Below are 57,671 nucleotides of genomic sequence, written 5' to 3' on the forward strand. Positions count from 1 at the left end.
ATCTTTATATTGTGTGTGAAGATGTTGTCAGTGTGAAAGGCAACTCAAGTTCGGTGGATTCACTTCCATAAAGAACGAGTTTGAGTTGTTTTTATTCCCTACAATTGCCACGTAATGTAAACCAAAAATCTTTATATTGTGTGTGAAGATGTTGTCAGTGTGAAAGGCAGCTCAAGTTCGGTGGTGACTTAGCTTGAGTTGTTTTTATTCCCTACAATTGCCACGTAGTGTAAACCAAGAATCTTTATATTGTGTGTGAAGATGTTGTCAGTGTGAAAGGCGGCTCAAGTTCGGTGGTGACTGAATTTGGGCTGTTTTTATTTGTGCCACACAATTATTACTCCCTCCTAAAAACCTATAATCCTATTAAATATTTCTCTTTAAATCGTTTTTTATTTTAGCTAACCGAATGTTTTTTATCGTGTTATTTTTTATTAACAAAATAGCTTCGAAAGCTTAACTCAAATTAATTGATTTTTAGTTGAACAGAAAATTCTCTTTGTTATACTCACGTTCGAACTTTCAGTAAGTTTTGAAAGTTTGGTTGATACGGATCAATTTTCGCTAGGTAAATATGTGCTAGCTGGATTTGATTGTATTTAGCACCTGGTTTTAGGGTTTACAACAGCAATGTTTTTTAAATTTTTCCATTGCAAACTGTATTACTCTAATTTTGTTATAGTCATTTTAGTAGGTTAATGTCTTTGAACACACTTTCTTTGCATCATACAGCTACGGAACTTGCCTCTGGCGAGCCGCAGACGTGTGAACGCTTGAATAAAGCAGGCAAGGGCGTGTGTGTAGCTATAACTTTATTAGTGTTTAATACTGTAATGTTGCTAAGCGGTGCACTAGAGGATGCCTTCAAGCTTGAAGCGCTATTAAGTGATGGGTTTATTGTAGAGCCACTGTTACTTAATCTTGCGCAATTTTTAGCTCATCCGATCATATCAAGTCAGTTACTTATTGGCCTTTGTTGGTTATTGTTCCATATTTGTCCAGCGCGTCGTGCTGGCATAATCCTCCGTAAAGCAGCCTTTGCTTTTAGCGAGGCTAAAGTTCTTCAGCCTGTGATCTCTTCACATGGTTGTCGTGCTCCACCTAGCTTTACAGGTTGCCTGTAACGCTGCATCTTGTTGCTGGTTTTAATTATTTGTTCTTGCTGTAAATAATTAAGGTTAGCTAAAACAAAGTAGCTTCGTGTTTCTTTAAACACATTTCAGCCAACCACCACTCACCCAAGTTAACTTTTATTACGTTATATAAATGCGTTTAGAAAGCTGGGTTTGTTGCTAGGTCATTAATGGCATGAGCTTTAGGTTTTTTTGAATAGCCCCCTTATTTTTATAATTTAATTCTAGTTAACTTGGGTTTTTATTGAAAAATCGTTGCTTTGGTTTTTATTTTAAGCAGCAAATTGAAACTCTAGGTTTGTAGGATACTCCCTTGTTAATTCGTAACCTTTGTAATATTGCTTTAGCTAGTACAGTGCTGGCGTTGTCAGGCTGTAAAGGCGGGATACTCGATCCAAAAGGGCAAATAGGCATTGATGAGAAAAATTTAATCATCATCGCAACCGTGCTTATGTTGCTTGTAGTCGTTCCCGTTATTGTGATGACTTTGTATTTCGCTTGGAAATATAGAGACACTCAAAACCAAGAAATTTATGCTCCAAAATGGGCTCATTCAAATAAAATTGAAGCCGTTATTTGGGCTGTTCCTATTGTTATTGTAATCATTTTAGGTGTTATTACCTGGCAGTCTACCCAAGACTTAGACCCCTATAAACCCATTGAAGGTAAAGGTGAACATCTTACTGTTGAAGTGGTTTCACTAAACTGGAAGTGGCTATTTATATATCCTGAGCAAGGTATTGCTACGGTTAATGAATTAGTGTTCCCAGCAAATGTACCTGTTGAATATAAAATCACCTCAGAGAGCACAATGAATTCATTTTTTATTCCGCAATTGGGTAGTCAAATATACTCAATGGCTGGGATGGAAACCAAGCTTCACTTAATTGCAAATGAGCCAGGTACGTTTAAAGGCTTTTCAGCAAATTACAGCGGCGCAGGTTTCACTGGCATGAAATTTAATGCCATTGCTACACCTACTCAAGCAGACTTTGATAAGTGGGTGAGTGATGTGAAAGCGAATTCAAGCGCTAATAACCTGACTCATGCAAATTATGTTGAGCTTGCAAAAGCAAGTGAAAATAACCCAGTAGCATATTACGGAAAAGTTGATGACGGCTTATTTCATACCATTGTTATGAAGTATATGCAGGCGCATGGCGATATGAACAAAAAACACCATGCATTGGGCGAACATGGGCAAATGAGTAAAAAGCATCATGAAATGAGTGAGCACTCAATGCCTTCATCTCACAGCCAAGGCGAGGAATAATAATGTCGTTATTAGGTAATCTTTCACTCGACGCAATTCCGTTTCATGAGCCAATTCTTGTGTTCACGATGTCGGTTATTGCGATAGCTGGGCTTATTATTGCCGGGCTTATTACAAAGTATAAAAAATGGGGCGTGCTTTGGCGCGACTGGATCACGTCTGTTGATCACAAACGCTTAGGCGTAATGTATATTCTTTTAGCACTAATAATGCTGTTTCGTGGTTTTTCTGATGCAATAATGATGCGTGCGCAGTTGGCACTTGCTACCAGTGGTGCGCCAGGTTATTTACCACCAGAACACTACGACCAAATATTTACTGCCCACGGCGTAATCATGATCATATTTATGGCAATGCCATTTATGATTGGTCTAATGAACATTGTATTACCACTTCAAATTGGTGCTCGCGATGTTGCTTTTCCATTTTTAAATAATTTAAGTTTTTGGTTTACAGCCAGTGGTGCAATTTTAATTAACTTATCACTTGTATTTGGTGAATTTGCAAAAACAGGTTGGGTGGCATATCCGCCGCTTTCGGAGCTGACCTTTAGCCCTGGGGTGGGGGTCGATTATTATATTTGGGCCTTGCAAATATCCGGGCTCGGTACACTTCTAACAGCCGTAAACTTTTTAGCAACCGTGTTTAAAATGCGTGCACCAGGTATGACCCTAATGAAAATGCCAATTTTTACATGGGCATGTACATGGGCAAACATCTTAATTGCAGCATCATTCCCAATTTTAACTGCTGTACTTGCAATGCTAACGCTTGACCGTTATCTAGACTTCCACTTCTTTACCAATGAATTGGGCGGTAACGCCATGATGTACATCAACCTGTTTTGGGCATGGGGTCACCCTGAGGTATACATATTAGTATTACCAGCGTTTGGTATTTTTTCTGAAATTATTTCGACCTTTGCCGGTAAACGTTTGTTTGGTTACAAATCGATGGTTTATGCCAGCGGTGCAATCTCAATTTTAGGCTTTATTGTTTGGTTACATCACTTCTTTACTATGGGCTCAAGTGCTAACGTTAACGCGTTCTTTGGGGTAATGACTATGGTTATTGCCGTACCAACTGGGGTTAAGTTGTTTAACTGGTTATTTACTATTTACCGAGGTCGATTACGTATAAGTGTACCGGTACTTTGGACTCTTGGCTTTATGGTTACCTTTACCGTAGGCGGTATGACCGGTGTATTACTTGCCATTCCTGGCGCCGATTATGTACTGCATAACAGCTTATTCTTAATTGCACATTTCCATAACACAATTATTGGTGGTGCTGTGTTTGGTTACCTGGCCGGTTTTGTATTTTGGTTCCCTAAAGCAATGGGCTTTAAACTTAATGAAAAATGGGGCAAAGCATCATTTTGGTGTTGGATTATTGGTTTCTTCGTAGCATTTATGCCGCTGTACGTACTTGGTTTCTTAGGTATGACACGTCGCTTAAACCACACTAACAACCCAGATTGGAACATGTGGTTATACATTGCCGCAGGCGGTGCTGTAATTATTATGTTTGGTATTATCAGCCAAGTAATTCAATTATATGTGAGCTTTAGAGACCGTGAAGCGCTTGACGATACAACAGGCGATCCGTGGAACGGCCACACACTTGAGTGGGCTACAAGTTCACCTCCGCAAATTTATAACTTTGCAACAATTCCACATATTGATGATATTGATGCATGGACCGATATGAAAGAAAAAGGTCAAGCATATCAAGATAAAGCAAACTACAGCCCTATTCATATGCCTAAAAACACATCAGCTGGCGTGTTAATGGCAGCAAGTTTAACAGTATTTTGTTTTGCAATGATTTGGCATATTTGGTGGTTAGCTGTTGTTGGACTAGTAGGCGGAATTGCCATATTTATCAAACGTTGTTACACCAGCGATGTAGATTACTATATACAACCTGATGAAATTGCACGCATTGAAGCTGCATATAATTCAAGTGGCGTTAAGGAGTTAAAAGCGTGAGTACACTTTCTGCAAATTTAGACTCTGTATCACACGATGATCATGCCCACGCGCATGATCACCACGATACTTCGGGTGATACCGTATTTGGTTTTTGGTTATACCTAATGACCGATTGCCTACTGTTTGCCTCGTTTTTTGCCACTTACGCTGTGTTATTTATGAACACAGCCGGTGGCGTATCGGGTAAAGATATTTTTGAACTCGACTTTGTAGCAGTAGAAACTGCAGCACTACTGATTAGTAGTATTACTTTTGGTTTTGCCATGATTGCCGCTCAAGGGCAAAAAAAGGCACTAACACTGACTTGGTTATTTGTTACGTTTTGTTTAGGTGCTGTGTTTATTGGTATGGAAGTATACGAATTTCATCACCTAATTGTGCATGGCAATGGTCCACAACAAAGTGCCTTTTTAACATCGTTTTTCTCATTAGTTGGCTTACATGGTTTACATGTAACAGCGGGTCTAATTTGGATGACCATAATGATGATTGAAGTTGCTAAACGCGGCTTAGGTAAAGCAACCGTAACGCGTTTAAGCTGCTTAAGCCTATTTTGGCACTTCTTAGACATTGTCTGGATTTGTGTATTTACCGTTGTTTATTTAATGGGAGCAATGTAATGAGCCACAGCGAAACGCATGCGTTAAAGCAAACGCAAAGTGATCATCATGATGAATCTCATGGCAGTGTTAAAACTTACTTAATTGGCTTTGTGCTATCGGTAATTTTAACTGCTATACCGTTTTACATGGTAATGGAAGGTGACTTCTCAAAAGCAACAACGCTTTGGAGCATTGTTACTTTAGCAATCGTACAAATTTGGGTGCATTTAAAATACTTTTTACACCTTAATTTTACCACCGAAGATGGCCGTGCAAGTACTTTTTCATTCCTATTCAGTGCTCTGATCATCGTAATGGTTGTTGGGTTATCTGTTTGGATCATTTATGAATCTAACGCAATGATGATGTACTAGGAGTTGAAGATGTTTCGTCGTTATTTATCAGTGACAAAGCCGGGTATTATTATGGGCAATTTGATCAGCGTAGCGGGCGGGTTTTTACTTGCCTCGCGCGGTGATATAGACCCATGGTTAATGATTGCCACATTAATTGGTTTGTCGCTAGTGGTTGCATCAGGTTGCGCTATCAATAATGTTATAGATAGAGACATAGATGTGGCCATGGCGCGTACTCGTACGCGGGTTACAGTAACGGGCGAAATGTCGGCCTTTGCTGCACTTAGTCACGGTATTTTATTGGGTGTTGTGGGCTTTGGTTTACTTATCGCCTACACCACTCAAGCCGCGGTATTTTTTGCAGCCTTTGGCTACGTAATTTATGTAGGGGTTTATAGCCTCTACATGAAACGCAACTCAGTATATGGCACTTTTGTAGGTAGTCTCTCTGGCGCTGTACCGCCAGTAGTTGGTTACTGCGCCGTAACAGGGCAGTTCGATATGGGCGCATTAATACTGCTAGTCATGTTTAGCTTGTGGCAAATGCCGCATTCATATGCCATTGCTATTTTTCGCTTTAAAGATTACCAAGCTGCAGGTATTCCTGTATTACCTGTAGCGCAAGGAATTGATAAAGCAAAGCGCCATATCGTACTTTACATTGCTGTATATGCATTGGTGGTGATGTTGCTACCAATTACTGGCTACACAGGTGCTGCCTTTATGGCTGTTGCTTGTATTACCAGCTTTTGGTGGTTGCTAATGGCGCTGCGCGGTTATCGTCGTAATATTGATATGAGTAGCTGGGCACGTAAAGTGTTCGCATTTTCAATTATTAATATTACAGCGTTAAGCATTGCTATGGCTGTTGACTATCATAGCGTTGCTCCACAGCTATTAACGCTTACCTAATTTAAAAATTTTTAACTATTCCAAAGTTAATCCAAAGGCTCGAAAGGGCCTTTTTTTATGCCTAAAATAGTTTTGCAATAGAGCGCTTATTGGCAAGTTCTAGGCTTTGTTTTATTCGTGCTCTTACCTCTGGTGATTTATTTTGGCTTAGCTTAAAGTTTCCACTCCAATGAGTGGGAGTGAATTCTATAAAGCTTAATTGTTGATACATTGCTTGGCGATTGCTTTTGGGCACGTCAGTAATCTTCCAAATTGGCGTAAAGCCTTGCTCAAAATGGCTCGTTAGTTGCCGCATTATTTTGTCTTTCTCATTATCGCTTTCAATAATATTCACATTTGCAGTTACTTGTACTGATGAATAAAGCCAGCTCGGCAGTGTTTTATTATTACTATACGAGGGAGATAGATAACAGTTATCGCCACTAAATAGTAATTTTACTGACTGTTTATCACATTGCGCTAGCGGGTTATGTTTTGCTACGTGTGTAATAAATACATTACGTGAGGGCTCATATAATACAGGCACTTGGCATATATTATTTAAGTCACTTTGCGAGCAAGGCATTAAAATACTCGCTAGAGGGAATTGCTCAACTAATGCTTGCAAACGTTCAATATTATGTTCTTGAAAATGTGTGGGTGGGTACATTAAAGCTTCTCCTCTAACTGCAACTTAATGCTCTGCCAATGTTCGTCAATAATGCTAAATTTTGCAGTGCTTCTGTAACTTCCATCACTTAGCAATCTATCTTTATGGGCTATACCTTCAAATTGGGCGCCTAGTCGAGTAATTGCATTTCGAGATTTTTGATTTTTTTCGTGGGTATTAAATGTTATTCGCACTAAATTCAACGCGTCAAAAGCGTAGCTAAGCAGTAAATATTTAGTGTGAGTATTAATATAAGTTTGCTGCCAGTGATGGCTTATAAATGTATGACCAATTTCAGCACTTAAGTTATGCGTATCTAATCTAAATAGTCGTGTAGTGCCTACAACCTCTTTGCTGGCTATGTCTACTATGGCAAATACAATTTGTTCTTTGTTATTAAATTGTGCACTGGTGGTAAACCATTCCTTTAACTGTTCGGGTGTTTTTGTATAGTTGCTTAATACCCATTCCCATATTTTTGGATGTTGCCCAGCTTTATATAAGCTTTTTAAATGCTCATAATTTAATGGCTCTAAAATTACCTTATTTGTTTTATGTATCTGTTGAGTAAACATGTTGCCTCTATGCTTTGCTATTTACGAGCAACAAATGTACGCTAATTTGGTTTGGTAAAAACAACCAGAATTGGCTTTTTAGCTATACCAGTTATAAAGGGATAACATGCAACCGCTTAATATTGAATTTAATGACTCAAACAAAGCTAAGTACATACAAGTTGCAGATGCTTTGCGTGGTTCTATCGTAAAGGGAGATATTGCACCTGGTATAAAACTCAGTTCTGCTCGAGTTATGGCGCAAACGTATCAGTTAAATCGCCATACAATAATGAACGCATTGCAGTTATTAGTAGCCGAAGGATGGCTAGAATCCCATGAACGCTCTGGGTATAGCGTCACTCAAACACTACCAATTCAAAGCAGTGCTAACTGTGATCACACGCCAGTTTTAACACCAAAACCTTATAAATTTGCTACAGAGTTAGCCGTGCCTATTCCGGCAATGAATTTAAAAGACTACGTATATAATTTCGCAGGTGGACTTCCTGATTTAAATAGTTTTCCCTATAAAGAATTTAAACGCTCTATGAGCCATGTATTTAATCATTTAGATACCAGTAAACTTCATTATGGTGATATAGGTGGAGTGAGTGAGCTAAAAACTCAGATAAGTGATTACTTACATAAAACTAGAAGTTTAAAAGTATCAGACTTACTTGTATGTAATGGCTCACAAGAAGCTTTATTTTTAATTTCTAAGGCCTTTATAAGTAAAGATGACTTCTTAGCCGTTGAGACTTTAGGCTACCCACCAGCACGCAAAGCCTTTGCTGCTTGTGGCGCGCAATTAATAGATATAAAACAAGATGAATATGGTTTATGTGTTGATGACTTAAAAGCGCAACTTAGACGATATCCAATAAAAATGCTGTACTTAACCCCGCTGCATCAATATCCAACTACCGTTACGCTTTCGCCCACACGGCGCATGCAAATTTATCAATTATGTTATGAGTATGGCGTAATGATTATTGAAGATGATTACGATCACGAGTTTCATTATCGCTGTCAGCCATTGCAACCTATGGCTGGGGACGATCCCGCTGGGATTATTATTTACTTATCTACATTTTCTAAAATCATGTTCTCAGGCGCTAGAATTGGCTACATTTGTGCAGCTCCTGAAGTATTAGCACAGTTAACCGCATGGAAGCAGTTAATGAATCATAAAAATGATGTGGTTATGCAGCTAGCCGTTGCGCACTTTATGCAAGAAGGTGGATTTGAGCGCCACTTAAAACGCATGACTAAACGCTATAAACAACGTTATGAAGCAATGGACAACACGTTAGCGTTGCTGCAATCACAGGGGCTACCAATAGAGTATAAAAAGCCAGACGGCGGTATGGCAATGTGGGTTAACTTAAATAAAAATACGAGTAATATAAAACAAGCAATGCAAAGTAAAAGCGTGTATTTACAAGCAGAATCTGAGTTTTACTTTGCTGATTCAGTGAGAAGTTTAATGCCTAAGCAATATAGTTATGTTCGCTTAGGCTTTGCAGGGCAATCAGTTGAGGCAATGAAGCAAGGGATCAAACTCATAACTGAATATAAGTAACTATTTTTTAAAGTCATCAGTATTGTAATAAAGTGGTTTAAGCGTGCCGCAGTTAATAAATTTATAGGTAAGCTCATTTTCAGCTGGGACACGTTTTGAGGTACGAAGCTTTTGCATACATGCATTAACTAAATCAACAAAAATAAGATGGTTATAGCTCGGCGCTTGTTGGATTTTATGAATATAAATACGCTCAGTACCGCCTAGATTAATCATGTCGTAATCTTGCCATTGCGATGATTCACTTAAATCTTTTAGCTCTCTGGCATACAGTTGCTTACTCAGTTCAAGCTCTTTTTTTGAGTAAATTAAACTACCACCTTGTTGGTAATCACCCTCGTAAATGTCGGCAATAATCGTAATTTCTTCACCACGCATTAAATGTTGAATATTAAACGCTTGTGGCTTAACCGTGATTAGCTCAGCATTTCTAACAAAGTTTAAGAGTGCGACATCGGGGTTTCCTATTTTATAAACAACTTGCACATCATCTGGAGAATTATAACTAGGTAAGTTAATCGCAATTATAGATGAGCCTTGATTAACCAAAGCCATAGGATGCTCAGCATTGTAAGTGGGGTCTACCGGTGGTAGTTCTGTTTTTTCTTCTTCTGCTACAGCAAAGCCACTTAAAGTAACTAGTAATAAAGTAAGTAGTAGGCGCATTATAATCTCAATTAATTTATGAGCTTAAATTGTAGTATAAAAATATATATTACATTGAGTTAATACTTAACTGCAAAGAATTGTATAAAAGGCTCAAATGAGCCTTTTATACAATTTCAAGGTAATCTCAATGCGACATTAAAATAATGGCGACTAAATAAGCACTACTTAATTGCTTTTTTTACTTCTCGCCAATCTATTATTTTAAAGTTTTGAGGCTGCTGTGGCATACGGTTATAACCATCTTGTACAACTAAAATACCTTCAGGATAACCCGGAAGAGACTTAGATGTTACTGTTAACCCGTCGGTTTCTGATGAGCCATCAATACCATTAACCAAATCACTTATTACACTAAACTTACCTGCAAACTCTAAGCTAGGTGTTTTAATGCCCGCAGTACCATTCTTTATTTTATACAGTACGTAGCTGTTATCACCTTGGCTCGAAACAACTAAATAACGTGTTTTGTCGCTGTGGTAAATTTCCATACCTTCAACATCATCAACAAGTTGCTCATTTATACCTTGCAGCATAACCGGTGTACTGCCTGCCGTTGGCTCTGCACCTATAAACCAAATACCGGCATCTTCTTCGCCTACAAATAATTGTCCTAGTTCATCATCTGCACTACAGCCTTCTGGTTGGCTTGGTAGGTTAAACTCGCGAACAAGTTTGCCTGTTATTTTTTCGTTATTCTCACTGATTTTATATTGCTGATATAGCCCCGATTTATCATTTACAAATACATAGTTCCCCGTATTTGACGAGTACATACATAAGCCATAAATTTCATCAAGATTGGTAGGAATATCAGCAATGTACTTCACACTATTATTAGCTTGTACTGTAAATACACTAATACCGTTAAGCGTTCGGTTACTGGCAGTTATTAATGTATTGGTACTGTTTTTAATCGTGCTATTTTGTCGCAGGTCTACGTTATTTAAACGACCAACTTCAAGTGACTGTTCAAGCTTGCCATTTAGGCTGTATACCATTAGTCCACGGCGTTTATCGGTGCCTAAAATTAAGCTGTTTGCTGCATCTTTAGGGTTAACCCAAATTGCCGGATCGTCTGCTGCATCACCAAACGCTTGTACGGGGGCAGTTTGTGCACTTGCCTTTATTTGAGTAATTGATTGGGGGCTGGTTTTTAATGATTTTATGATAGGTGTTACAGGTAGTGTACTTTTAATATAAGCGCCTGTTTCGTCGTTATACAGCACTGCCGTTGCCGCGCTGTTACTTGTGTAATTTACCGCTACCGATTCCAAGCTCAAGTCACCATTTAACATCCAGTTATTAAGCATTTTACTAATTGGATCATAAGCATACACAGTATTGTTTTTGGTACTAGTAAACCAGATAATACCATCTTGCGAAGCTGAAATAGCTCCTAGTTCACTGTCTAACTTTCCAAAGGGGGCAACTAAAGCAATCGGTTTTTTATCTGCTTGCGATTCCGCGTTCGCGTTTATTGCCCAAATGCCTACTTCGCTTTCACTTACATATAAGGTATTTGTTGTTGTACTTACAGCACAACCCGACGCCTCACTAACGCCAGAAAATTCACGTACATTTACGTTAACCGCTTTATTATTCGCTGTATCAAAAATAATAGTTTCGGTAATTAGCCCGCGTACATCAGGTACAAATGCCGATATTGATTCACTCGCTTTATTAGCAAATAAACACACCGTATCGGGTTGTGCTTGTGGTGGGTTAATGCGGGTTAGTTCAATTGTATCCCAGCCACTTTGAGTGTGCTCAAGCTTAAATATAACAACGTTATCTTGATTGTTATCAATAGTTGCAACCAAAAATGAGTGTGCTGTTAGCTTAGTGACAGCAAGCGCTTCAAAGTTACCTTTTTTTATAATGCGGCTTTGTTGCGTTTCACTTTCAACTAACACTAAGCCTTTGCTTTCGCTTGCTAGCAACCAATTGTTATTATTTAACCATGCCGCTTGTGAGCCTTGCATGTTATCTGTTGGACCAAATTCAGTACTATTAATGACTATTTTATCGGATGTGTTTTTTACTGCCGTATTTGTAGCCATATTACTATTGCTACACGCACTTAATGTACTAAGCACTAAGCTACTTACAATTAAGCTAATAGATGTTTTTAATTTAAAGTTCATGTTGTAACCCTTTATTGGTCAAAGCGCTTTTGAGTGCTGTAACGCACTTCGCCTTTATAGTTAATAGCCGTTGCTTTTAGTGCTTCATTGTTAATCGAAAAGCTCAAAAATCCTGGAGTAGCTTCTGCAAAACGCGTAAATTCACGTTGTTTTACGTAACGCGCTTCGCTACCACCACCAGATACAAAGTGGTCGAGTTTACTGCCATCTATTTGGTTATGTTGCAGGTCATGTTCGTGTCCTGCTATGTATGCTTGCACACCATTTTGCTCAAATATGGGCTCGAGTAAATTACGTAAACCTTCAGTAAGTCCGTAACGTTTTCCACTGCTATAAAGTGGGTGATGACCAACCACTATTTTCCATCGTGCTTGGCTATTTGATAGTTGGCTATCTAACCATGTTAATTGCGCTTGGCTGTTTTGCCCTTGAGTTGCTTTGTATTTTTCGCGTGTTTTGTATTCAGGATTTAAAGTATTAGTGTCTAAAAACACCATTAATATCTGCTCGCCACCTTTTAAAGTAAAGGTTTTGCTGTAATAGCGTGCAGGTAAATTCCAGCGCTGACTTTTTTTACTGTAATCAAGTTGTGCTTGCGCATTACCTAAATAATCATGATTACCCAGTACTACATACCAAGGCTCGAATGTATGTGGACCATGGTAAATATCTTCATAGGCACTTTGCCAAAGCGGGTCGTTAACACTTGCCACGCCATTGGGATAAAAGTTATCGCCAGTTGAAATAGTAAAATCACCATCCGTTTGAAACATCGCTATTTCTAACTGGTGTGCTACGTCTTTTTGATAAAAGTGCCCGTTATGTCCCCAATCACCAATAACCGTAAAATTTAAGCTCTTAGGCAGCACCGTCAAGTTGGCAATTTTTTGTTGCTCGTATAATACATCGGTGTACGTTACGTTTGCCAATACGCTTTGTATACTGCATAAGCCAAGTGTTATTAGCAGTAATGTTTTTTTTATCATTATAGTTCTCTCATGTTTGGTAGCGCTAAATAAAGTGATTAGCACTACCTCATAAACTTATTTAAAACGCGTAACGCAGCATAAGTTGATAAACCGGTCCCGCTTCTTCAGATTCAATTTCGTACTCATCAAAGCTTCTACTAAACTGATCTTCAACGGTATCAAATTTATTAAAGGTTTCGTCTTTACTTGCATCAAGTAGGTTTGAACCCACCAAGCGTAGCGTTACATCTTCCCAACGTTTTTCTAAAAACACTTCAAAGTCGGCACTGTAAGATGTAGTTATTTCTTCACCTACAATACGTCCATAGGCATCACCTTGCTTACGGTAAGTTACGCCAAATGCAGCTTTGAGTTCGGGTAAGTCTTGAATAAACCCAATGTTATAAACGTAGTCTGATTGGTCGTTAAATTTGCGAGTTCCAAAAAAATCGGTTACTTCACTATCAAGCCATGAGTAGTTTAAAAATACACCCGTATTAGGCATGCTAAATGCGCCAAGTGGAGTAGATAAATCAAGCTCAACTCCTTTAACATTACCATCGCCGGTGTTGCGTGGTTGCAGTACAAATGTACCTTCGCCCTCAGAGCCTTCTTGTCCTGTATTTGCTATTTCTATTAGGTCATTTACTTTGCGATAAAATAAATTAATACCTACAACGCCACTTTTTCCTAAGCGATACTCGTAGCCTAAGTCCATACCCCAAGCTGATTCTGGTTTTAATTCAGGGTTCCCTAGTTGGTCGTTATCGCCAAGCTCTTTTTCGATAAGTGCCGGCGTTAAAAAATCAAACTCAGGGCGGCGTAAACTACGCGCAATCGATGCACTTATACGCCCATTTTCGCTAACGTTATAACGAAAGTGTGCCGAGGGGAGGATAAAGTCGTAACTATTATTTTCGGTCACGCCAATTGTTTTATCATTAATTTTAGAATCGGTAGACTCCCAGCGAACGCCCAGCTCCCAAGCAAATAAATCATCTTTGTGCTTAACAAGGGCAAATAAGTCAAAGCGATCTTCTTCTAAAGTATTTACACCACCAGTAACCGCTTCGTACTCGCTATTAAATGCAGCAAGCGTTAAAGGTGATGCTGCGTATTGATCCCAACTGGTAAGTGCAAGTTCTAATTCGTTTTGCGATTCTAAAATTTCACTGTCGCGTTTTTTATTTTGTAAAAATGCACCAAGCTGAATTTCTTTGCTGTCACCCCAAGGTTGGCTGTGTTGCCACTGTAGAGTCCATTCTTTATCATCTATTTCACTTTTAGTTTGCTCTTCTTCAAATACCATAGGCAGCTCTGAGGTATCTAATTCGACTTCTTCCTCATAAACAGACTCTTCAAACCGAGCAAAGCCAAATTTAAACTTACTTGTGCCGCTTAGTAGTAGAAATTCATAAGCGGTATTGATGTTGTAATTAGTTTGGTCAATATATTTAACATTGGCATTATCTGTTTCTAAGTTACCGCCATTTACAATATCGTTATTGGTTGCAGTTGGGTCGTTGTATTCAAATGAACGTTCATCCTCAGTACGCTCTGTATCAACCCACATAGCGCTAATATTAAACTGACTATCGTCGTCAAAAACAATTTCGTAGCTGGAGTTAAGTGATGTGTCGTCGCCATCGCGAGTGTCTGATTGGTCTTCGCGGTTATCAAACTCTTCTGTTTGAAAATTTATATTGTTTTCAGGGCTATCGCCGTAGCGCAAACTAGTTTTTTGTTTTGGGTTATATCTGCCTTGTAAATTTGCACCAAGTAATAAGCGCCCACCAGCAAATTCAGTACCGTACACAGCAGCCAAGCTTTCTTTAAATTCACCATCGTCATAAAGCAAGCCACCAGCACGCAAGTAACCGCCATCTAAACTGTAACCATCGCGCAATACAATATTTAATGTGCCCGCAATAGCATCGGCTGAGCGGTTAGCACTTGATGAGCGAATAATTTCAACGCGTTCAATTAACTCAGCCGGAATTCGGTCAACAAAAAATGAACGGTCGGCACCAGCGCCAGGTACTTCTTCACCGTTTATAAGCACCTTTGTATAAGCAGGGCTTAACCCCCGCATACGTGCACCATCCGATTCAAGCACATCCGATAAAAATGTAACACTGGGTACTCGTTTTAATGCATCGCCTGCGGTCAATGGTTCAAAACGTTGAAAGTACTCTTGTGAATATTCTAAGGTTGGTGCGAGTTCGTCTGAGCGGTTTCTGTAGCCAATTTCACCGTATACAACAATTTTGTCAGAAACTTCGATATCTTTTTTTGTGGTTTCTTTTGCATCATCTTCTGCATAAGCCGTTAAATTACATAAGGCTAATGCGGCTACCAGTGCTTTTATTTTAAAGTCTTTCATTGTATTTGCTCTTGGTTATTGCTGGGTTGTTTCTTGATATGGCGAGCAAGCTAAAGATATTTGATTACGTAAATGTGACAGTGTTTAGTTTAAATACATGTATTTAGAGGTGTTTGAGCAATATCTAGAGCGTATTGAGCTTTTATCACTCCTCGTAAAGTCAGGTGTTATGTACCGTGCAGGGCTGTTTTTAAAGTAGGTATCATTTAGTTGTCATATAGCTGAGCTAATATGACCCTGCTAACAAAAACTTGTATGAACTAACTTTAAAACTCATTTATAAACGAGATACCGCACATGCGATTTAACCCCTTTATCAGCCACCGATTATTAATAAACGCTATTATTGCGATGTTTTTTAGCGCTGTGTTTTTAAGTAGTTATTTAGGTGTATTAAAAACTTACGCCAGTATTCAGTGGCTCGATATTATGGGGGAGGGCGGTATTGTATTAATGACTCTCGTATGGATTGCCGCGTTATTAATTTCAAGACCACCGGGTAAAGTAACCACTTACTTAGTGATAGGTGTTGGGTTATTTATGTTCTCGGCAACCCTCGATTTACTTGATGAATGGCTAATGCATCCCGCCCATCAATGGCTCAGTTGGATTGAATCTCTGCCAGCACCTTTAGGCATGTTGTTAACGAGTGTGGGTTTGTATTATTGGCATCAAGAGCAGTACGTATTAAATCGTCAGCTACGCCGCCGTGAAGCGCATTTACGTGAGCACGATAAGGTGTGTTCAGTTACAGGTCTTTATAAGGCGCAGTACCTAGATTCTGCAATTAAAGAGCAACTTACGAGCAAACAACCACTCTGGCTTGGGGCTATTGATATTCGTGATTTTTCGCATTTTAATAGTGAGTTTGGCTTTAGTGAGGGCGACCGGTTACTGCGTGAAATTAGCGAGCTATTGTTAATGAATTGCCGACTAAGTGATGTAGTGTGCCGCTACGCAGGGGATTGCTTTATGGTATTGATGCCAGCCACCACAGAGCAGCAAGCTAAAGAGTTGATGGCACAAATTAAAGGAGCTCTAAAGCATTGTGCATTTAAAGTTGAAGCATCTAAAAAAGCAAAGTTTCAATATGTCACTACCGCCTTAATACAAGGTAATACGCATAGCAGTACAGGTAAACTAACAAGCCAACTGCATAGTCAATTACAACAAAAAAAGCATCAACTAAAAGTAGCGCACCGTGCACATGTTTGTTAGCCAAGACGACAAATATTTAAGCGCTCAAGGGCTTATTACGTCAGCTGTAGAGCTTGCTCAAAGCCGAAACATAAATTTACATAAGCTGCTACGCGGTACCGGTATTTTTGAACAAGACTTACTTAATTTTCAGCATACATTTAGTGTGTCTCAGCAGGTGCGTTTATTAGCTCAATTTAAGTTGTTGATGAAAAGTACTGACAGTGGTTTTTTACTCGGTAGCCAACTTATTAACGACACTCGAGCCGAAGCTCAGGCATTAAAATATAGCGATAATTTAGCTCAAGTATTAAAGCAATTATCACTTTTAAGAATGCAATTAGCGCCTTTGCTGTTTAGCCAAACGTATATTAAAAACGATAATGTTTATATTTATATTCAGCCAGCACATGGGTTTGATGAAAGCCTTTACCACTATGTGCTAGAGATATACAGCACTGCATTTTATAGTTTACTTAAACGAGTGAGCGAAAGTTACCCGCATTGTCAGTTCGACTTTGCTTTTAAACGCCCTCGGCATATTCAAGAATACGAGCAAAATTTAGGGCTAAAGGTAAGTTTTGATAAGCCATGTACTCGCTGGGTATTAAATAAAACCATGTTAAGGGCTAAAAACCCGCATGCGATTCAATTACGATTTATGCAAGCGCAGTCGCAGCTACATAATAAAAGCGTAGTTAGCATGACTTTTATTGAAGCCGTCTGCAGATACTTATACTCTCACCCAAGTGCTAATTTAGAGTGCACCGCAAAGCACTTTGCTATGAGCTCAGCTACATTTAAGCGCAGACTCAAACTCAATGGGGTACGCTTTTCAGCGTTAATAGATGAGCAAAATAAGCACAAAGCTATTTACCTACTTACTCTGTGCGCCAAACATAACGAACAAGTCGCTGAACATTTAGCTTTTTACGATATACCTAACTTTCGGCGCGCCTTTAAACGCTGGACAGGCTTAACACCTAATCAGTTAAAAGCGCAATAAGTTACTCAGTTGCCATGTCTATGGAGTGCAACAATGTTCGTGCATTTAAATGAAGATTTGGATCTTCTGGGTTTGACGTATTAGTCAGCCAAATTACATTGCCTTCTTTATTTACAAATAATGTAGTAGGTGTGCCTCGTATACCTAATTGCTGTGCTATTGCATCGGCTTTTACAGCTGTTTTAAAAGTATAACCTCTTTCGCTAAGTGCTTTAGCGGGAGTAGCATCGTCATCTTCTTCAAAGCTCACGGCAATAACTTTTAATCCCATATCATCAATTTTTTGAAGTGCTGGCTGCAGCTTTTTACAGTACGGACACCATGTTGCCCAAAAGTGTAAAACGTAAGGTTGACCTAATAAATCTTGAGTGTTGAGTGGCGACCCATCAGCCATTTGTAAATTTAATGTTGGCAATTTAGGATATGTTGCTTCTGAGCTTGTACCTTGTGCGTAAGCTGTAAAGCTTAATAAAATTAGCGTGATGGTAATAAATAGCTGTTTCATAATATGCTCTTTTTTATTTTACATATTAAACAAGAACGATAATTTAACATTTTTCTTTCAAACTAAAAGCCAGCAGCTTGTTCAACAACAATAGCGTGGCGTTTAGCGAGGCGTAGGTGATCTCTATCGTAACCTCCACCTATCACAGTAGCTACAGGTGTATTGTGTTCAAGGCAGCGTTTTAGCACTAAATGGTCACGTTTAGCTATGCCATCCCAGCTAATATCTAGCTTACCCAAGCCATCACCTTGCCAAATATCAACGCCAGCATCGTAAAGTACTAAGCTTGGGTTTAGCTCTTTAAGTAAATAACTTAGTGTTTCGTCAACTATGGCAAGGTATTCGTCGTCCTTCATATTATTTGCCAGGCCAATGTCTAAATCGCTAGCGGACTTTCTAAAGGGGAAGTTTTTTTCGCAATGGATAGAGCAAGTATACGCATAGGGCTGATGCTGTAACATTGCAGCTGTGCCATCACCTTGGTGCACGTCTAAATCAAAAATAAGTACGTTAGTTACCTCACCCGATTCAATTAAAGTTTGCGTGGTAAAGGCCAAATCGTTAACCATACAAAAACCTGAACCAAAGTCATTATGTGCGTGATGTGTACCACCAGCAAGATGACACGCTATACCGTGTTTAAGTGCTAAGCGGGCTGTTTGAAGCGTTCCTTGAGGGGCTGTAAATGTACGTGCCATAAGCTCTTTTGACCAAGGTAGACCAATGCGACGCATTGCTTTTTCATCTAAGCGGTTGTGCCATAAATCTTGGATATAATTATCGCAATGCACAAGCTCAAGGGGCTCTGGCGTGCCTAATATTGGCTCAACTAGGTTACTGCCGATTAAACCAAGCTTTGCAACATGTTGATATAAATGTGCAAATTTACTCATTACAAAGCGATGCTTAGGATCAAAGCTAAACGAGTAGTTAGGATGGTATACCAAAGGCAAATGAGGATTTAAGCGCATATTTACAAGCTTTATAAAGTTTGCGCTATGGTAATCAACTTAAGAGAATGAGTCTATTGTGAGTCATTAATAAGTGACGCTAATTCGCGATGCAGTAGCTCATCATCGGCTAAGTTTAGCTCTATTAAACGCTTTAAATAAGTAATACTGTCTATATCAATGTGATGGCATTTTAAACCAATATGATCGGCTTCAATATGGCAAATCACTACTTCCATTTTTATTTCTATATCGCTTTGAGGTAATGTAAAACGCAGTATTGCTTGCGTATTGTGGCTGCCAATAAATGCATCACAATTAGTAACCAACGCGCCATGTAACGATAGATCGAGTAATTTACACGGATACTGTTGGCTATCAAAACATAACAGAGCGTTAGTTGAAAATAGCACACGAGAAAACTGTCGACGATTTTGCATAACCTAATTTAGCCTTACTGTTTTTATAATAAATTAAGCATAGCGGGTAATTCTCTACATGCTAGCAAGATGTGCTCCTGTAATGCTGGTGACATAAAAAAGCCCTGCAAAGTGCAGGGCTTAAGTTATACAAACATAAAATTAACCAATATTTTTAGCCAATTTTTTTGTACTTAATACGTTTAGGTTGAGTTGCCTCAGCGCCTAGGGTCTTTTTAAGCCACTCTTCATATTCAGTGTAGTTACCATCAAAGAAGTTAATTTGACCTTCATCACGGTAATCTAAAATATGTGTAGCGATACGGTCAAGGAACCAACGGTCATGCGAGATACACATTACACAACCTGGGAACTCTAAAATAGCGTTCTCCAGTGCACGTAGTGTTTCAACGTCCAAGTCATTGGTTGGCTCATCGAGTAGTAACACATTGCCGCCAGCTTTTAATAACTTAGCAAGGTGTAAACGGTTACGCTCACCACCTGATAGGTCTTTAACAAACTTTTGCTGATCGTTACCTTTAAAGTTAAAGCGACTTACATATGCTCGGCTTGGGAACTCAAAGTTACCAATTTTCAGTACGTCTTGTCCGTCTGATATTTCTTGGAAAACAGTTTTGCTTTCGTCCATACCGTCGCGGAACTGATCAACAGTAGCTAGGTGTACTGTTTCGCCAACGCTGATGTTACCGCTGTCTTGCGTTTGCTCACCGCTTATCATTTTAAACAGCGTTGATTTACCCGCGCCATTCGCGCCAATAATGCCCACAATGGCACCTTTTGGCATGCTAAAGCTTAAGTCATCAATTAAAACTCGATCGCCAAAACTCTTACGAAGATTAGTTACTTCAAGTACTTGGTCACCTAAACGCGGACCAGGTGGGATAAACATCTCGTTAGTTTCGTTACGTTTTTGGTAATCAGACTGCTGCATTTCAGTAAACTGAGCCATACGTGCTTTTGACTTAGCTTGACGACCTTTAGGGTTTGAACGAACCCATTCAAGTTCTTGCGCAATTGATTTTTGACGTGCTTTTTCAGATTTTTGTTCTTGCTGTAAGCGCGCATCTTTTTGTTCAAGCCAAGAAGAGTAGTTACCTTCCCATGGAATACCTTCACCACGGTCAAGCTCTAATATCCAACCAGCTACATTATCAAGGAAGTAACGGTCATGCGTTACAGCCACAACAGTGCCTTCGTAATCGTGTAAGAAGCGCTCTAACCATGCAACCGACTCAGCATCCAAGTGGTTAGTAGGTTCATCAAGGATAAGCATGTCTGGTTTTTCAAGTAATAATCGACATATAGCAACACGGCGACGCTCACCACCTGAAAGGTGCTCAATTTTAGCATCCCACTCTGGCAGGCGAAGTGCATCAGCTGCGCGTTCTAAAACGTTGTCGATGTTATGACCATCGTGCGCCTGAATAACAGCTTCAAGCTCGCCTTGCTCTTTTGCAAGTGCGTCAAAGTCAGCGTCTTCCATGGTGTATTCGTTATACACTTCGTCAAGACGTTTAAGTGCATGTTTAACTTCGCCAACAGCTTCTTCAACAGTTTCACGTACTGTTTTACTTTCGTCTAAAACAGGTTCTTGCGGTAAATAACCAATTTTAGTACCAGGCTGAGGATGTGCATCACCTTCAAAATCTTGGTCAACACCGGCCATAATACGCAGTAACGTAGATTTACCAGAACCGTTTAAACCAAGCACACCAATTTTAGCGCCAGGAAAAAAGTGCAACGAAATATCTTTTAAGATAGTGCGCTTAGGTGGCACAACCTTAGATACTCGACTCATCGAGAATATAAATTTATCAGGTAAAACCATGGAGGAAAGCCTTCAAATAATAATAAAAATTTCAATGTTGTATTGTAGTGGCTGACGGGTGAAACAGTCAACGAATGCTGTATAGAACAATACACTTACCTAAGCGGTACTTTGTTTTGATTGCTCGTTAAAAACACTACTATTACAGGATTTCTATTGTGTAAAATTCTGTAATCTATTGTTTTATATTGTTCAAATACATTTCATTTTTAACAAAAGTGGTACAGTATATTTACAAGCTGTAAAGTATAAGCAAGTTATATAGGCAGGCCACACTTAGTTTGTTGTTAAACATCACATTATTAAATATTACAAAGGTTTAAAGGAATGAACATGAAAATAGTTACAAGGTTAGGGGCATTACTTTTAGGTTTATACTCATTTTCGAGCCAAGCAGACATACTCCACGTAAATGGTTATTACCAAGGAATAGGGATAGGGTCTACGCAAATTGATGTATACGAGAGTGATAGCATACAGTTTACAACGCTTTACGGCCGGTTTGGATATCAGTTTTCGCGTTACTTTGCATTAGAAGGGCGTATAGGTTTTGGGTTAAATGATGAGTCAACGCCTCTAAACGGAATTGTTTACACTCAGAACCCACAGGACGGTTCGCTGAGTTCAGAATTCATTAAGAGCGAAATCGATTCAAGCCTTGATTTGCAAACAAGTATATTTGTAAAAGCTAATTATCCAATTTCATCTCGAGCTGATGTGTTTTTATTTGGTGGCTATGGTAGAAATAAATTAAGTTACAATGAAGGCGACTTAAAAAACCTTGCAGAATCAATAACTGGTACAGATACAAATTCTACGCTAATAACTGAGCAAAACTACGATGAAGGCGGCGTAACGTACGGAACCGGCATTGACTTTAGGCTAACTCAACGCTGGCAAGTAAGTGCTGAATACCAATATTTTGATACAAATGAAGGCGATATTTACGCTCTTAATTTATCTGTAAATTATCGTTTTTAATTATAATAGCGCTACTGATTTTAGTAGCGCTATTTCAATTCACTAAAACAAAGTACTTCAATATAAATGCATTCCCTCTCATCTATAACTTTTAGTAAATCTTAAAAAAATCATGAATAAATTTCATTTGGACATCTATACATCTAGAGGTTGATATTTTTTACTTTCAGTTCATAATTAAGCCTCGGTTTTTATGAGCAGGAGTAAAGTATGCCAATTACAGTAAAAGACGAGTTGCCGGCAATTGCACGTTTACGTCAAGAAAACGTATTTGTAATGCCAAAAAGTCGTGCAAAAACGCAAGAAATACGCCCAATGCGTTTGGCTATTTTAAACTTAATGCCTAATAAAGTAGAAACCGAAGTTCAGTTTATTCGCTTACTTGCCAACTCACCTTTGCAAGTAAACGTAGAACTACTGCGCCTCGACACTCACCGCAGTAGCAGCAACTCAGAAGAGCACCTTGATACCTTCTACCGTTATTTTTCTGAGGTTAAAGACAACAATTACGATGCATTAATAGTAACCGGTGCGCCACTTGCCCATTTAGAATACGACGATGTAGCGTATTGGGATGAGCTAAAGGTCATTATTGATTGGGCTGAGCAACACGTTACCTCTACGTTATTTTCGTGTTGGGCAGCGCATGCAGCGTTATATCACCGTTACAATTTAAAACGCGATTTAAAAGACGATAAACTGTGTGGCGTATTTACTCACCAGTGTTATTTTGATCACGGTGCACTGACTCGCGGATTCGACGATACCTTTTTGGTACCTCACTCACGCTACGGCCATATTGATATAAATAAAATAAACGCCTGTGAAGAACTCGTTGTACTGGCAGGTTCTGAGCGAGTAGGGGCTTACTTACTTAAAAATAAATCGGGTAGCCAAGTGTTTATAACCGGCCACCCAGAGTACGACGCCGACTCGCTAAAAGCAGAATACGAGCGCGATTGTAAAAAAAGCCCTAATGCACCAAAGCCCGAAAATTACTTTCCGGATGACGATGCAACCAAACAACCTTCAAAAACGTGGCAAAGCCATGCTTTTTTACTTTTTTCGAACTGGTTAAATTACTACGTGTACCAAACCACACCGTATGATATTAATTTAGTTAGCCAAGACGTGAGGACTAACAACTATGCCGAATAACGCGCCTACAAATAATAAGCAAGCCGAAATAAGTGCCGCATTAAAAGAACGCATTTTAATTTTAGATGGCGCAATGGGCACCATGATCCAAGATCATAAGCTAGAAGAAGAAGACTATCGCGGAGAGCGTTTTAAAGACTGGCATGTATTAATTAAAGGTAATAACGATTTATTAAGCCTAACCAAGCCCGACTTAATCACTGATATTCATCGTGGTTTTTTATCAGCGGGCGCCGATATTATCGAAACCAACACGTTTAACTCGACCACTATTTCGATGGAAGATTACGACATGGCAAACCTAAGCCGTGAAATAAACCTAGAGTCGGCTAAATTAGCACGCGCAATTTGCGATGAATTTACGGCTAAAACGCCAGAAAAACCGCGCTATGTAGCCGGTGTTTTAGGGCCGACATCTAAAACGTGTTCAATTTCGCCAGACGTAAACGATCCGGGTTACCGAAATGTCACCTTTGATAAGCTAGTTACTGCGTATGTAGAGTCTACCCTTGCATTAATGGAAGGCGGCGCCGATTTAATACTAATCGAAACTATATTCGACACGCTTAATGCAAAAGCCGCCTCGTTTGGCGTAGAAGAAGCCTTTGAGCAAGCAGGGCGCACATTACCAGTTATGATCTCGGGCACTATTACTGACGCTTCTGGCCGTACGCTTTCTGGGCAAACAACCGAAGCATTTTATAACTCTATTCGCCATATTAAGCCTATTTCGATTGGTTTAAACTGCGCGCTTGGCCCTGATTTACTGCGCCAATATGTAGAAGAGCTTTCGCGCGTGTGCGAAACCTTTACATCGGTACACCCTAATGCGGGCTTGCCTAATGAGTTTGGTGAATACGACTTAGAAGCGCCTGAAATGGCAGCCGAAATTATCGATTGGGGTAAATCGGGCTTTATTAATATAGTAGGTGGATGTTGTGGCACCACGCCTGCGCATATTCGTGCTTTTGCAAAAGGTTTAGCAGGCGTTAAACCACGCCAATTGCCAGAGCTTGAAGTACGCATGCGTTTATCAGGCCTTGAAGCCTGTAACTTAAATTAAGGAGCCAACATGACCCAACAAATAGCAGTATTTACTAATGTCGGCGAACGTACCAATGTAACCGGTTCTGCCATGTTTAAACGTTTAATCATGGAAGAAGACTTTGAAGCCGCGCTAACAGTGGCCCGCGAACAAGTAGAAAATGGCGCACAGGTTATTGATATAAACATGGACGAAGCCATGTTGGACTCAAAAGCCGCGATGGTTAAGTTTTTAAACTTAATAGCCTCAGAGCCTGATATTTCACGCGTACCCATTATGGTCGACTCCTCTAAATGGGAAGTAATAGAAGCAGGCCTAAAGTGTATTCAAGGTAAGGCCATTGTTAACTCTATATCGCTAAAAGAGGGCGAAGAGCCGTTTATTCGCCAAGCTAAAATAATAAAACGTTTTGGTGCAGCTGCCGTTGTAATGGCGTTTGATACTGACGGGCAAGCTGATACAGCAGACCGCAAATATGAAATATGTGCCCGCAGCTACAAAATATTAGTAGAAGACATTGGTTTTCCACCGGAAGATATTATATTCGACCCTAATATATTTGCCGTAGCCACCGGTATAGAAGAGCACGACAACTACGCAGTAGAATTTATTGAAGGCACACGCCGCATTAAACAAAACTTACCGCACTGTAAAGTATCGGGCGGGGTGTCAAATGTATCGTTTTCATTTAGGGGTAATAACCCAGTACGTGAAGCTATTCACTCGGTATTTTTATACCACGCCATAAAAGCGGGTATGGATATGGGGATTGTAAATGCAGGGCAACTCGCCGTTTACGACGACATCCCAGAAGAGCTTCGTAAAGCCGTTGAAGACGTAATACTTAACACAGACCCAGGTGCAGGCGAGCGTTTAGCAGAGCTTGCACCAAAATACTCTGGTATGGCACAAGCCGAGCGAGTAGAAGATTTAGAATGGCGCACATGGCCTGTTGAAAAACGCCTTGAGCACGCGCTTGTAAAAGGCATTACTACCTTTATAGATGAAGATACCGAAGAGTGCCGCGCTGCTGCCGATAAACCTATTCACGTAATTGAAGGGCCGTTAATGGATGGCATGAACGTAGTAGGGGATTTATTTGGCGCAGGTAAAATGTTTTTACCACAAGTGGTTAAATCGGCGCGCGTAATGAAACGAGCCGTAGCCTACTTAGACCCATTTATTGAAGCCGAAAAAGAAGAAGGTTCAACCAATGGTAAAATAGTGATGGCGACCGTAAAAGGCGACGTACACGACATAGGTAAAAACATTGTAGGCGTGGTACTGCAATGTAATAACTATGAAGTTATTGATTTAGGCGTAATGGTACCTGCCGATAAAATACTGCAAACCGCCATCGACGAAAAAGCCGATATTATTGGTTTATCGGGCTTAATTACCCCATCGCTTGACGAAATGGTACACGTAGCAAAAGAAATGAAACGCCGTGGTTTTGAACTGCCGCTACTCATTGGTGGTGCAACTACCTCTAAAGCGCACACCGCAGTAAAAATTGAGCCGCAATATGATAAAGGCGTTGTGTATGTAAATAACGCAAGCCGTGCAGTTGGTGTGGTTTCAAACTTATTATCAAAAGACATTAAACCTGACTTTTTAGCTAAAACTAAAGCTGAATATGTAAAAGTACGCGAGCAACAAGCGCGTAAAAAACCACGCTCTAAGCCTGTTACTATCCAGCGCGCACGCGATAACGCTGCAAAGCTTGATTGGGATAACTACACACCACCAGTGCCTAAAAAGCTGGGCGTGACCGAGTTTAAAAATGTATCAATTGCTACTTTGCGTAAATACATAGATTGGACGCCATACTTTATGACGTGGTCAATTGCCGGTAAATACCCGCGCATAATGGACGATGAAGTAGTAGGCGAGCAAGCGCAAAGCTTATTTAAAGACGCTAACGATATGTTAGACGACCTTGAAAAAGCAGGCAGTTTGCAACCACTTGGTGTAATTGGTTTATTCCCGGCTAACCGCGTGGGTGATGACATAGAAATATACACCGACGAAACACGCAAAGAAGTATTAACTACTTCGTGCCATTTACGTCAGCAAACCGAAAAAACCGACTTTGCTAATTATTGCCTAGCCGACTACATAGCACCAAAAGGCACGCCTGATTACTTTGGCGCGTTTGCAGTAACGGGCGGCCTAGAAGAAGACGACTTAGCAAATGCGTTTGACGCACAGCAAGACGATTACAACAAAATAATGGTTAAAGCGGTTGCCGACAGGCTCGCCGAAGCGTTTGCAGAATACCTGCACGAAAAAGTACGTAAAGAGTATTGGGGGTTTGCACCAGACGAAAACCTAGCAAACGATGAGTTAATACGCGAAAACTACCAAGGTATTCGCCCTGCGCCAGGTTACCCAGCGTGCCCAGAGCACACCGAGAAAAAGAAAATTTGGCAGTTGCTCGATACCGAAAAGCGCATTGGTATGCAGCTAACTAGTTCGTACGCCATGTGGCCAGGTGCTGCTGTTTCGGGTTGGTACTTCTCACACCCTGAGGCTAAATACTACGCAGTAGCCGCTGTGCAAAAGGATCAGGTAGAAGACTACGCTAAGCGAACCAATATGACGCTTGAAGAGGCTGAAAGATGGCTATCGCCTAACTTGGGGTATGATCCGGAGTAGAGCGAAACGGTTAGTTTCTAGCTATCAGTAAAACAAAAACGAGCCAAGACAGGCTCGTTTTTTTATATAATTGAAAAGATGTAAAAATTGGTTCATATGTATTCAGAGTTTATTTAGTATAAGTAGTAATAAAAAGCTGAGCAACGTGGTTTTTATTCAGGAAAAGATTCTTTTCTAAAAATAATAGGATTATAGATTAAATGAAGCTTTATCATTACATGGATGAGGTATTTGGCCTAAAAAACTTATCAAATAGGAGGGTTAAGGCCTCAACTTTTGACAATTTGAATGATCCTTTTGAGTTATTAGGTATCGAAACTAGTACACCTTATATACGTGCAAGCTTAAATAGGATGAAACTAGATGTTTCAAGAAAATTTGGAATATTGTGCTTTAGTAAAATTTGGTCAAACCCTGTTCAGTGGGCTCATTATGCTAATAATCACAAGGGCATATGTGTGGAACTTGAGCTATCTAACAAAGAGGATGCTCAAGAGGTAAAATATTATTCTGAAAGGTTTAAAAGTAATTTAATAGATGATCAAAACTTCCCACTAAAGTTATTACTTTCTAAATTCAAACATTGGGAATATGAAAAAGAATATAGAACAATTCGGGGCCTTAATAACTTTGAAAAAGAAAATGATCTTTATTTCCAGCCATTCAATGAGGATATGAAACTATCTAAAATAATTATTGGATGCCAGTCAAAGTTAACTAGAAGCGAGCTAGAGAAGTTCCTCTGCATTCAGGATAGAGGTGTTGAAATTATATATGCTAGAGCTGCTTTCAAGTCATTTAAGATTGTTAAGCATCAGAATAAATAAAGGACTATAAATGAAATATCTAAGCCACATTCTACTGTGCCTATCACTACTTTTCACATCTAACACATTTGCGCTTGAGCAAAAGTATCACGAGTTCGTTTTACCTGTTATTGCTGCTTTTAAAACGCATGATAAAGCTGCGATTGCTGCACATATTCGCTACCCGCTTAAACGACGATACCCCATACCTGACATTAAAAATGAAGCCGAGTTTATTAACCGCTTTGATGAAGTATTTAATGATGAGCTAGCGGCAGTTATTGCCAGTTCAAACATTAAAACTGATTGGGAGAAAGTAGGTTGGCGCGGCATTATGCTAAATAACGGCGTTATGTGGGTAGATACCGACGGTAAAATTATTGCTGTAAATACACAAAATACTAAAGAGCAGACACTTGCTAAAAGTTTAATCGAAGACGATAAACAATCCTTGCACGCAAGTATTAATACCTTTGAAAAACCAGTACTCGATTGGAAAACGGCTAACTACCATATTCGTGTTGATGATTTAGGCGATCATAATTATCGATATGCAGTGTGAAATATTGATAAAAGAGCAAAGGATAAGCCTGATATGGTTTTATTTAACGGCGATGTAACGGTTAGTGGCACTGGCGGTAATCACCATTATACGTTTAAAAATGGGCGTTATAGTTACATACTACATGTAACCATTATTGGCTGTGATACATCACCACCAGGTTGGCTTGAAGTTTATAAAGACGATGAGAAATTGTTGTCTGAAGATGTTATAAGCACTCATTAATCGATTTTAATTAGTAAGTATGCGGCTAAGTGTTTTAGAAAAGTAGCTTAGCTGCAAGCTAAATATTATTGCGTTATTTCTTCTATGTCTTTGTAAAACTTTGTTAATCGCCTCTTTATTTCCGGTTTTTACTCTATATAATGCCGTGTTAATGGAACGTTACAGTTGTAGTGGCGTTATTAAATAAAGAAATACAAAGGATTATGGAATTGATTAAACTATCTTGCCTTACGTTGCTCATGATGAGCGCGTATTCAGTGAATGCCAATACTCATGCACAATTTATAAAAAACACTCAAAAAAATACTTACGGTGATGCTGTTTTAATTAACGATCAAAAAATAAATTTTGATAAAGCTCATTTTGAAAGTTTACCTAAAAAGCCTCAACTCGCGCCAATTATAAAAAATAATAGCCTTACTCAAGCGGCCTCAGACGAGCAAAGCATAGAGCTTAGTAGCGTATTTCGTGAATTTTCATTAGGTAACTCAACAGGTCGCAAAGGCATGTACATTGCACCTTTGTCGGGTGTGGGTAGCAAGCACATAATATCTGCCCAAGAGAGCAATTTTAATATTATAGAGTATGTAAAAGGTGCGTATAAAGTAACAGCTCGCTACGACTTTGATGACTATATTGAAGATACCACACTAATTAAAGATACAGTGGCAGATACATATTACTTATATGTTTTAGACAATAACGCAGTACATAAAGTTAATTTAGTCACTCAAGAAATAGAGCTAAGCAAAGAATTTTATTACCCAAGAGCAGCAGATAAGTTTGATATAAACAGCGATGGCCAAGATGAGCTTTTTGTTTATCAAAGTAGTAAGCTTTTTGTTCTTAACTCGCTCGATTTATCTGAAATTGCGGTACTTGAAAACGTACCACAAAATTTTGTGACAGGCTCGTTTACTGAGGCTAATGCAAAAGAAGTTTTATTTAGTGATGGTGGAGTTTATAGGTTTGAAAATTCAGAATTTGTACTGCACAAACAACTTAGTGTAAGTATTAATGGCGAGCATTTAATTACTGTTGATATTAATAACGACGGCTTAGATGAAGTGATTAATGGGCAAAGTTGGTACAGCATAGAAATGCTTAGCCCAAGCACTGAAAGTATTTTATGGACAGCCCAAAGCGACTTAGATATCGATAAAGTAATAGTTGCAGACATCGATAATGATGGTACCGATGATTTAGTTTACGGCGATGGTCAGTGGGGGAGCTTATATGCGCTTTCACTCACAACAGGCGTTGAGTTTTGGAGTATTAATAATCCAGAGCATGGTGTGTCGGGCATTGTTGTAGATGACCTTAACGGCGATGGCAAACAAAATATTGCTTGGGGCTCAGGTTATTCTTCGTCAGGTGAAGATGGTTTTTATATTCACAACACGGATGATAAAGCCCAGCAGTGGGCTAAAGGCATTAAGTACTACTCAAATAAAGCGTTAGCACTTGGTGATATTAATAATAACGGAAGCTTAGATATACTTTATTCCGAGCGTGACAGTAACGCTTTGCACATAGTAGATACACAAACTAATGAAAAAATACTTACAAATATAAGCGTTAATAACGATTGGGATGATAACAATTTAGTCACTACTGCTCAGCTGTTTGATGATGGTAAGAATTATATTATTACTGGCAGCTCTGCTATATACGATGCGAATGTACAGGTGTTTTCACCTGAAACGGGTGAAGAGCTATTTCAAACATATCTTGGCGGCGGAGACTACATTAGTACCTTAACAACGTTAGATATTAATAATGATGGCAAGTTAGAAATAATAGTAGGTAATGGCGCTGAGCATACCGGAAGTGAAGGTACCTTTTTTAAAGTATTAAATGGGCAAACTGGAGAGTTATTAAAAACATCGCCTCGCTTAGGATTTTATTGGGGCGGCATGAGTTCAATAGTAACTGGAAGCTTTCTTAATAACGAAAATATAGATGTGGTTAGTCTCGTTAGTGATTACCTCATTAGTTATGACTACTCTGAAAACACTATTTCTAAAGTTGCTTTAGAGCAAAGCTTTAACGGTTTGGTTAACACTGTTATTAATGGAGAAGAAACTTTAGTTGCCTCTACCTATAATGGCTCACTTTATAAAGTGGCTTTAAATGGGCAGACAACATTAATTAGTGAAGTGTGCCAAAATACTTTAAATAACATTGTGTCTGTAAGAGCTGGGTTTGTGCAGTATTCGTGTTCTGATCAGTTTGGTGAATATAACCTAGATAGCAATGTGGTTTCATACACTGCTAAGCGTAAGAATAATGACAGTTGGTTAGCAACTTCTACGTATAATAATGTTGATTATACCTTGTTGGCAGGTCAGTCATTGGAGGTGTTTTCTAATCAAGTTGCTGAGCCTTTAGCTAAGCCTGAAGCTGTAAGCTACTCTGATCATGTTTTAAAAAGCATACAAATAGATTTACCTGTATCAGATGATATTGATTATGTAGTTTTAAATAAGAGACCAACTCTGGGTAGGGTCGAGTTTACCGACAGACAGGCGGGTCTATTAACTTATATACCATCGGGCGCTGTAGGCATTGACGAGCTTAGTTACTACACAGTAAAAGAGCGTTCACGTTCAGCGTTATCAAGCTTAACGTTAGAGCTAAAAAATACAGCACCAACAGCAAATAATATGGCACTGCAAACTCATTGGAATACACCGCTTAACTTTAATCTAGAAGGTATGGATGAAGACGCAGAGCCATTAGTATTTCAAATTAAAAATTCGCCTGCTCATGGGCAAATTCAGTTAATGGACTCTGCTTTAGGTAGCGTGACCTTTTCACCAAGTGGTGACTCGGTTGAGCCAGTATCAGTTAGCTTTACAGTGAAAGATTCTTTAGTTGAATCTGAGCTTCATAATGTTGTTATTGAACTGACAAATACAGCCCCACAAGCTCAAAATGTAACATATAACACCTCTTATAAGAGTGAAGTGAATGGTCGCTTTTCAGCATTAGATAGCGACAACGATACACTTGAATTTGAAGTGGTAACCGAGCCAAACTCAGGAACTTTAACATTTGAGCCTGATACTGGATTGTTTAAACTAACTCCTACGAGCGAATCCGATCATGTAGTAACGTTTAGCTATGTAGCTAAAGATAAATTTGATAGTTCTGCAGTTCAAACTGTGACTATAAACGTTGAAGGTAAGCAAGCAGCTGCGCTAGCGACTCCTTCATCTGATTCAGGCTCTAGCTCAGGTGGCAGTATTTATTACTTACTTACGCTGCTATCAGTGGTTTTATTTGGTAGACGCCGTTTTAATTAATAGTTAAAAGCTTATTTACACTATCTAAAACCGCCAAATGGCGGTTTTTTATTTATTAATAGTCTTTTTAAACTTTTATTTAGGGCTGTTTATCTTTCGAGGTTTAACATGCAATGCCCCAAGGGTTCTGCATTGGGGCAATTTACGCTTTGTTGTTTACAAACCTCTCGCCGCGATTAAATCTCCCCTAGATTGAGTTTCAATCTAAAAGGTCAGCAGGGCCTAGTCATAATACTAATAATCAGACGTTAATATTTTCAATGTGGTTTAAACGTTCTAATAATTAGTATTTTTATAAAACAGATCTAAGTGGTAGGCTAAAAGTAGTAAGTATAAAATAGTAAGTAATTAAAAATAGTTCTCGCGCAACAAGGAACCCTCCTGTAAAGCGCTTTGCCAAGGAGTTTAGTATGATCACGCTTACCATTAATGGTAATAAACATGAGTTTTCTGGCGATCCGTCAACGCCAGTATTATGGTACCTCCGAGATGAATTGAATTTAACTGGGCCTAAATTTGGCTGTGGTATGGCACAGTGCGGTGCGTGTACCGTGCATATTGATGGGGTAGCTCAGCGCTCGTGTGTATTGCCTGTAGCGGCAGCAGCAGGGCATTCAATTACGACAATTGAAGGGCTAAGCGAGCAGGGCGACCATCCAGTGCAACAAGCATGGGTTGAGCATAAAGTACCGCAGTGTGGTTTTTGCCAGTGCGGCCAAATGATGCAAGCTGCAAGCTTATTAGCTGCAAACCCAACCCCTACCGACGATGAAATAGTAAGTAATATGTCGGGAAATATTTGCCGTTGTGGTACATACCCGCGTATTCATAAAGCAATTAAATCAGCTGCTAAAACAATGGCGAGTGTTCAATATTTTGACCCAAATGAACAAGGGGAAGAAGTATGAACCAAGATAACAAATACTTTGATTTAAACCGCCGTAAGTTTTTAAAAACCAGTGCGATAGGTGCGTTAGTACTCGGTACTTATTTTGTAGGCAGTGCGCCAAGAGCATTTGCGGGTGTATTAGAGCAGCCATCTGAGCAAGCAAAACGCGCAAACTTATTTATTGCACTGCGCCCAGACGGCATGGTTGAAATAACCTGCCATCGCTCTGAAATGGGTCAGCAAATTCGCACCGCGATTGCACAAATAGTTGCCGATGAAATGGAAGCCGCGTGGGATAAGGTTATTGTTATTCAGGGTAAGGGCGACCCTAAATACGGCGATCAAAATACCGATGGCTCGCGCAGTATTCGCTACAACATGAAGCGCCTGCGTGAAATGGGCGCAAGTGTGCGTTACATGATGCAGCACGCTGCCGCTAAGTATTGGAAAGTTGACCCACAAACCTGTACTGCTAATCAACACGTTGTTACACACAGCTCAGGTAAATCGCTTACTTATAAAGATTTAATCGACTTAGCGCTTACAATAACGCCACCAGAAGCTGACAAACTAACACTTAAAACACGCAAAGAATGGCGCTACATTAATACTGGCATGGCGCACATAGATTTAGCCGATTTAGTAACAGGTAAAGCAATATTTGCAGCCGATGTACGCGAGCCACAAGCGCTGGTGGCTATAATTGAACGCCCGCCAGTGGTAGGCGGTGTTGTTAAGTCGTTTGATGCCAGTGCTACAAAAGCGATAAACGACGTTATAGATGTTATTGAAATTCCTGCACCAAAAGGCGCACCGCAGTTTCAGCCAAAAGGTGGAATTGCGATTATAGCTAAAAACACATGGGCTGCATGGCAAGGGCGTAAAGCATTAAAAGTCGTGTGGGATGATGGCAAAAATGGCGATTACAATTCAGAAGAATTTAAAAAGTCATTATTAAAAACAGTACAAACTCCACAGGCAAACATACGTGATAAAGGCGATGCCATGAGCGTATTGGCTAAATCGAGCAATAAACTCGTAGCTGATTATTACGCACCGCATCTTGCTCAAGCACCAATGGAGCCGCCTTGTGCAACGGCTATGTACAACAAAGATAGTGTTGATATATGGGCTGCTACGCAAAATCCACAAGCCGATATGAAAACAGTGGCTGCCATGCTTGGCATGGATGAGAGCAAAATTAATGTTCACGTTACCATGTTAGGAGGCGGCTTTGGGCGTAAGTCAAAACCTGACTTTTCAGCAGAAGCAGCTTACCTTTCAATGAAAGTAGGCAAACCTATTCGTGTGCAATGGACGCGTGAAGACGACATACAACATGGTTTTTACCATGCAGTTTCGGCTCAGCACATTGAAGCATCGTTAGATAAAAATGGCGCAATAGAATCTTATTTACACCGCACTGCGTTTTCACCAATTACGTCTACCTTTTCAGAAGGGGCGACTACGCCAGGAAGCTTTGAACTGCGCTTAGGGTTTACCGATAACCCAATTAACACACCTAACATGAAGTTAGAAAACGGTGATGCGCAAGCCAAAGCACGAATTGGTTGGATGCGCTCTGTATCAAATATTTTTCATGCCTTTGCTATTCAGTCATTTATTGGCGAAGCAGCGCACAAAGCCGGTCGCGACCAAAAAGACTATTTACTAGACACCATAGGTCCGAGTCGTATTGTTGATGTAACAGAGCAAAATGCTACATACGATAATTACGGTGGCGATAAAGCGGTTTATCCGTTAGATATTGGCAGACTGCGCCATGTTATTGAAAAAGTAGCTGACATGAGTAAATGGGGTCGAGAACTTCCTAAAGGGCGAGGTTTAGGCATAGCAGCACACAGAAGCTTTTTAACTTACGTAGCTACGGTAGTTGAAGTAGAAGTGTCGGATGCTGGCGATTTAAAAGTAATTAAATCGTGGGTAGCCATTGATGCGGGTACGGTTGTAAACACTGACACCGTTAAAAACCAAACTCAAGGTGGTTCTATTTACGGGATTACAACTGCAATCAGCGATGGTATTACCTTTGATAAAGGCCGCGTGCAGCAAAGTAACTTTCATGATTATCGCGTACCGCGTATGAGCGACTCACCACTTGAAGTTGACGTTGAAATTGTACAAAGTGACGCACCTCCAGCAGGGGTAGGCGAGCCATCTACACCAGTTTATGCGCCAGCATTATGTAATGCTATTTTTGCCGCGTGCGGAAAGCGTATTAGGCAGTTACCAATAGGTGACCAGCTAAAAGCGTAACTAAATAACCTACAGCTTAAACAAAAAAACCGCCAAAATGGCGGTTTTTTTAGAAGTTAGCGATTAGTGAGTTTTTTCAAATTCATCAACTTCACGCTCTGCTTCTTCTTTAGATTTACCATACTGCTGCTGGATTTTACCCACTAGCTCTGTACGGCTACCTTCAATTTTGTCTAAATCGTCGTCAGTAAGATCGCCCCATTTCTGTTGAGCCTTACCTTTAAGTTCGTTCCAATTACCTTTCATACGATCGCTGTTCATAAGTTTCTCCTTACTTAGATTTAATTAACGTTCAGTATAAAAGGAGCAAAGCGTGTACCAACAAGTTAAATCTTTATTTTATATTAATAATCAGTGTGTTATGTTTTTATTGGGGCAGTAATGATTAATGTTTTGAGCACATCCTTAAAAAATGTACAGAGAGGTCTGTAATTATTTCTGATTATGTAACCCTTAATTAAATCCTTTATAACCACATAGCTTTAGCGGCGCGTTTATTTTTGGTTTTTGTTACAATGCACACAAAGCAATTTTGGGTAAATAGCTGTGCTGCCGGTTCAAGACATATATCAACAACTCGTTACTACATTACAAAGTAATCCTATTACGTTATTACAAGCGCCGCCTGGTGCGGGTAAATCTACGTGGTTGCCGTTACAACTTATGCGCGATGGACATTTTAAACGTATTGTAATGCTAGAGCCTCGCCGTTTAGCTGCACGTAATATTGCCAGTTATTTAGCAAAGTGCCAAAACGAGAGTGTTGGGCAAAGTGTAGGTTTGCGGATCAGGGGCGAGAGTAAAGTAAGCGCTAATACGCGCCTCGAAATAGTCACCGAAGGCATGCTCACACGCATGCTGCAAAACGATCCCGAATTAAGCGATATTGATTTACTGATATTTGATGAATTTCATGAGCGTTCAATTGCAGCCGATACCTCACTTGCCTTTGCGCTCGAGACCCAAAGTGCGCTACGTGAAGATTTAACCATCATGCTTATGTCGGCAACGCTAGATACAGAGCGCTATACAGCTTTTTTTGACTGCCCTGTAATTCAATCAAGCGGTCGCAGCTACCCGATAGACGAAGTATACATACCCATAAAAGATGAAAGCCGCTGGCTTGATGCAATTCCTAATATAATAAAACAAGCACTTAATGAGCAAACAGGTAGCGTATTGGTGTTTTTACCTGGGCAGTTTGAGATACTACGCGTGCAACAAGCACTGAGCGATTTACCAAGTAACTGCCAAGTTGCAACGCTATTTGGCGAGCAAGATAAAGCTAATCAGCAAGCTGCTATTGCTCCTGCACCAAACGGCATGCGCAAAGTAGTGCTAACCACCAATGTAGCCGAAACCAGTTTAACTATTGAAGGCATACGCATTGTAATTGACAGCGGCAAGCGCCGTGCAGCCACCTTTAATTTAAAAACAGGGGTTACAGAGCTCACAACACAAAGTATATCGCGCTCATCTGCTGTGCAGCGTGCTGGGCGTGCAGGACGTATAGAGCCGGGCATTGTTTATCGAATTGGCTCAAAGCAAACCTTTGAGCGACGTAATAGCCACGACAATCCCGAAATACTCACATCAGACATAAGCCAACTTATGCTTGAGGCAAAGCAGTGGGGAGCCAGTATTGATGAGCTAACCCTACTTGATAAGCCCACTGAGCAGCAATGCGAACAAGCAAGTAACCTGCTTAATATGCTTGAAGCTATTGATAGCAAAGGTAAGCTCACACCGCTTGGCAGTAAAATGTTAGGTTTTGGTGCTGATATTCGTTTGGCGCATATGCTATTAAAAGCACAAATACTTGATGACCAACTCCCTGGTATTTTTAGGCTCGCTATTTATTTAGTGGCATTACTTGAGAGCCGAGTAAATAGTGCAAACGAGTTGAGCTTAGCGCTGCATAGCCAGCAGCAACGTCCGCATCCGGTATTTAAACAACAGTTAAAATATTGGCAAAGCCGCTTAAAAGTAAAAGACGAAAACAGCGAATTAAATACGCATTATATAAGTTTGCTGGTGGCATTGGCATACCCCGATCGCATCGCTAAAAAACGTGGTAATGGTTATTTACTTGCCAATGGTGCTGGTGCTGAGTTAAATGCCGATTACTGGCACAACGACGATTACTTAGCTATAGCAACCATGGGCGGGCACAAAGGTGGGCGTATATTTGCAGCCACCGCGCTTAACCCATTTGAGTTACAAGAATTTTTACCGCATTTATTTAGTGAACTTACTCGTTGTGAGTTTGATGAAAAATCAGCGCGCTTTATTCACCAAGATGAAGTAAAGCTCGGGGCTATAACGCTCAGCAGCCAGCCTAGTAAACAAAAACTAGATAAGAGCGAGCGTGCTAAAGCGTGGCTTAGCTTATTTACTAAACACGGTTTTGCTTTATTTAACGAGCAACCTGATGCGCAACAATTGCTGATACGTATGAGCCTAGCAAGTAATTTAATGCCCGATAAATTCCCGCAAATAAACGAGCAACAACTTATTCAAAATGCAGCGCAGTGGCTAGGCGTGTTTTTAGAAGATATTAAAACGCTCACGCAGCTTAAAAAGTTTAACTACTTTGAAGCATTACAAAACTGCTTTGATTGGCAACAACAAACCACGTTAAAAGCTTTGTTACCTTTGCGCTTAACGGTGCCCAGTGGCTCAAATATAAAGATAGAATACCAACTTGATGGCCCCGCAAAGCTAAGCGTGCGTATGCAAGAAGTTTATGGCTTGACCAGTACGCCTATGCTTGCCAATGGTAAATTGCCATTGCTTATGGAGCTGCTATCGCCAGGTAAACGTTCATTGCAACTTACTCAAGATTTAGCCCACTTTTGGGCTAGCAGTTACCGCGATGTGCAAAAGGAAATGAAAGGCCGCTACCCTAAACATTTTTGGCCAGACGACCCAGCCAACAGCGTTGCAACAAATAGAGTAAAGAGCAAAATGTAATTTGCCGTATTTTATAACTTTATTTACTTTAAATAGTGTGTTTTTATATTAAAAACAATAAGGAATGTTAAAAATGAAAATTATATTTGCTGCTTTACTTTTACTCTCATCGGGTGTCAGTGCTAACAATTACCAAGAAGAAGTTGATAAATTTTTTGAATTGTACTCTGATGAAAAAATAAGCGATGCTGTTGATTCCATTTACGCAAGTAATAAATATGTATCGTCGATACCTGACCAGGTAAAACAGATAAAAACACAGCTATCCTCACTTGATGATCTTGTTGGTGAAATTAATTTCATTAATAAGGTTTCTGATTATAAAGTTGGGGAGCTTTTTGTTCATGTAACCTACCTAGTAACCTACGATAGGCAGCCTATTCGTTTTGAATTTCAATTTTTTAAAGTGAAAGAAGGTTGGAGAATTTATTCAATGTCTTTTGATGACAATATCGATGAAGATATAAAAGAACTAGCAAGAAAAGCTGCGCTAAAAAATTAATGTATTAATAAATTTAGTCGTTTTAGTAAAAATACTTTTTTAAAAAGAGTCGTTATGAAGTGCAAGCTAAGCTTTCTATTAATTATATTTCTTAGCCTTTTAGCCCGTGCCGATGATATTGGCAATCAGCATATTCCGTATCAATCGGATGACTCACGTACTCCTGATGGCAAAGAGCAGATGCGCAAAGGTATGAGTTTTTACTTAGGTGCGCACACGTTGTTTGAAAGCACACTGCTTAATACATTTGTGTTTAACAATACAGGCTTTGCTATTCGTTATAAGAGTCATGCAAAGGGCATTCACCCGCAAAGTAAGCAGCCAATAGAATACACCTCCACAATGATGGAAGTGATTGAAGTTGAAAATGGTAAAGTGGCGATGATCCGCAAGTACCACGAATAACAAATAAGGATATATATGAAACATTTACTTATCGCACTATCAATATTAATGCTTAGTGCATGCGCTAGTACAAAAAGTGATTTTAGATTTGATGGTTCTACACCTGAGTCAACTCAGGCCGGAGTTAATAAAGTTTTAAAGACATTAAAATCTCAAGATGTAATGCGCTTTATAGGCGCCTTAATTGCAATTCAATTTTCTGATGTGCAAAGCGCAGAAGATGTTTTAGGCGACCCAACCATGATGAATGAAATGAATTATTTTATTATTGGTAAAAAAATTGATGGCTTAAATTATTATGAAGTACTGGATCTTGCGAGTTCATCTTCATCGAAAGTGGAAGTTTCGGTAGCGAAATAGTTTCAGCTTTTTTTCTATCTAAAAATATAATTTTACGCCATTGAAGCACTGTATCAATGGCGCTTTTTATACAGTAAGGCTATTTATACATAGCTATTTTTTATGGTAGTTAATTTTTGTAAAGCACCCTATACAGCTAAATGCAGAGTATCGGCATGATCTTGGCTTTTATTATAAGAATAGGCGCTACTTTTATGTTACTGCCTGCTAAACCTCTTTCCCGCCATGGCTCTGTGCAAGGTCATCAAGTTCGGCGCAAGTGTAATCAAAACCACTTTCGTCGTATTCGTATGTCACTTTTACACTATCGCCGCCATTAAAAAGTCGTGTTTTTACATCGTTAACCGGCCAGTCTTTGAGCTCGTGTAAAAATCGGTTAGCAACTTGTGAAGATTCAAAACAATAGCGAATTTCTGTTTTCATAAATAATAAAGCTCTGGCTGTTTACCCCAGCTGCTAGCGCATTATTAATGGGGCGTTCATGATTCGGTTACAAAAAATAAAGAGTTAAATTGTAAATTTTGTGTTTCAATAAATGCATTAAACTCGGTACACACTAACGTACTTTAATTAACAAATGATGACGACTTTACATGCATTATAAATTTGCTCTTATCGCAAGCTCGGTTTTTATACTAAGCGCTTGCGGTGGTTCAGGCTCCGATGATACGCCAACCGTTAACGGAAATAAAATCCCCATTTTGTCAGTCGCTGATATTCCTAGTGAATTAAGTAAAGGCCAAACAATTGAGCTAACAGCAACAGCCAGTGATAAAGACGGCACTATTACATCTGTTGTGTGGCAACAAACGCAAGGGCCTGAACTAATTAGTGGGCCTTTAGAGGCAACAACTACTTCAGTAACACTGCTAAATGCGCAAAGTTATAAGCCTGTTGATTATGCTTTTTCGGTAACAGCAACCGATAACGAAGGGGCAAGCAGTGTAAAAACGCTAAGCTTTACTGCACGTAATAATATGGATGACATTAGCGCCGCACGGTTACTACACCAAGCAACAATGGGACCTAAGCTTAGTGAAATACAAAACGCACAAGGTTTAAGCGAGCAGCAATGGCTTGATAAACAAATAGCGCTACCTATTAATTATCACCGTGATTATTTAGTAAAGTTAAATGACGATGATGACTTTAAATACATAAGCCGCATAGACGCATGGTGGAAGGCAGTAATGCAAAGTGACGATCAACTTCGTCAACGTGTTGCATTTGCGTTAAGTGAAATATTAGTAGTGTCGGATGAAAACAGTGCCTTAAGAGGCCAACCTGAGGGCATGATCACTTATTACGATTTGCTACTAAAGCATGCCTTTGGTAATTATCGTGACTTACTCGAAGATGTCACGCTTTCGCCTATTATGGGAACTTACTTAAGCCATTTGGGTAACGAAAAAGCAGACGATGCACTTAATATTCGCCCAGATGAAAATTACGCACGTGAAGTAATGCAGTTATTTACTATTGGCCTTGAAGAGCTAAATCTAGATGGCAGCGCCAAGCTTGATGCACAAGGTAATACTATTGCTACTTACGGACAGGTCGAAATAGAGGGTTTTGCACGCGTATTTACTGGTTGGACGTTTGCCGATAGTGAAACATTTAAGCGCAAAAGTCGTGATTATATTAAGCCAATGGAAGCATTTGACGAGTACCATTCTAGTAAACAAAAAACCTTACTAAATGGCGAGGTTATACCACAAGGTTACGCCGCAGAAGAGTCATTGCAAATAGCGCTCGATAATTTATTTAATCATCAAAATGTTGCGCCATTTATTACTAAGCAACTTATTCAGCGATTAATTACGTCAAACCCAACACCCCAATACGTTGAACGAGTAGCTAATGTATTTATTGATAATGGCGCCGGTGTACGCGGCGATTTAGCGGCTGTAGTAAAGGCTATATATTTAGATGATGAAGCACGGCATTTTGGCTCAGTGCTTAATTATCAAGGTAAAATTAAAGAGCCTATTTTAAAAACTGTACAGTTTTGGCGAAATCTCGATGCTAAATCTTTGGCTGGTTACTATAAAACATGGAATTTAATAAATAACTACGGGCAAGGGCCCATGCAGTCGGCTTCGGTATTTAACTTTTTTAGGCCAGATTATCAAACCGCAGCTTTGCGAAATGAAGGTATTGTTGCGCCAGAGTTACAAATAGCAAACGATGCAACACTGATTGGCACCATGAATGCGCTTTACGCAAGTTTAGTGTGGAGTACCGCAGAAGCGCACAGTGATTTAAATTCAAATGGTATTTATGTTTATGTTCAAGACGACATGAATGTTTTAGAGAAAAACGGTGTTAGCGCGCTATTAACTCAGTACAACACGCTATATTTTGCAGGCGCAATGAGCAGTGACACACGCCAAGCATTACTTGATTTAGATGCCTATTTTAATGAAGAGCAATACCGTGAACGGGTTTCGTATTTATTATATATGATTGCTATTTCACCTGAATTTAACGTGCAGTATTAGGAACGCATAATGAGCATTAATAGAAGAGAGTTTTTGTCGTTATGTGTAAAAGGCAGCGTATCGGCTGCCGCGTTAACGAGCCTGCAATTACAAGCATTAACTGGAGCGACTAATGCTGTTGAGCTAGGTGATTACAAAGCATTAGTGTGTGTGTATTTATACGGAGGGAATGATTCGTTAAATATGCTCGTTCCGCTTGAAGGCGAGCAACGTAGTGTTTACGAGCAAAGCAGGCAGAATCTAGCGGTAGAGAGCCCACTTGAGTTAAGTATTAAAAGCCAGTTTGCCGGTGGAGTCGGTATTCATCCTTCACTTGAACCTATACAAAGTGTGTTTGAATCTCAAAATTTAGCATTTATAGGCGGGGTAGGTACTTTACTCGCTCCCACAACATTGAATGACTATAAAAATAAAACAATAGGTTTGCCTAAGCATTTGTTTTCGCATAACGATCAGCAAGCTGCGTGGATGTATGGTCGAGAAAAACAATCACTTAATAGCGGGTGGGGCGCACGACTTTTAGAACGTTTAGAGTTACAAGATGAGTTTGCAGCTAATGTATCACTCGACGGTACTAATTTATGGCAAACGGGAAGTGCTAGCAATGCATTTGCGCTTAACAAAAGCGGCATTAGTAGTATTAACGCGTTTGGAGGGTATCAACCTCGTAGCGAGCACGTAACCGCTATTATGAACCGCTTACTAGGCAATACGAGCCATCCGTTAAGTACAGCTTATGCCAATGGCTTAACAAGTGCGATAAATAACACTCAAGCAATGAACAGCGCGTTAGAAAGCGCGCCTGCACTTATTACCCCATTTAGCGATAATAGCCTTAGTGAGCAATTTGCCGCAGTCGCTAAAACAATTAGCGTACAGGCAAAGTTGAGTACTCAACGCCAAGTGTTTTTTGTTTCTATGGGGGGGTATGATACCCACGACAACCAATTAACAACGCACCCTGCTTTATTAAATACGTTAGCTCAAGGGTTAAGTGAATTTGATAGTGCGATGAAAGAGCTTGATATGGCTGATAAAGTGACTACGTTTACTATGTCTGATTTTGGTCGCACGTTGACCTCAAATGGCGATGGCACTGACCATGGTTGGGCAGGGAACCAAATAGTAATGGGCGGCGCAGTAAAAGGCGGCAATATATATGGCGAGCTATTAACTCAACATTTGGATGGCGCACAAGATACCGGTGGCGGGCGTTTAATTCCAAGTGTTGCTAATGAGCAGTACTTTGCCACATTGGCTAAGTGGTTTGGTGTGCCAAGCTCTGAGCTTGTTGATATTTTTCCAAACTTGAGTAACTTTGATCACACAACATTGGACTTTTTTGTGTAATTAGTCGCTAATAGTAATCTAAAAGCGCTTGTTAGTAGTATAAGCTACTGTTTAATAGTGCTTAATTGTTTTAATAATAAAAAATCACACAATATAGGAATCATAAAATGAAAGTTTTAGTGAGCTTAGTTAGTCTAATCGCCTTTTTACTCGTCATACTGCCAGGGCCTTTGTATAAATTTGGTATTGTAGAATTAGGTGTTGCGTTTACGGGGTTTAAATTTGGTGTTTACGCTGGTGGCGCTGCATTGGTGCTACTTATAGTACAAGCGTTATTTATGCGTAAAACGTTAACGCTAAGCAGTGGTGTTATTGCGCTTGTGTTTTCGGTTGTGGCTATTGCTATGCCACTTAACATGATGAACAAAGCTAAAAGCGTACCGGCAATTCATGATATTTCAACAGATTTAGTTAACCCACCAAAATTTGTAGCAATTGCGCCACTTCGTGCTGAAGCACCAAATCCAGTAGAGTACGCGGGTGAAGAAACGGCAGTACAGCAACGCAAAGCATACCCTGAACTGGCAACGTTAAGCTTTGCACAATCTAAAGCCGATTTGATGGCAGCAAGCGAACAAGCAGTTAAAAATCTTGGTTTTGCAGTGGTAAGTGCAAACACGGCTACAGGTATTGTAGAAGCTACTGATACAACCACATGGTTTGGTTTTAAAGACGATGTGGTAATTCGTATTAAAGATGAAGGCAGCCAACGTTTTGTTGATATTCGTAGTAAATCGCGAGTAGGGCGTAGTGATTTAGGAAAAAATGCAGAGCGCATTCATTCAATTATTAATGAACTAAACAGCTTACTTGCAAAATAATTAAATTTAGCGCCCTAGTACTAACGATTGAGCCCAAACACTGTTTGGGCTTTTTTTCTGCCTATTTTATATTGTCAGGTTCTATTCACGGGCTATGGACTATGCTGTTGATGATTTAAATTTTTAACCACTATGGAGTTATTATGAAAACAGTAGGATATGCAGCAAAAAGCCAAGGTTCTGAATTGACAGAGTTTTCTTTTGAGCGCCGCGATTTACGAAATAACGATGTAGAAATTGAAATTTTATACTGTGGTGTGTGCCATTCAGATTTACACGCCGTACGAAATGATTGGGGTGGCAGTGACTATCCGCTAGTACCTGGGCACGAAATTGTTGGTAAAGTTATGTCGGTAGGTAGCGACGTTAAAAAATATAAGCAAGGCGACACAGTTGCTGTGGGTTGTATGGTTGATTCGTGCCAAAGTTGCGATCAATGTGATAACGACGAAGAACAATTTTGCCGCGAAGGCATGGTTGGTACTTACGCAGGCAAAGACCGCGTTAGTGGTGAAATGACCCAAGGTGGGTATTCTAAACATGTTGTTGTACGCGAAGAATTTGTACTTTCTGTACCAGAAAATTTAGACCTTTCACGCGTTGCACCGCTACTTTGTGCAGGTATTACTACGTATTCGCCACTTCATAAGTGGGGCGTAAAAAAAGGTAGCCGTGTTGGTGTTGTTGGTCTAGGTGGTCTTGGTCACATGGCCGTTAAAAATGCAGTTGCAATGGGTGCAAGCGTTACGGTAATTGGCCGTAGTGAGTCTAAAAAAGATGATGCGGTTAAATTAGGCGCTCAGCACTATTTAGTGTCATCTAATGATGACGAAATGAAAGACTCGCAATCTGCCTTTGACGTCATTATAGATACAGTCCCTGTAAAACATGATTTATCTATTTACACACCGCTACTTGATGTAGATGGTACATTAGTTATTGTTGGCCAAGTTGGTCCAGTGGATGAGCTAAGCACGGTGCCATTATTAATGGGTCGCCGTCGTATTGCAGGCTCACTTATTGGTGGTATTGCACAGACGCAACAAATGCTCGACTTTTGTGGTGAAAATAACGTGCTACCTGAGTGCGAAATGATCAACATTGACGAAATTAACACGGCATACGAGCGTATGGAAAAGTCAGACGTACGATACCGCTTTGTTATTGATATGGCATCGTTAAACGCTTAATTTACTAGGTAAATTAAAAATAAAAGAGCCGCTAATTAGCGGCTCTTTTTGTATTTTAAATTAACTCGAACTCAGTTAATTAGTAGCTTGCGCTGTTGGTTGCTGTTTGTTTAGTTGTAAGTAACTTAATAGCCACATACCCAAACCACCTAAAAACAATGCAGCTGCTACGTAACCTGTTTGATTAGGTGCAGCACCTTGCGCTATTGCAATTCCGCCAACCCAAGGACCTATAGCATTGGCAGTATTAAATGCGCACTGTACTAAGGCACCAATCATAGCGTGGCCTTCGGGCGCAACGTCCATTAAAAGCGTTTGAATCAGCGTAGCCAAGCCCACACTGCAACCAATAAAGAAGATCACCGCGTAAAGAGCCCAAATATTATGGCTTGCCGTTACATATGCAAAGGCAAATACAATGGTACATACAAGCGCAAGGCCAGTCGTTTTAATTGCTGATTTATCGGCAGCTTTACCCAGTACATAGTTACCGAGTGTACAACCGATACCAAACATTACCATTGCGATAGAAATAGTATACGGAGCTGTTTTTGTTACCACTAATATGGTGTCGGCAATGTAAGTATAAATACAAAACACTCCGCCAAAGCCAATAATTACAATACCCAAAATGGACCAAACCAGTTTATTTTTAAGTACGCCAAACTCGTTTAGTAAGTTAGAAGGCTTAGCGTTATCGATACTAGGCACTACTTTATAAACAAAAACAAAAGCAATAAAGGCCAGTACTGCAGCGCCAGCTAAACAATAACGCCAACTTAAATTTTGACCTACAAGTGTAACTATAGGCACGCCAACAATAGTAGCCACAGTTAAACCCATAAACACCTTAGACATAAAGCTTGCACGCTTACCTTTTGGGGCAATATCTGATGCTAATAAAATAGCAGCACCAAAATATGCACCATGTGGTAAGCCACTTAAAAATCTAAATATTACAAGCTGCTCAAGCGACGTTGCCATCGCGCTTAACCCGTTTGAGATAAACATTAAGCTTATAAAAATGAGCAATGCTTTGCGCTTTCTCATATTAGCAGTGGTAAGCATTAAAATAGGCGCACCCACTACAACACCAATTGCGTAAGCACTAATTGCGTAACCACTTTGTGAGGGCGTTGAGCCAAATGTTTCGCTAATTAGTGGCAGCATAGGCATCATCGAAAACTCAGATAATCCTAAAATAAATGTGCCAAGTGCTAATACGAGTAAAATAGCGGTTCTGTTAAGTTGACTAGATGCCGACGTTACATCTGATGTCATAGATGATCCCTTAAGATTTAATTTTAAAAGTGAAACAGCGCAATAAATTCTGAATAGAAAATATTATATGTATGCTTAAATTTTGGTGTGAGAGGGTAGTCTGTGAAAGTGCTATTTTAAGTTAAAAAAAGTACAGAGTCATGCATAAATTAGTGTTTTTGTTAGGTTTTTAAAATGTTAATTAGAAGAAAATACTACTTAAAATTCATAAAATAAAAAAACTATTTATAAAGCATGCATCTATAAGGTGTTAAATATTCGCCGAAAGGTTATTTAGAGCTTATATTTACAGTATAGTTACATATTTGTTTAACGTTATTCTGCTAATGTTTTTACTAATTTACTCCTTAAGGTTTTTATATGTTTGGTATTTCTAAAAGAAACTCAAAAATTGAAGAAATGGAGCTTCAATTAATTCAAAAACAGTCTATCTTGTCGGCAATTAACAAGCATGTGGCTTATATAGAGTTTACACCTGAAGGAATAATATTAGACGCAAATCAGTTATTTCTAGCTACTGTAGGCTACAGCAAAGAGCAAATAATTGGCAAACATCATCGCATGTTTTGCGAACCTGAATATGCAAAGTCAGACGAATATAGCCAATTTTGGCAAGCATTAAAAACCGGAGATTCTAAATCAGGATCGTTTTTAAGATACAAAGCTAATGGCGATAAGCTTTGGCTTGAGGCAACTTACTTTCCTGTAGAAGAGCATGGCGTAGTCACTAAAGTGATTAAAATAGCCTCTGATATTACGACTAGTTATATACAACGAAAGGCACAAGAAGCGATAGCTAGTGCACTCGATAAAGCATTGGCTACAATAGAGTTTACCCCACAAGGTAATATTTTAAGCGCAAATCAAAACTTTTTAGCAACAGTAGGCTACAGCTTAAAAGATATTGTAGGTAAACATCATAAAATGTTTTGTACTGAAGTGTTTTATGAGAAAAACCCACACTTTTGGAATGAATTAGCGCAGGGGCAGTTTAAGTCAGGAAAATTTAAACGTATTGCTGCTGACGGTTCAGAAATTTGGCTAGAAGCTACTTATAACCCAATATTAGATAGCAAAGGTAATGTAATTAAAATAATTAAGTTTGCATCAAATATTACTGATCGTATACACAATAATAATGCAGTGACTGAAGCCGCTGCAATCGCGTATGAATCGGCGGTAGCTACAGCACAAACCGCTAAAAAAGGTTCTGAGATACTACAAAGTTCTGTTGCAAACTCAGATGCCATTGTAAGCCAAGTTCTTAAGTCAGTTGATTTAATTAAAAATCTTAATGAACAATCAGCTGTAATAGGCTCCATTGTTTCTACAATCAGCAGCATTGCTGATCAAACTAATTTACTTGCACTCAATGCTGCTATTGAAGCTGCACGTGCTGGTGAATACGGTCGAGGTTTTGCTGTAGTAGCTGACGAAGTAAGGCAACTTGCAGCCAGTACGAGTAGTTCAACTAATGAAATAGCGACCGTTGTTAAAAATAACCAAGAGCTCACTAATGATATATCAAGGCAAATTACGTCGGTTTCAGACTCTTCAGAGCAAGGCCGAGAGCTTATTGCGAATGTATCTGAGGTTATTAAAGAGATTGAGCGAGGGGCTGATATTGTTTCTCAAACAGTCGCTGAGTTAAATACTTAATTTATTATATGACCTTTTAGATTAAACACGCCTAACAACATTCAAAATTGATAAAGTGCGACAATATGTCGCGCTTTTGCTTTTGCAGTTCACACTATAATTACGCCAATTATTACAGTGGCATAAATTAACAATGGTTTATAAAAGCAAAACTCAAAAAACTTACTTACTTTCCCCTGTCGCACTTTTTATTAGCTGTGTGCTATCTACTTTTGCATTTGCCGACGATACGTCTTTAGAAGTAATTGAAGTACACGGACATGCTCAAAATAAGCACTTAGCACTTGGTTCGTCAGAATCGTTATTAAGTGATTTAGGTGTCGACTTTTCAGCTGCGGGCGGCGTATCTAACCTCCCTATTTTAAATGGTTTAATGGGCGACAGAGTTAAAGTGTTAATTGATGGCGCAGATGTAACCGCTGCATGCGCTAATCATATGAACCCGCCACTTTCGTATATCTCGGCTAATCAAATTACGTCTTATAATGTGGTTGCAGGCGTGTCGCCAGTGAGTGCGGGCGGCGATAATATTGCTGGCGTAATAAGCGTTAATTCTATTTCACCACAGTATAGCGATAGCAATGAATTAGGTTGGCACTCAGGTTATGTGTCAGCAAAGTACAGTAGCGTTGATAACGGACGTAAACTTGGCGTTGGTGCACGTTTAGCAAGTGACACGCTTAGCCTTAATTATCAGGGTTCGTTTAGTGACGCAGATAGTTATGAAGACGGTAACGGCGATGTAGTATTAGATACATTGTACCGAGCACAAAATCATAGTTTAACCGCAGCTATGCGCGATGATAAACAGCAATTAGTTATAAAGCTAACGCATCAAAAAATCCCATATCAGGGATTTGCAAATCAGTATATGGATATGACCGATAACACCAGCTACGGTGCAATAGCTCAATACAAACGCTCCTTTGAAAACAGCGAGCTTGAAGGGCAAGTTAACTGGCATAGCGTAAAGCACGAAATGGGTTTTTTCAGTGAAGAAAAAACAGGCATGATGCCAATGAAAACCGATGCACAAGATATAAGTACGCAGTTAAAATGGCGTATTGCGCTAGATAAAAACAGCAGTATTTTACTCGGCCAAGAATATTACAATTACAGCGTTGATGATTGGTGGCCAGGTATTGAAGGCTCAACCATGATGGGCCCCAACGATTACGTAAATATAAACAATGGTAAACGAGAGCGGATAGCGGCATTTGCAGAATTTGAGAGCCAAGTAAATACAAAGTTATGGTTAAACGCAGGCGTACGCATTGAAAGTATTAATACCCACGTTGGAGAGGTTCAATCATACAACGATGGTATGAGTATGATGAGCATGGGCGGTATGGTTATGGATACTTCTATAAATAATGCTGTTGCAGCTAAGACATTTAATGCTGGAGACAGAGATAAAACCGACACCATAGTTGATGCTAACTTATTAATTAACTACCAAATAACAAATTATGATGAGCTGCAATTTGGTCTTGCCCGTAAAAACCGCGCGCCCAATTTATACGAGCGATACAGTTGGGGTGTAAGCACCATGGCAACCACCATGATTGGTTGGTATGGCGATGGTAGTGGCTATATTGGTAACCCTGATTTAGACGTTGAAACTGCGCATACAATAAGTGCTACTTATATTAAATCGGCTAAAGATGATGGTTGGCGATTAAGTACCAATGTGTGGTATACCGATGTGAGCGACTATATTGATGCTGATATTGTAAGAAGCTTCAATAGTTATAACTTGGACAATACAACGCGTAACATTTTTCAGTTCACTAATGTAGATGCCATTTTGTATGGTGCAAAAATAGATTTAACAGCCAACATTTATGAATCTAAGGACTTAGGTAACTGGCAGTTACACGCTAATGTTACTAATACGAGAGGCAAGCGCGACGATACTAACCAGCCGCTTTATCAAATTAAACCACTGCAAACCCAGCTAGGTATTAGCCAGCAAATAGGTCGATTTGAAAATGCATTATCTTGGCAGTGGGTAGATACTAAAAGCCGTGTAGATAATAATCGTTTTGAAAACCAAACAGACAGCTACAGCTTGGTTAATTTAAGCTCTAAAGCCACATGGGATGCATTAACGCTAAGCGCAGAAGTGAGTAATGTGTTTGATGGGTATTACCAGCTCCCACTAGGTGGTGTAAGTATTGCGGCACTTAAACAAGATAGTAGCAACGGGTTTGAACAACTTGCAGGGCAGGGGCGTTCATTTAATTTAAGTGTTAGTTACGCGTTTTAATTAACGTCATATTCAAATTTAAAATAAAGCAAAAGCCATAACCACGTTATGGCTTTTTTCATACGCTTTAATATGTAAGCCGTAAACTTATTTTTATGAAATATTTGTACGCAAAAAGCGTCCTATTAAGCACGCTTGTACTAATTTTACAGCGTTATTTTAAGGCAATGCAGTAAAAAGCAGTAACTTGTTCATCCCCCAATGATTAGGAAATACAGTGTTTAAGCAATTTAAAAGTAAAGTGATGGGTGCGCCAACAGCCATGGCCGGTTTAGCTTTGGGTATTGCTAGTATGGGATGGACATGGGAAAACGTTTTTAATTTAAACTCCCAAGGGCAATTTTTGGGAGCGGTACTAGCTGGCGTATTAGTTTTACTTTTGGCTGCTAAATTTTTACTACACCCTAATTTATTAAAAGCCGATTTAGCACACCCAGTTGCAGGAAGTGTGATCCCTACATTTGCAATGGCTAATCTTGTTATTTCAAACTCAGTTGGGCAATTTAACCCATTAGCTGGTGATATTATGTGGGTTTTAGCTTTTGTGCTGCATCTCACATTTTTGGTGAGCTTTTTATACCAGCGGGCAAAAAAGTTTGATTTTGAAGATATGGCACCTAGCTGGTTTGTGCCACCAGTGGGGATCATTATTGCAGATGTTACTTTTTTGGGTAATCCGACATTAGCGTGGTTAGCTTATAGTGCGTTAGTTATTGGTATATCAACGTACGCCATAATGCTGCCAATTATGTTTTATCGTTTTTTATTAGCCTTAAAAAGTGACTACGAAATGCAGCCAACACTTGCCATTTTAGCAGCACCAGCCAGTTTAACATTAGTGGGGTATTTTCATGTTTTAGCTAATCCGTCACTTGTTATAGTGGGGGCATTATTTATATTAGCGATAATAAAAACACTGATTGTTTATGTGTTATTTATAAAGTTATTAAGCAGACCTTTTACGCCGAGCTACGCTGCTTTTACATTTCCAATGGTTATTGGGGCAACTGCATTATTTAAAATGGCTGATTGGATGCAAAGTATAAACCTCGCAATGCCATATGTAGATACAGTTAATTACTTAGCTACGTTTGAACTTATAGTTGCCACGGCAGTGGTTGGTTATGTAAGTGGTCGGTACTTTTGCCACTTTAAATTATCAAAGCAACAGGTAACGTAAAGTTACTCTTGGATTACCTGTGGCTCATTATTTTCTTGCTCAGCTAGTTTTTCGCGCTCAGCTTTTGACACATAACCAGGTTTGTTGCTTTTGTGTAGTTTAGCGTTAGTGCGTTTATCTTTTTTTTGAAATTTAGTGACGATTTTTTTACGACGGTTCACAATTAAATACTCTCTTAATTTTAAGTCGCGCATTATACAGTCATCCTCATAAAAGCTGCTATATAAATATTTAACATGAACTCTGGGTAAGAGGTTTACCAGCGTATTGAACTATAGTGATATTTAAATTTATTTTCTCTAGCCAGAGATTTTCAGTGAAAACAAGGCGAACTTACGCGTCAATAGCTGGCCTATTGCAAGTAAGTTCAACGCAGTTAGCGCTGGAAATAGCTGCTTGAGATAGATTTATTATCCAGAGTTCAGGTTATTTACCTTAAGTAATCTGCGCGTTTGGCGTAAAGAGCTATAAGTAAGTAACTCATAGCGTTATAATTACCGCTCTTAGCTATTAATTAAATGGGAATTGTTTTGAAAAAGTTAGCTTTAGCCAGTATTGCTTTATTTGCATTTGGCGCACATGCGCAGTTAAATAAAAATATTGATAGCGTTGCCGATTACGCAGTAAATACCTACCAAAATGCTCAAATACACACACTAACTAACTTAGTGGCTTTTCCGACGGTTAATAAAAGCGACATTAGCACTCCTCAAAATCCCGATTTTATTGGCTTTAAAGCACTTTTAAAAATGAAAGCCGCAGAGCTTGGTTTTGACTACCAAGATTTAGGCTACACCGTCTTAATTGGTATGGGCGAGCAAAGCGAAAAAGTAACGGTAGTAACCCACGGCGACGTGCAACCTGCTAATGCAAGTAAATGGAAACAAAGCCCTTTTATTATTGATACATCTGAACCGGGTAAATTAGTTGGTCGTGGTACTGAGGACGACAAAGGTGCAATAGCAACAGCGCTTTACGCCATGAAAGCAATTAAAGATAAAGGCATAACCCTTAATAACCGTATTGAGCTTATGATTTACCTTGCTGAGGAGTCTGATTGGGGTCCGCTTACTCAATTTATGAAAACGTATGAACAACCAAAATATGCAGTAACGATTGATGCATCATACCCTGTAGTGGTTGCCGAGAAAGGCTGGAGCTTAATTGCACCTACTTTTAATGCAACATCACCACAAACGGGTTTATATGTAAAGGATGTAACTGGCGGTGCGTTTAGAAGCCAAATTCCAGAAGACGCCAGCTTAGTGCTTCACAATGCAGACGCGGCACTTATTAATACATTAAAAGCAAAAGCTAAAACATTAAATAAAGTTGAATTTAACTTTAGTGAAAAAAGTAATGGTTTAGCAATAAGCGTTAAAGGTATGTCGGCGCATTCATCTGAGCCGGAGTCGGGTATAAATGCTATTGCTTATTTAGCTGAGTTATTTAAAGGTGTGAAGCTTGAAAATAACAGTGACGGCGAGCTAATCGACTTTGTGAATCAGTTAATTGGTTTAGACATTCACGGTAAACAATTTGGCGAAATAGCTTACAAGCACGACTTTATGGGCCCAATGACAGTGGCACCAACCGTTATTGAGCGCGATGGTAATGCGCTAACACTTGCTGTAAATGCACGTCGCCCAATGGGTAAAGACGAAGCTGTATTACAAAAGCAAATTGATGATGCACTCGCTAATTGGCAAGCTACTAACAATGTAACACTTGCTAACATAGAAACAATTATTGGCACACCTATGCTACTTGATGGCGCGCCACATGCGCAAAAGCTGCTTAATATTTTCAAGCATTTTACGGGCGACGAAAAAGCTGACTTTGTATCAATAGGTGGTGGCACTAACGCAAAGCTGTTTGATAATGCGGTATCGTTTGGCCCTTCAATGCCGGGTAAGCGCTACACAGGTCACTCAGAGCATGAATTTATGACACTTGAGCAACTTGAACTGAATTTACGTATGTACACAGCAATGATGATAGAGCTAGGTAATATGTAGTTTAAGCCTTACTTAAATTTTAATAATAGGTGTTGAGTACTAATCAGCACCTATGTCCTTAAAATTTACCTCAGGCAAGTTTTCAAAACTTGGTTTGGCAAATAAATACCCTTGCATAAGCTCAACACCTGCGTTTTTAAGCCACTTATATTCTTCTACCGTTTCAATCCCTTCAGCTAGTGCGGTTATGTTTAAATCGCGAAACATATTTAAGCAATGAGTTACTATTAATTGGCGTTTTTTGTCGTTGCTTATATCGCGTATGAGCGCCATATCAAGCTTGATAATATCTGTTTGAAAGTCAGCCAGTAGATTTAAACCAGAATAACCTGCACCAAAGTCATCAGTGGCGGTTTTAAATCCGAGAGACTGATAGTAATCAACAATGCGTTTAATGTGTGCGGTGTCTTCAATTTTTTCAACTTCAGTAAATTCAAACATAATATTTTGAATTGGAAAGTTATACTTTTTTGCAGCTTCGAGTGTGGTGCGTATACATCGCTCAGGTTTATAAATAGCATTAGGTAAAAAGTTAATGCTTAGCATTGATGTTATGCCCAGCTTTGAGGCTAGTTGAATAGCTTTAATACGACAAAGCTGATCAAATGCATAGCGGTTGTCTTCATTCACTTTTGAAATAATTGAATAAGCAGACTCGCCATTTAAACCCCTAACCAATGCTTCATAGCCATAAATTAGGCGAGTTTTACAGTTTATAATCGGTTGAAAAGCCATAGAAAAATCAAATTCAAGATCGTTGGCGTCAGCACAATTACTACATGTCACTTTTTCACAATCTTTTGATTTTTCGATCACTTAGTTCATCCTCTTATGTTTATTTTTAAAGTTAGTTGAGGGTAGATCCTAACACAAATAGATTAAAGTATTAGTTTATATTTTTTTAACGTAATAAGTGATTATTTATATGTGAGTAATATGATGACTAATGTCATGCTATTTAATGACATTTGGCAGGAGTTTGCATTTCGTTTTTATATAAAAATAGATTTATACATTAACAGGAGGATAAACATGAATACATCAACAACAATATTTCAAAGTTTTAAACAGTATGCAGTTGCTTTAGTGTTTTTAGGATTAATTAATTTAATTACATCACCAAACACCTTATGGGTGATTTGGCCCGCGCTTGGCATGGGGATCGCTTTATTATCTGAAGTCTTAGGTATAAGCAGCTCTAAAAAGGTATCTTGATGATTAGTAAGCCAAGTAATAATTTACTTGGCTTTAATTTAATGTGCTTTATTTACAGTAATCTAAACCTAAATATTTAAAATGCTGATTGAAGTGTCGCATCTAGTGATATTTCGGTATTTAAGAGTTTTGAAATAGGGCAGCTCTTTTTGGTTTGCTCACATAAAGCTTGAAACTGCTCGTTTTGAATATCATCAATACGCGCTTTTACCTCAAGGGCAATATGCGTCACCGAAAAACCATCATCTACTTCATCAAGGCTTACAGTGGCTTTAGTATCAATTTTATCTGCGGTAAAGCCTGCATCACCTAATGCAAGTGAAAGCGCCATACTAAAACATGCACTGTGCGCTGCACCTACTAATTCTTCAGGGTTTGAGCCCGCCTCATCTTCAAAGCGGGTATTAAAACCATAAGGTTGTTTATTAAGCGCGCCACTTTGAGTTGATATGCTACCTTTGCCTGTTTTAATGTCGCCAGACCATGTTGAACTTGCCGTTTTTTTAATCGTCATCATCTTCTCCTTGCTAGAGTGTAAGCTTTTCAGGTTATCTAAGCGTTATTTACAAAATAAACTTATATAAAGCCTTAAAAGCACTAATTACTGATGATGTTGCAAAATAGGCGCCAGTTAATTGTTACCCCTGTTTATTTCGCTTACAGCACTCTGAACAGTAAATAACGTTATCCCAGTCGCGCTGCCATTTTTTACGCCACGTAAAAGGTTTATTACAAATAGGGCATATTTTTTGAGGTAAGTTTAGTTTTTTGTGCGCCATACTTACTTAGCCTTACTGTTATTTTTAGTATCCGTTTTACTTTTTGTTCGAGTAACTTTTTGAGTACCCCCAACGTGCTTTTTAAGAATTTTCCCTATGGCACGTTTAACATCGGCTCGCTCACGGTATTGCCATAAGCGTTCGCGTGCTTCTTTTGAGGCCGCTGTTAAATCAAGCATGGGTTCAGGGTAATCCTCCCCTAACTTAAAGTCGTTAAAGAGTGCCTCCATTGGAGTTTGCTCCCAAGGCTGATGTAAATATTCAATAGGGAGTTTTTCAAGCTCGGGGCACCACTTTTTAATAAACGAACCTGTTGGGTCTTGATCTTCTGATTGCTTAATTGGGTTGTAGTGCCTAATGGTATTAATACCTGTGACCGAGGCTTGCATTTGAATTTGCGGATAATGAATCCCTGGCTCAAAATCTAAAAAGTAATTAGCGAGCGGAAAGCTTGCTTGCTGCCAACTTATATTTAAATGATGCGTTACAAAGCTTACAAGCATGGCGCGCATTCTAAAGTTTATATAACCGGTGGCTTTTAAGCAGCGCATGCAAGCGTCAATAATTGGAATACCTGTTTGACCTTGCGCCCAGCGTTCAATATCGTTTTTCACACGTTCATCATCACGATACGGAAATACGTGATAACCCGGATTAAGAGCTAAAAACTCCATAGAGCACTCGCTTTCAAACTTTTGCATAAAGTGGCAGTGCCAATGCAAGCGCGATACAAACGCTGCTAGTGGGCGTTTCCAACCTCTTTTGTCAGGGTGTTTTGAATGATATTCATCAATGGTCATTTGATACACTTGCCTAAGGCTAATGTTCCCCCATGCTAGATAGGGCGAAAGCCGAGAGCAGTGGGTTTGGCTTAAACTTGGGCTCGATATTCCCTTTTGATAACCTTTACCGCGCTCGGCAAAAAAACTCTGCATTACAGTTCGCGCATGCAGTGGGCCACCTTGTTGAAAGCTGTCGTGATCTTGAGTGTAAGCGCTTGGCAGCTCAGGCGCTTGATAGTTATTAAGGGTAATTGTTTTTATACTCTTCCAATTAGGAACAGCAATAGGTGCTTGCATTGTTTGCTGCCAGCGTTCGTTCCAATTATTACGATTTTTTTTGCCGCGAATTACCGCGCCTGTTTGCGACTCTTGCCAATTAATGTGGTTATGCTGGCACCATACTTTTATTGCCTTATCGCGCTCAAAGGTGTTGTTTAAGCCTATTTCTTGATGGCTAAAAATATTAACTATTTCAAACTGCGTCTTTATCGACTCAAGTAAATCGTTCATATTTAAATTAAATATATAAACACAGGCGTTATAACGCGCTAGCTGATTATTTAACTCAACTATCGATTGATACACAAAGCGCCAGTGCCGCTCATTGTAGTGTGCATCTTCGAGCAGTAATGGCTCAAAGTTATAAAGTAACAGGGTCGGTAAGCCATTACTAAATGCATTTTTTAATGGTTGATGATCGCTAAGACGTAAATCACGTTTAAACCACACGATGTTTATTTTTTCTTTCATACTGGCAATATTAAAACCGTGGCATTATAAATAATAGGACAAAACCAATACGTATTAAATGTAAAAGAAGACTAGTGTAAAAACAATTTTGATATAGGCAACTCATGTTAAGGTGATACTAAAATGAGTCGCCAATAAAAGAAGTATTATAAATAGGGAGAATTACCGTGATAGTTAAGCAATTTTGGCACTTGCAGTCATGTGAGAGTACACCTATTAAAGCTTCACCAATTGCAACTACTTCCATTATCTTTTCCTAAAACTTGCGAGGGTATCGCTTTGTATGACGATACCCTCAGTTAGGGTAAAATTAAAAACGCTTACCAATAGTAAAGCTAAAGACACGAGATATGACAACGCGCGCATTAAATATAATTGATTGATCTGCTACCGTTTAACCTGAGTGAAACTTCCCTCTGATAAGTTTCCTGAGTTATTTAGGTTTTTAACATCGACACGAAGATTTAAGGGTACTCGCCGAGATATCATGGTATGTAGGTAGGGCATCAAAGGCTCCAAACGTTGCTACTGTTTTGGCTCCGCATTTAGTAGCAAAGTCGATAGCCTTTGAAACGTTAG

General features: G+C 39.4%; 48 protein-coding genes and 2 pseudogenes (1 of these 50 cut by a window edge). 31 read left to right on the plus strand and 19 right to left on the minus strand.

The annotated features are described in order from the left end of the window. Nucleotides 1-704: 704 nt before the first annotated feature. The 6 genes from H5161_RS07470 (at nt 705) to cyoE (ending at nt 6,270) form a co-directional block, all read left to right on the plus strand. Nucleotides 705-1,124, plus strand: coding sequence for a hypothetical protein (locus H5161_RS07470; protein ID WP_002958097.1), 420 nt, complete (start codon nt 705-707; stop codon nt 1,122-1,124). 322 nt (nt 1,125-1,446) lie between these two features. After that, entirely contained in the window at nt 1,447-2,406 is a 960-nt protein-coding gene (gene cyoA, locus H5161_RS07475) for a ubiquinol oxidase subunit II (protein ID WP_182769014.1), read from the plus strand. Nucleotides 2,407-2,408: 2 nt separating this feature from the next. Next, complete coding sequence (gene cyoB, locus H5161_RS07480; RefSeq protein WP_024596558.1) at nt 2,409-4,397, plus strand: cytochrome o ubiquinol oxidase subunit I; 1,989 nt, start codon at nt 2,409-2,411, stop codon at nt 4,395-4,397. Then, nucleotides 4,394-5,020, plus strand: coding sequence for a cytochrome o ubiquinol oxidase subunit III (gene cyoC / locus H5161_RS07485; RefSeq protein ID WP_002958100.1), 627 nt, complete (start codon nt 4,394-4,396; stop codon nt 5,018-5,020). Before cyoB ends, cyoC begins: the two co-directional genes overlap by 4 nt. Further along, nucleotides 5,020-5,376 (plus strand): cytochrome o ubiquinol oxidase subunit IV, encoded by a 357-nt coding sequence (cyoD, locus tag H5161_RS07490; RefSeq protein WP_002958101.1) that lies wholly within the window; start codon nt 5,020-5,022, stop codon nt 5,374-5,376. The genes cyoC and cyoD overlap by 1 nt, the downstream gene beginning before the upstream one ends. A 9-nt stretch (nt 5,377-5,385) precedes the next feature. Then, nucleotides 5,386-6,270 (plus strand): heme o synthase, encoded by an 885-nt coding sequence (cyoE, locus tag H5161_RS07495; protein WP_002958102.1) that lies wholly within the window; start codon nt 5,386-5,388, stop codon nt 6,268-6,270. Nucleotides 6,271-6,331: 61 nt separating this feature from the next. Here cyoE and H5161_RS07500 read toward each other — a convergent pair whose 3' ends face one another. Continuing rightward, a complete protein-coding gene (locus tag H5161_RS07500) occupies nt 6,332-6,919 on the minus strand; it encodes an FMN-binding negative transcriptional regulator (protein WP_182769015.1) in 588 nt (195 codons plus the stop codon). Further along, a complete protein-coding gene (locus H5161_RS07505; RefSeq protein WP_182725159.1) occupies nt 6,919-7,494 on the minus strand; it encodes a GNAT family N-acetyltransferase in 576 nt (191 codons plus the stop codon). Before H5161_RS07505 ends, H5161_RS07500 begins: the two co-directional genes overlap by 1 nt. 106 nt (nt 7,495-7,600) lie before the next feature. Between H5161_RS07505 and H5161_RS07510 the strand changes: the two genes are divergently transcribed. Beyond that, the gene (locus H5161_RS07510; RefSeq protein WP_182769016.1) at nt 7,601-9,058 is read left to right on the plus strand and encodes a PLP-dependent aminotransferase family protein; all 1,458 of its coding nucleotides are present in this window, start codon (nt 7,601-7,603) and stop codon (nt 9,056-9,058) included. Here the strand turns inward: H5161_RS07510 and H5161_RS07515 are convergent, their stop codons facing one another. From H5161_RS07515 to H5161_RS07530, 4 genes are all read right to left on the minus strand, one after another. Beyond that, nucleotides 9,059-9,724, minus strand: coding sequence for a hypothetical protein (locus H5161_RS07515; protein ID WP_182769017.1), 666 nt, complete (start codon nt 9,722-9,724; stop codon nt 9,059-9,061). It lies immediately after the preceding gene. A 164-nt stretch (nt 9,725-9,888) separates the two neighbouring features. Further along, a complete protein-coding gene (locus H5161_RS07520; protein WP_182769018.1) occupies nt 9,889-11,871 on the minus strand; it encodes a phytase in 1,983 nt (660 codons plus the stop codon). Nucleotides 11,872-11,882: 11 nt separating this feature from the next. Beyond that, nucleotides 11,883-12,857: a metallophosphoesterase gene (locus H5161_RS07525; RefSeq protein WP_165723817.1), complete on the minus strand. Its 975-nt coding sequence runs from the start codon at nt 12,855-12,857 to the stop codon at nt 11,883-11,885. A gap of 61 nt (nt 12,858-12,918) precedes the next feature. Beyond that, entirely contained in the window at nt 12,919-15,222 is a 2,304-nt protein-coding gene (locus H5161_RS07530) for a TonB-dependent siderophore receptor (RefSeq protein ID WP_182769019.1), read from the minus strand. A 297-nt stretch (nt 15,223-15,519) separates the two neighbouring features. Between H5161_RS07530 and H5161_RS07535 the strand changes: the two genes are divergently transcribed. Next, complete coding sequence (locus tag H5161_RS07535; RefSeq protein ID WP_024596554.1) at nt 15,520-16,440, plus strand: GGDEF domain-containing protein; 921 nt, start codon at nt 15,520-15,522, stop codon at nt 16,438-16,440. Then, nucleotides 16,424-17,425 carry an AraC family transcriptional regulator gene (locus tag H5161_RS07540; protein WP_182769020.1) on the plus strand — a complete coding sequence of 334 codons (1,002 nt, stop codon included), beginning with the start codon at nt 16,424-16,426 and terminating at the stop codon, nt 17,423-17,425. Before H5161_RS07535 ends, H5161_RS07540 begins: the two co-directional genes overlap by 17 nt. A 1-nt stretch (nt 17,426) precedes the next feature. Here the strand turns inward: H5161_RS07540 and H5161_RS07545 are convergent, their stop codons facing one another. From H5161_RS07545 to ettA, 4 genes are all read right to left on the minus strand, one after another. Then, nucleotides 17,427-17,930 (minus strand): TlpA disulfide reductase family protein, encoded by a 504-nt coding sequence (locus H5161_RS07545; RefSeq protein WP_182769021.1) that lies wholly within the window; start codon nt 17,928-17,930, stop codon nt 17,427-17,429. Nucleotides 17,931-17,992: 62 nt separating this feature from the next. Next, entirely contained in the window at nt 17,993-18,901 is a 909-nt protein-coding gene (locus H5161_RS07550; RefSeq protein WP_182670834.1) for a histone deacetylase, read from the minus strand. 53 nt (nt 18,902-18,954) lie between these two features. Next, a complete protein-coding gene (locus H5161_RS07555) occupies nt 18,955-19,320 on the minus strand; it encodes a PilZ domain-containing protein (RefSeq protein WP_002958114.1) in 366 nt (121 codons plus the stop codon). A 154-nt stretch (nt 19,321-19,474) separates the two neighbouring features. Beyond that, a complete protein-coding gene (gene ettA / locus H5161_RS07560; protein WP_182769022.1) occupies nt 19,475-21,148 on the minus strand; it encodes an energy-dependent translational throttle protein EttA in 1,674 nt (557 codons plus the stop codon). Between the two features lie 333 nt (nt 21,149-21,481). Here ettA and H5161_RS07565 point away from each other — a divergent pair, with 333 nt between their 5' ends. From H5161_RS07565 to H5161_RS07605, 9 genes and pseudogenes are all read left to right on the plus strand, one after another. Continuing rightward, nucleotides 21,482-22,129, plus strand: a complete 648-nt coding sequence (locus H5161_RS07565; protein ID WP_024596549.1) for a porin family protein — start codon at nt 21,482-21,484, stop codon at nt 22,127-22,129. A gap of 210 nt (nt 22,130-22,339) precedes the next feature. Beyond that, entirely contained in the window at nt 22,340-23,287 is a 948-nt protein-coding gene (gene metA / locus H5161_RS07570) for a homoserine O-succinyltransferase (protein ID WP_002958117.1), read from the plus strand. Then, complete coding sequence (locus H5161_RS07575; RefSeq protein WP_024605362.1) at nt 23,277-24,350, plus strand: homocysteine S-methyltransferase family protein; 1,074 nt, start codon at nt 23,277-23,279, stop codon at nt 24,348-24,350. Before metA ends, H5161_RS07575 begins: the two co-directional genes overlap by 11 nt. A 9-nt stretch (nt 24,351-24,359) precedes the next feature. Beyond that, nucleotides 24,360-26,990: a methionine synthase gene (gene metH / locus H5161_RS07580; protein WP_182769023.1), complete on the plus strand. Its 2,631-nt coding sequence runs from the start codon at nt 24,360-24,362 to the stop codon at nt 26,988-26,990. Nucleotides 26,991-27,190: 200 nt separating this feature from the next. After that, nucleotides 27,191-27,817: a DUF2971 domain-containing protein gene (locus tag H5161_RS07585; RefSeq protein ID WP_182769024.1), complete on the plus strand. Its 627-nt coding sequence runs from the start codon at nt 27,191-27,193 to the stop codon at nt 27,815-27,817. 10 nt (nt 27,818-27,827) lie between these two features. Continuing rightward, nucleotides 27,828-28,583, plus strand: a pseudogene (locus H5161_RS07590) (hypothetical protein). Between the two features lie 209 nt (nt 28,584-28,792). Further along, nucleotides 28,793-31,891, plus strand: a complete 3,099-nt coding sequence (locus H5161_RS07595; RefSeq protein WP_182769025.1) for an Ig-like domain-containing protein — start codon at nt 28,793-28,795, stop codon at nt 31,889-31,891. A gap of 410 nt (nt 31,892-32,301) precedes the next feature. Then, the gene (locus H5161_RS07600) at nt 32,302-32,799 is read left to right on the plus strand and encodes a (2Fe-2S)-binding protein (protein WP_182769026.1); all 498 of its coding nucleotides are present in this window, start codon (nt 32,302-32,304) and stop codon (nt 32,797-32,799) included. Beyond that, nucleotides 32,796-35,057: a xanthine dehydrogenase family protein molybdopterin-binding subunit gene (locus H5161_RS07605; protein ID WP_182769027.1), complete on the plus strand. Its 2,262-nt coding sequence runs from the start codon at nt 32,796-32,798 to the stop codon at nt 35,055-35,057. The genes H5161_RS07600 and H5161_RS07605 overlap by 4 nt, the downstream gene beginning before the upstream one ends. Nucleotides 35,058-35,120: 63 nt before the next feature. Here the strand turns inward: H5161_RS07605 and H5161_RS07610 are convergent, their stop codons facing one another. After that, the gene (locus tag H5161_RS07610) at nt 35,121-35,318 is read right to left on the minus strand and encodes a CsbD family protein (protein ID WP_002958133.1); all 198 of its coding nucleotides are present in this window, start codon (nt 35,316-35,318) and stop codon (nt 35,121-35,123) included. A 285-nt stretch (nt 35,319-35,603) separates the two neighbouring features. Between H5161_RS07610 and hrpB the strand changes: the two genes are divergently transcribed. The 4 genes and pseudogenes from hrpB to H5161_RS07630 all read left to right on the plus strand — a co-directional run bounded on the left by hrpB (nt 35,604) and on the right by H5161_RS07630 (nt 39,297). Beyond that, complete coding sequence (gene hrpB / locus H5161_RS07615) at nt 35,604-38,030, plus strand: ATP-dependent helicase HrpB (RefSeq protein ID WP_182769028.1); 2,427 nt, start codon at nt 35,604-35,606, stop codon at nt 38,028-38,030. Nucleotides 38,031-38,103: 73 nt separating this feature from the next. Further along, nucleotides 38,104-38,532, plus strand: coding sequence for a hypothetical protein (locus H5161_RS07620; RefSeq protein ID WP_024593532.1), 429 nt, complete (start codon nt 38,104-38,106; stop codon nt 38,530-38,532). Between the two features lie 87 nt (nt 38,533-38,619). Continuing rightward, nucleotides 38,620-38,937, plus strand: a pseudogene (locus H5161_RS07625) (nuclear transport factor 2 family protein); the annotation flags it as partial. Nucleotides 38,938-38,952: 15 nt separating this feature from the next. Further along, nucleotides 38,953-39,297 carry a hypothetical protein gene (locus tag H5161_RS07630; protein ID WP_182695038.1) on the plus strand — a complete coding sequence of 115 codons (345 nt, stop codon included), beginning with the start codon at nt 38,953-38,955 and terminating at the stop codon, nt 39,295-39,297. A gap of 207 nt (nt 39,298-39,504) precedes the next feature. Here the strand turns inward: H5161_RS07630 and H5161_RS07635 are convergent, their stop codons facing one another. Continuing rightward, the gene (locus tag H5161_RS07635; protein ID WP_002958138.1) at nt 39,505-39,720 is read right to left on the minus strand and encodes a hypothetical protein; all 216 of its coding nucleotides are present in this window, start codon (nt 39,718-39,720) and stop codon (nt 39,505-39,507) included. A gap of 170 nt (nt 39,721-39,890) precedes the next feature. On the opposite strand from H5161_RS07635, the gene H5161_RS07640 reads away from it, so the two are divergent. The 4 genes from H5161_RS07640 to H5161_RS07655 all read left to right on the plus strand — a co-directional run bounded on the left by H5161_RS07640 (nt 39,891) and on the right by H5161_RS07655 (nt 45,159). Continuing rightward, complete coding sequence (locus H5161_RS07640) at nt 39,891-41,798, plus strand: DUF1800 family protein (protein WP_182769029.1); 1,908 nt, start codon at nt 39,891-39,893, stop codon at nt 41,796-41,798. Nucleotides 41,799-41,807: 9 nt separating this feature from the next. Continuing rightward, nucleotides 41,808-43,148, plus strand: coding sequence for a DUF1501 domain-containing protein (locus H5161_RS07645; RefSeq protein WP_182769030.1), 1,341 nt, complete (start codon nt 41,808-41,810; stop codon nt 43,146-43,148). Nucleotides 43,149-43,255: 107 nt separating this feature from the next. Then, entirely contained in the window at nt 43,256-43,969 is a 714-nt protein-coding gene (locus H5161_RS07650; RefSeq protein WP_182769031.1) for a DUF1499 domain-containing protein, read from the plus strand. Between the two features lie 143 nt (nt 43,970-44,112). After that, nucleotides 44,113-45,159 carry an NAD(P)-dependent alcohol dehydrogenase gene (locus tag H5161_RS07655; protein WP_002958143.1) on the plus strand — a complete coding sequence of 349 codons (1,047 nt, stop codon included), beginning with the start codon at nt 44,113-44,115 and terminating at the stop codon, nt 45,157-45,159. A 75-nt stretch (nt 45,160-45,234) separates the two neighbouring features. On the opposite strand, the gene H5161_RS07660 is transcribed toward H5161_RS07655, so the two are convergent. Continuing rightward, the gene (locus tag H5161_RS07660) at nt 45,235-46,440 is read right to left on the minus strand and encodes an MFS transporter (RefSeq protein ID WP_024598262.1); all 1,206 of its coding nucleotides are present in this window, start codon (nt 46,438-46,440) and stop codon (nt 45,235-45,237) included. Nucleotides 46,441-46,800: 360 nt separating this feature from the next. Between H5161_RS07660 and H5161_RS07665 the strand changes: the two genes are divergently transcribed. From H5161_RS07665 to H5161_RS07675, 3 genes are all read left to right on the plus strand, one after another. Further along, entirely contained in the window at nt 46,801-48,099 is a 1,299-nt protein-coding gene (locus tag H5161_RS07665; protein WP_182769032.1) for a PAS domain-containing methyl-accepting chemotaxis protein, read from the plus strand. Nucleotides 48,100-48,232: 133 nt separating this feature from the next. After that, the gene (locus tag H5161_RS07670; RefSeq protein WP_182725145.1) at nt 48,233-50,368 is read left to right on the plus strand and encodes a TonB-dependent siderophore receptor; all 2,136 of its coding nucleotides are present in this window, start codon (nt 48,233-48,235) and stop codon (nt 50,366-50,368) included. A 217-nt stretch (nt 50,369-50,585) separates the two neighbouring features. Further along, nucleotides 50,586-51,548, plus strand: a complete 963-nt coding sequence (locus tag H5161_RS07675; RefSeq protein ID WP_182769033.1) for a TDT family transporter — start codon at nt 50,586-50,588, stop codon at nt 51,546-51,548. 2 nt (nt 51,549-51,550) lie between these two features. On the opposite strand, the gene H5161_RS07680 is transcribed toward H5161_RS07675, so the two are convergent. Then, nucleotides 51,551-51,742, minus strand: a complete 192-nt coding sequence (locus H5161_RS07680) for a DUF2986 domain-containing protein (protein WP_182695033.1) — start codon at nt 51,740-51,742, stop codon at nt 51,551-51,553. Nucleotides 51,743-52,078: 336 nt separating this feature from the next. On the opposite strand from H5161_RS07680, the gene H5161_RS07685 reads away from it, so the two are divergent. Beyond that, the gene (locus H5161_RS07685) at nt 52,079-53,566 is read left to right on the plus strand and encodes a dipeptidase (RefSeq protein WP_182769034.1); all 1,488 of its coding nucleotides are present in this window, start codon (nt 52,079-52,081) and stop codon (nt 53,564-53,566) included. A 39-nt stretch (nt 53,567-53,605) separates the two neighbouring features. On the opposite strand, the gene H5161_RS07690 is transcribed toward H5161_RS07685, so the two are convergent. Further along, the gene (locus H5161_RS07690) at nt 53,606-54,382 is read right to left on the minus strand and encodes an EAL domain-containing protein (RefSeq protein WP_182769035.1); all 777 of its coding nucleotides are present in this window, start codon (nt 54,380-54,382) and stop codon (nt 53,606-53,608) included. Nucleotides 54,383-54,598: 216 nt separating this feature from the next. On the opposite strand from H5161_RS07690, the gene H5161_RS07695 reads away from it, so the two are divergent. Further along, the gene (locus H5161_RS07695; protein ID WP_002958152.1) at nt 54,599-54,781 is read left to right on the plus strand and encodes a 2TM domain-containing protein; all 183 of its coding nucleotides are present in this window, start codon (nt 54,599-54,601) and stop codon (nt 54,779-54,781) included. Nucleotides 54,782-54,857: 76 nt separating this feature from the next. Here H5161_RS07695 and H5161_RS07700 read toward each other — a convergent pair whose 3' ends face one another. The 4 genes from H5161_RS07700 to H5161_RS07715 all read right to left on the minus strand — a co-directional run. Then, complete coding sequence (locus H5161_RS07700; RefSeq protein ID WP_024593544.1) at nt 54,858-55,295, minus strand: OsmC family protein; 438 nt, start codon at nt 55,293-55,295, stop codon at nt 54,858-54,860. Between the two features lie 124 nt (nt 55,296-55,419). Beyond that, complete coding sequence (locus H5161_RS07705; protein WP_182769036.1) at nt 55,420-55,560, minus strand: DUF2256 domain-containing protein; 141 nt, start codon at nt 55,558-55,560, stop codon at nt 55,420-55,422. A 2-nt stretch (nt 55,561-55,562) separates the two neighbouring features. Next, nucleotides 55,563-57,092 carry a cryptochrome/deoxyribodipyrimidine photo-lyase family protein gene (locus H5161_RS07710; RefSeq protein ID WP_182769037.1) on the minus strand — a complete coding sequence of 510 codons (1,530 nt, stop codon included), beginning with the start codon at nt 57,090-57,092 and terminating at the stop codon, nt 55,563-55,565. 445 nt (nt 57,093-57,537) lie between these two features. After that, nucleotides 57,538-57,671, minus strand: partial view of a carbohydrate kinase gene (locus tag H5161_RS07715; protein ID WP_024598256.1) — the 3' portion only. It continues 859 nt past the right edge of the window; the window shows 134 of its 993 coding nt (coding positions 860-993); the start codon falls outside the window, past its right edge; it ends in the stop codon at nt 57,538-57,540.

This window comes from Pseudoalteromonas sp. SG43-5, from assembly GCF_014164345.1.
GTDB lineage: Bacteria > Pseudomonadota > Gammaproteobacteria > Enterobacterales > Alteromonadaceae > Pseudoalteromonas > Pseudoalteromonas distincta.

Excerpts from the sequence above, each read along its gene's own strand:
- cyoB (WP_024596558.1), top strand. The coding sequence starts at position 2,409 with ATGTCGTTATTAGGTAATCTTTCACTCGACGCAATTCCGTTTCATGAG.
- cyoD (WP_002958101.1), top strand. The coding sequence starts at position 5,020 with ATGAGCCACAGCGAAACGCATGCGTTAAAGCAAACGCAAAGTGATCAT.
- cyoE (WP_002958102.1), top strand. The coding sequence starts at position 5,386 with ATGTTTCGTCGTTATTTATCAGTGACAAAGCCGGGTATTATTATGGGC.
- H5161_RS07500 (WP_182769015.1), bottom strand. The coding sequence starts at position 6,919 with ATGTACCCACCCACACATTTTCAAGAACATAATATTGAACGTTTGCAA.
- H5161_RS07505 (WP_182725159.1), bottom strand. The coding sequence starts at position 7,494 with ATGTTTACTCAACAGATACATAAAACAAATAAGGTAATTTTAGAGCCA.
- H5161_RS07510 (WP_182769016.1), top strand. The coding sequence starts at position 7,601 with ATGCAACCGCTTAATATTGAATTTAATGACTCAAACAAAGCTAAGTAC.
- H5161_RS07515 (WP_182769017.1), bottom strand. The coding sequence starts at position 9,724 with ATGCGCCTACTACTTACTTTATTACTAGTTACTTTAAGTGGCTTTGCT.
- H5161_RS07520 (WP_182769018.1), bottom strand. The coding sequence starts at position 11,871 with ATGAACTTTAAATTAAAAACATCTATTAGCTTAATTGTAAGTAGCTTA.
- H5161_RS07525 (WP_165723817.1), bottom strand. The coding sequence starts at position 12,857 with ATGATAAAAAAAACATTACTGCTAATAACACTTGGCTTATGCAGTATA.
- H5161_RS07530 (WP_182769019.1), bottom strand. The coding sequence starts at position 15,222 with ATGAAAGACTTTAAAATAAAAGCACTGGTAGCCGCATTAGCCTTATGT.
- H5161_RS07535 (WP_024596554.1), top strand. The coding sequence starts at position 15,520 with ATGCGATTTAACCCCTTTATCAGCCACCGATTATTAATAAACGCTATT.
- H5161_RS07545 (WP_182769021.1), bottom strand. The coding sequence starts at position 17,930 with ATGAAACAGCTATTTATTACCATCACGCTAATTTTATTAAGCTTTACA.
- H5161_RS07550 (WP_182670834.1), bottom strand. The coding sequence starts at position 18,901 with ATGCGCTTAAATCCTCATTTGCCTTTGGTATACCATCCTAACTACTCG.
- H5161_RS07555 (WP_002958114.1), bottom strand. The coding sequence starts at position 19,320 with ATGCAAAATCGTCGACAGTTTTCTCGTGTGCTATTTTCAACTAACGCT.
- ettA (WP_182769022.1), bottom strand. The coding sequence starts at position 21,148 with ATGGTTTTACCTGATAAATTTATATTCTCGATGAGTCGAGTATCTAAG.
- H5161_RS07565 (WP_024596549.1), top strand. The coding sequence starts at position 21,482 with ATGAAAATAGTTACAAGGTTAGGGGCATTACTTTTAGGTTTATACTCA.
- metA (WP_002958117.1), top strand. The coding sequence starts at position 22,340 with ATGCCAATTACAGTAAAAGACGAGTTGCCGGCAATTGCACGTTTACGT.
- H5161_RS07575 (WP_024605362.1), top strand. The coding sequence starts at position 23,277 with ATGCCGAATAACGCGCCTACAAATAATAAGCAAGCCGAAATAAGTGCC.
- metH (WP_182769023.1), top strand. The coding sequence starts at position 24,360 with ATGACCCAACAAATAGCAGTATTTACTAATGTCGGCGAACGTACCAAT.
- H5161_RS07585 (WP_182769024.1), top strand. The coding sequence starts at position 27,191 with ATGAAGCTTTATCATTACATGGATGAGGTATTTGGCCTAAAAAACTTA.
- H5161_RS07600 (WP_182769026.1), top strand. The coding sequence starts at position 32,302 with ATGATCACGCTTACCATTAATGGTAATAAACATGAGTTTTCTGGCGAT.
- H5161_RS07605 (WP_182769027.1), top strand. The coding sequence starts at position 32,796 with ATGAACCAAGATAACAAATACTTTGATTTAAACCGCCGTAAGTTTTTA.
- H5161_RS07610 (WP_002958133.1), bottom strand. The coding sequence starts at position 35,318 with ATGAACAGCGATCGTATGAAAGGTAATTGGAACGAACTTAAAGGTAAG.
- H5161_RS07620 (WP_024593532.1), top strand. The coding sequence starts at position 38,104 with ATGAAAATTATATTTGCTGCTTTACTTTTACTCTCATCGGGTGTCAGT.
- H5161_RS07630 (WP_182695038.1), top strand. The coding sequence starts at position 38,953 with ATGAAACATTTACTTATCGCACTATCAATATTAATGCTTAGTGCATGC.
- H5161_RS07635 (WP_002958138.1), bottom strand. The coding sequence starts at position 39,720 with ATGAAAACAGAAATTCGCTATTGTTTTGAATCTTCACAAGTTGCTAAC.
- H5161_RS07640 (WP_182769029.1), top strand. The coding sequence starts at position 39,891 with ATGCATTATAAATTTGCTCTTATCGCAAGCTCGGTTTTTATACTAAGC.
- H5161_RS07645 (WP_182769030.1), top strand. The coding sequence starts at position 41,808 with ATGAGCATTAATAGAAGAGAGTTTTTGTCGTTATGTGTAAAAGGCAGC.
- H5161_RS07650 (WP_182769031.1), top strand. The coding sequence starts at position 43,256 with ATGAAAGTTTTAGTGAGCTTAGTTAGTCTAATCGCCTTTTTACTCGTC.
- H5161_RS07655 (WP_002958143.1), top strand. The coding sequence starts at position 44,113 with ATGAAAACAGTAGGATATGCAGCAAAAAGCCAAGGTTCTGAATTGACA.
- H5161_RS07660 (WP_024598262.1), bottom strand. The coding sequence starts at position 46,440 with ATGACATCAGATGTAACGTCGGCATCTAGTCAACTTAACAGAACCGCT.
- H5161_RS07665 (WP_182769032.1), top strand. The coding sequence starts at position 46,801 with ATGTTTGGTATTTCTAAAAGAAACTCAAAAATTGAAGAAATGGAGCTT.
- H5161_RS07670 (WP_182725145.1), top strand. The coding sequence starts at position 48,233 with ATGGTTTATAAAAGCAAAACTCAAAAAACTTACTTACTTTCCCCTGTC.
- H5161_RS07680 (WP_182695033.1), bottom strand. The coding sequence starts at position 51,742 with ATGCGCGACTTAAAATTAAGAGAGTATTTAATTGTGAACCGTCGTAAA.
- H5161_RS07695 (WP_002958152.1), top strand. The coding sequence starts at position 54,599 with ATGAATACATCAACAACAATATTTCAAAGTTTTAAACAGTATGCAGTT.
- H5161_RS07700 (WP_024593544.1), bottom strand. The coding sequence starts at position 55,295 with ATGACGATTAAAAAAACGGCAAGTTCAACATGGTCTGGCGACATTAAA.
- H5161_RS07705 (WP_182769036.1), bottom strand. The coding sequence starts at position 55,560 with ATGGCGCACAAAAAACTAAACTTACCTCAAAAAATATGCCCTATTTGT.
- H5161_RS07710 (WP_182769037.1), bottom strand. The coding sequence starts at position 57,092 with ATGAAAGAAAAAATAAACATCGTGTGGTTTAAACGTGATTTACGTCTT.